At 72.0% G+C, this 55,096-nt stretch carries 52 protein-coding genes and 1 pseudogene; 23 read left to right on the forward strand and 30 right to left on the reverse strand.

The genetic code is table 11. From position 1 onward, the window contains the following. A pseudogene (locus ACWDY5_RS34705) lies at positions 1-119 on the reverse strand (superoxide dismutase); the annotation flags it as partial. Positions 120-395: 276 nt separating this feature from the next. Between ACWDY5_RS34705 and ACWDY5_RS34710 the strand changes: the two are divergent. The 3 genes from ACWDY5_RS34710 to ACWDY5_RS34720 are packed head-to-tail and all read left to right on the forward strand — an operon-like array spanning position 396 to position 3,165. Further along, positions 396-1,367, forward strand: coding sequence for an ABC transporter substrate-binding protein (locus ACWDY5_RS34710; RefSeq protein ID WP_449726366.1), 972 nt, complete (start codon positions 396-398; stop codon positions 1,365-1,367). Next, positions 1,364-2,395, forward strand: coding sequence for a FecCD family ABC transporter permease (locus ACWDY5_RS34715; RefSeq protein ID WP_449726367.1), 1,032 nt, complete (start codon positions 1,364-1,366; stop codon positions 2,393-2,395). The genes ACWDY5_RS34710 and ACWDY5_RS34715 overlap by 4 nt, the downstream gene beginning before the upstream one ends. Further along, positions 2,392-3,165, forward strand: a complete 774-nt coding sequence (locus ACWDY5_RS34720) for an ABC transporter ATP-binding protein (RefSeq protein WP_449726368.1) — start codon at positions 2,392-2,394, stop codon at positions 3,163-3,165. Before ACWDY5_RS34715 ends, ACWDY5_RS34720 begins: the two co-directional genes overlap by 4 nt. Before the next feature lie 5 nt (positions 3,166-3,170). On the opposite strand, the gene ACWDY5_RS34725 is transcribed toward ACWDY5_RS34720, so the two are convergent. After that, positions 3,171-4,031 (reverse strand): Scr1 family TA system antitoxin-like transcriptional regulator, encoded by an 861-nt coding sequence (locus ACWDY5_RS34725; protein WP_449726369.1) that lies wholly within the window; start codon positions 4,029-4,031, stop codon positions 3,171-3,173. Between the two features lie 73 nt (positions 4,032-4,104). Between ACWDY5_RS34725 and ACWDY5_RS34730 the strand changes: the two genes are divergently transcribed. After that, complete coding sequence (locus tag ACWDY5_RS34730) at positions 4,105-4,770, forward strand: hypothetical protein (protein ID WP_449726370.1); 666 nt, start codon at positions 4,105-4,107, stop codon at positions 4,768-4,770. Here ACWDY5_RS34730 and ACWDY5_RS34735 read toward each other — a convergent pair. From ACWDY5_RS34735 to ACWDY5_RS34760, 6 genes are read right to left on the reverse strand one after another with little or no spacing between them, the layout of a single operon-like run. Next, on the reverse strand, positions 4,763-5,266 hold the full coding sequence (locus ACWDY5_RS34735; protein ID WP_449726371.1) for a hypothetical protein: 504 nt from the start codon (positions 5,264-5,266) through the stop codon (positions 4,763-4,765). The genes ACWDY5_RS34730 and ACWDY5_RS34735 overlap by 8 nt on opposite strands. After that, positions 5,263-6,738: a hypothetical protein gene (locus ACWDY5_RS34740; protein WP_449726372.1), complete on the reverse strand. Its 1,476-nt coding sequence runs from the start codon at positions 6,736-6,738 to the stop codon at positions 5,263-5,265. Before ACWDY5_RS34740 ends, ACWDY5_RS34735 begins: the two co-directional genes overlap by 4 nt. 14 nt (positions 6,739-6,752) lie before the next feature. Beyond that, on the reverse strand, positions 6,753-7,535 hold the full coding sequence (locus tag ACWDY5_RS34745; protein WP_449726373.1) for a heme ABC transporter ATP-binding protein: 783 nt from the start codon (positions 7,533-7,535) through the stop codon (positions 6,753-6,755). Beyond that, entirely contained in the window at positions 7,532-8,560 is a 1,029-nt protein-coding gene (locus ACWDY5_RS34750) for a FecCD family ABC transporter permease (RefSeq protein ID WP_449726374.1), read from the reverse strand. The genes ACWDY5_RS34745 and ACWDY5_RS34750 overlap by 4 nt, the downstream gene beginning before the upstream one ends. After that, entirely contained in the window at positions 8,560-9,531 is a 972-nt protein-coding gene (locus ACWDY5_RS34755; RefSeq protein ID WP_449726375.1) for a heme/hemin ABC transporter substrate-binding protein, read from the reverse strand. Before ACWDY5_RS34755 ends, ACWDY5_RS34750 begins: the two co-directional genes overlap by 1 nt. Then, complete coding sequence (locus tag ACWDY5_RS34760; protein WP_449726376.1) at positions 9,528-10,199, reverse strand: hypothetical protein; 672 nt, start codon at positions 10,197-10,199, stop codon at positions 9,528-9,530. Before ACWDY5_RS34760 ends, ACWDY5_RS34755 begins: the two co-directional genes overlap by 4 nt. Before the next feature lie 86 nt (positions 10,200-10,285). Here ACWDY5_RS34760 and ACWDY5_RS34765 point away from each other — a divergent pair, with 86 nt between their 5' ends. Together ACWDY5_RS34765 and ACWDY5_RS34770 are read left to right on the forward strand one after the other, a co-directional pair. Beyond that, on the forward strand, positions 10,286-11,425 hold the full coding sequence (locus ACWDY5_RS34765) for a hypothetical protein (protein WP_449726377.1): 1,140 nt from the start codon (positions 10,286-10,288) through the stop codon (positions 11,423-11,425). A gap of 45 nt (positions 11,426-11,470) precedes the next feature. Further along, a complete protein-coding gene (locus tag ACWDY5_RS34770) occupies positions 11,471-13,126 on the forward strand; it encodes an ABC-F family ATP-binding cassette domain-containing protein (RefSeq protein ID WP_449726378.1) in 1,656 nt (551 codons plus the stop codon). Between the two features lie 3 nt (positions 13,127-13,129). Here the strand turns inward: ACWDY5_RS34770 and ACWDY5_RS34775 are convergent, their stop codons facing one another. Further along, the gene (locus ACWDY5_RS34775) at positions 13,130-14,629 is read right to left on the reverse strand and encodes a glutamate-cysteine ligase family protein (RefSeq protein WP_449726379.1); all 1,500 of its coding nucleotides are present in this window, start codon (positions 14,627-14,629) and stop codon (positions 13,130-13,132) included. Between the two features lie 216 nt (positions 14,630-14,845). Here ACWDY5_RS34775 and ACWDY5_RS34780 point away from each other — a divergent pair, with 216 nt between their 5' ends. Together ACWDY5_RS34780 and ACWDY5_RS34785 are read left to right on the forward strand one after the other, a co-directional pair. Beyond that, a complete protein-coding gene (locus ACWDY5_RS34780; RefSeq protein WP_449726380.1) occupies positions 14,846-15,652 on the forward strand; it encodes a TrmH family RNA methyltransferase in 807 nt (268 codons plus the stop codon). An 11-nt stretch (positions 15,653-15,663) separates the two neighbouring features. After that, positions 15,664-16,233 carry a DUF2537 domain-containing protein gene (locus tag ACWDY5_RS34785; protein WP_449726381.1) on the forward strand — a complete coding sequence of 190 codons (570 nt, stop codon included), beginning with the start codon at positions 15,664-15,666 and terminating at the stop codon, positions 16,231-16,233. 121 nt (positions 16,234-16,354) lie between these two features. Here ACWDY5_RS34785 and sepH read toward each other — a convergent pair whose 3' ends face one another. The 3 genes from sepH to ACWDY5_RS34800 form a co-directional block, all read right to left on the reverse strand. Continuing rightward, on the reverse strand, positions 16,355-17,326 hold the full coding sequence (gene sepH / locus ACWDY5_RS34790; RefSeq protein WP_449726382.1) for a septation protein SepH: 972 nt from the start codon (positions 17,324-17,326) through the stop codon (positions 16,355-16,357). Between the two features lie 170 nt (positions 17,327-17,496). Then, positions 17,497-18,633 carry a phosphoserine transaminase gene (serC, locus tag ACWDY5_RS34795; protein WP_449726383.1) on the reverse strand — a complete coding sequence of 379 codons (1,137 nt, stop codon included), beginning with the start codon at positions 18,631-18,633 and terminating at the stop codon, positions 17,497-17,499. Between the two features lie 104 nt (positions 18,634-18,737). Continuing rightward, positions 18,738-19,859, reverse strand: coding sequence for a citrate synthase 2 (locus tag ACWDY5_RS34800; RefSeq protein WP_449726384.1), 1,122 nt, complete (start codon positions 19,857-19,859; stop codon positions 18,738-18,740). A gap of 206 nt (positions 19,860-20,065) precedes the next feature. Between ACWDY5_RS34800 and pdxH the strand changes: the two genes are divergently transcribed. Both pdxH and ACWDY5_RS34810 read left to right on the forward strand, forming a co-directional pair. Further along, positions 20,066-20,689 (forward strand): pyridoxamine 5'-phosphate oxidase, encoded by a 624-nt coding sequence (pdxH, locus tag ACWDY5_RS34805; protein WP_449726385.1) that lies wholly within the window; start codon positions 20,066-20,068, stop codon positions 20,687-20,689. Positions 20,690-20,755: 66 nt separating this feature from the next. Then, positions 20,756-22,135 (forward strand): MFS transporter, encoded by a 1,380-nt coding sequence (locus ACWDY5_RS34810; protein ID WP_449726386.1) that lies wholly within the window; start codon positions 20,756-20,758, stop codon positions 22,133-22,135. Here ACWDY5_RS34810 and ACWDY5_RS34815 read toward each other — a convergent pair. Beyond that, a complete protein-coding gene (locus ACWDY5_RS34815) occupies positions 22,078-23,364 on the reverse strand; it encodes a hypothetical protein (protein WP_449726387.1) in 1,287 nt (428 codons plus the stop codon). The two genes, ACWDY5_RS34810 and ACWDY5_RS34815, sit on opposite strands and share 58 nt — an antisense overlap. 53 nt (positions 23,365-23,417) lie before the next feature. Further along, on the reverse strand, positions 23,418-24,320 hold the full coding sequence (locus tag ACWDY5_RS34820; RefSeq protein ID WP_449726388.1) for an arginase family protein: 903 nt from the start codon (positions 24,318-24,320) through the stop codon (positions 23,418-23,420). A gap of 153 nt (positions 24,321-24,473) precedes the next feature. Between ACWDY5_RS34820 and ACWDY5_RS34825 the strand changes: the two genes are divergently transcribed. Both ACWDY5_RS34825 and ACWDY5_RS34830 read left to right on the forward strand, forming a co-directional pair. Next, the gene (locus ACWDY5_RS34825) at positions 24,474-25,271 is read left to right on the forward strand and encodes an ATP-binding cassette domain-containing protein (protein WP_449726389.1); all 798 of its coding nucleotides are present in this window, start codon (positions 24,474-24,476) and stop codon (positions 25,269-25,271) included. Continuing rightward, entirely contained in the window at positions 25,268-26,236 is a 969-nt protein-coding gene (locus ACWDY5_RS34830; RefSeq protein WP_449726390.1) for a hypothetical protein, read from the forward strand. The genes ACWDY5_RS34825 and ACWDY5_RS34830 overlap by 4 nt, the downstream gene beginning before the upstream one ends. Positions 26,237-26,239: 3 nt before the next feature. Here ACWDY5_RS34830 and ACWDY5_RS34835 read toward each other — a convergent pair whose 3' ends face one another. Continuing rightward, complete coding sequence (locus ACWDY5_RS34835) at positions 26,240-26,884, reverse strand: hypothetical protein (RefSeq protein WP_449726391.1); 645 nt, start codon at positions 26,882-26,884, stop codon at positions 26,240-26,242. 111 nt (positions 26,885-26,995) lie between these two features. Here ACWDY5_RS34835 and ACWDY5_RS34840 point away from each other — a divergent pair, with 111 nt between their 5' ends. Next, positions 26,996-28,387: an APC family permease gene (locus ACWDY5_RS34840; protein ID WP_449726392.1), complete on the forward strand. Its 1,392-nt coding sequence runs from the start codon at positions 26,996-26,998 to the stop codon at positions 28,385-28,387. Between the two features lie 23 nt (positions 28,388-28,410). Then, positions 28,411-29,316: an aldose 1-epimerase family protein gene (locus ACWDY5_RS34845; RefSeq protein WP_449726393.1), complete on the forward strand. Its 906-nt coding sequence runs from the start codon at positions 28,411-28,413 to the stop codon at positions 29,314-29,316. Here ACWDY5_RS34845 and ACWDY5_RS34850 read toward each other — a convergent pair. Then, positions 29,300-30,112 (reverse strand): alpha/beta fold hydrolase, encoded by an 813-nt coding sequence (locus tag ACWDY5_RS34850; protein WP_449726394.1) that lies wholly within the window; start codon positions 30,110-30,112, stop codon positions 29,300-29,302. The genes ACWDY5_RS34845 and ACWDY5_RS34850 overlap by 17 nt on opposite strands. A gap of 95 nt (positions 30,113-30,207) precedes the next feature. Between ACWDY5_RS34850 and ACWDY5_RS34855 the strand changes: the two genes are divergently transcribed. The 5 genes from ACWDY5_RS34855 to ACWDY5_RS34875 all read left to right on the forward strand — a co-directional run bounded on the left by ACWDY5_RS34855 (position 30,208) and on the right by ACWDY5_RS34875 (position 36,475). After that, the gene (locus ACWDY5_RS34855) at positions 30,208-31,074 is read left to right on the forward strand and encodes a class I SAM-dependent methyltransferase (protein WP_449726395.1); all 867 of its coding nucleotides are present in this window, start codon (positions 30,208-30,210) and stop codon (positions 31,072-31,074) included. Between the two features lie 55 nt (positions 31,075-31,129). Further along, on the forward strand, positions 31,130-32,350 hold the full coding sequence (locus tag ACWDY5_RS34860; protein ID WP_449726396.1) for an amidohydrolase: 1,221 nt from the start codon (positions 31,130-31,132) through the stop codon (positions 32,348-32,350). Then, on the forward strand, positions 32,347-33,267 hold the full coding sequence (locus ACWDY5_RS34865; RefSeq protein WP_449726397.1) for a carbohydrate kinase family protein: 921 nt from the start codon (positions 32,347-32,349) through the stop codon (positions 33,265-33,267). Before ACWDY5_RS34860 ends, ACWDY5_RS34865 begins: the two co-directional genes overlap by 4 nt. A gap of 460 nt (positions 33,268-33,727) precedes the next feature. Then, positions 33,728-35,059: a citrate synthase gene (locus ACWDY5_RS34870; protein ID WP_449726398.1), complete on the forward strand. Its 1,332-nt coding sequence runs from the start codon at positions 33,728-33,730 to the stop codon at positions 35,057-35,059. 90 nt (positions 35,060-35,149) lie between these two features. Then, entirely contained in the window at positions 35,150-36,475 is a 1,326-nt protein-coding gene (locus tag ACWDY5_RS34875) for a cryptochrome/photolyase family protein (RefSeq protein ID WP_449726420.1), read from the forward strand. On the opposite strand, the gene ACWDY5_RS34880 is transcribed toward ACWDY5_RS34875, so the two are convergent. Genes ACWDY5_RS34880 through ACWDY5_RS34890 form a run of 3 tightly spaced genes read right to left on the reverse strand, consistent with a single transcriptional unit; the run spans position 36,472 to position 39,973 of the window. After that, on the reverse strand, positions 36,472-37,848 hold the full coding sequence (locus ACWDY5_RS34880; RefSeq protein WP_449726399.1) for an alpha/beta fold hydrolase: 1,377 nt from the start codon (positions 37,846-37,848) through the stop codon (positions 36,472-36,474). The genes ACWDY5_RS34875 and ACWDY5_RS34880 overlap by 4 nt on opposite strands. A gap of 14 nt (positions 37,849-37,862) precedes the next feature. Next, positions 37,863-39,065: an ABC transporter permease gene (locus ACWDY5_RS34885; protein ID WP_449726400.1), complete on the reverse strand. Its 1,203-nt coding sequence runs from the start codon at positions 39,063-39,065 to the stop codon at positions 37,863-37,865. Beyond that, the gene (locus ACWDY5_RS34890) at positions 39,062-39,973 is read right to left on the reverse strand and encodes an ABC transporter ATP-binding protein (protein ID WP_449726401.1); all 912 of its coding nucleotides are present in this window, start codon (positions 39,971-39,973) and stop codon (positions 39,062-39,064) included. Before ACWDY5_RS34890 ends, ACWDY5_RS34885 begins: the two co-directional genes overlap by 4 nt. A 160-nt stretch (positions 39,974-40,133) precedes the next feature. On the opposite strand from ACWDY5_RS34890, the gene ACWDY5_RS34895 reads away from it, so the two are divergent. Continuing rightward, entirely contained in the window at positions 40,134-40,367 is a 234-nt protein-coding gene (locus ACWDY5_RS34895; RefSeq protein WP_449726402.1) for a hypothetical protein, read from the forward strand. Here the strand turns inward: ACWDY5_RS34895 and ACWDY5_RS34900 are convergent. From ACWDY5_RS34900 to ACWDY5_RS34925, 6 genes are all read right to left on the reverse strand, one after another. Next, the gene (locus ACWDY5_RS34900; protein ID WP_449726403.1) at positions 40,364-42,166 is read right to left on the reverse strand and encodes a class I SAM-dependent methyltransferase; all 1,803 of its coding nucleotides are present in this window, start codon (positions 42,164-42,166) and stop codon (positions 40,364-40,366) included. The genes ACWDY5_RS34895 and ACWDY5_RS34900 overlap by 4 nt on opposite strands. Then, complete coding sequence (locus ACWDY5_RS34905; RefSeq protein ID WP_449726404.1) at positions 42,163-43,338, reverse strand: glycosyltransferase; 1,176 nt, start codon at positions 43,336-43,338, stop codon at positions 42,163-42,165. The genes ACWDY5_RS34900 and ACWDY5_RS34905 overlap by 4 nt, the downstream gene beginning before the upstream one ends. Continuing rightward, positions 43,335-44,099, reverse strand: coding sequence for an alpha/beta fold hydrolase (locus ACWDY5_RS34910; RefSeq protein WP_449726405.1), 765 nt, complete (start codon positions 44,097-44,099; stop codon positions 43,335-43,337). The genes ACWDY5_RS34905 and ACWDY5_RS34910 overlap by 4 nt, the downstream gene beginning before the upstream one ends. Next, entirely contained in the window at positions 44,096-44,416 is a 321-nt protein-coding gene (locus tag ACWDY5_RS34915) for an acyl carrier protein (protein WP_449726406.1), read from the reverse strand. Before ACWDY5_RS34915 ends, ACWDY5_RS34910 begins: the two co-directional genes overlap by 4 nt. Before the next feature lie 221 nt (positions 44,417-44,637). Then, entirely contained in the window at positions 44,638-46,227 is a 1,590-nt protein-coding gene (locus tag ACWDY5_RS34920; protein WP_449726407.1) for a glycerol-3-phosphate dehydrogenase/oxidase, read from the reverse strand. Continuing rightward, positions 46,224-46,841 carry a TetR/AcrR family transcriptional regulator gene (locus ACWDY5_RS34925; protein WP_449726408.1) on the reverse strand — a complete coding sequence of 206 codons (618 nt, stop codon included), beginning with the start codon at positions 46,839-46,841 and terminating at the stop codon, positions 46,224-46,226. The genes ACWDY5_RS34920 and ACWDY5_RS34925 overlap by 4 nt, the downstream gene beginning before the upstream one ends. 16 nt (positions 46,842-46,857) lie before the next feature. On the opposite strand from ACWDY5_RS34925, the gene ACWDY5_RS34930 reads away from it, so the two are divergent. Both ACWDY5_RS34930 and ACWDY5_RS34935 read left to right on the forward strand, forming a co-directional pair. Continuing rightward, positions 46,858-48,492, forward strand: coding sequence for an FAD-binding oxidoreductase (locus ACWDY5_RS34930; protein WP_449726409.1), 1,635 nt, complete (start codon positions 46,858-46,860; stop codon positions 48,490-48,492). A gap of 48 nt (positions 48,493-48,540) precedes the next feature. Next, positions 48,541-49,572, forward strand: coding sequence for an N-isopropylammelide isopropylaminohydrolase (locus tag ACWDY5_RS34935; protein WP_449726410.1), 1,032 nt, complete (start codon positions 48,541-48,543; stop codon positions 49,570-49,572). Here ACWDY5_RS34935 and ACWDY5_RS34940 read toward each other — a convergent pair. Beyond that, positions 49,569-50,579 carry an NADP-dependent oxidoreductase gene (locus tag ACWDY5_RS34940; protein ID WP_449726411.1) on the reverse strand — a complete coding sequence of 337 codons (1,011 nt, stop codon included), beginning with the start codon at positions 50,577-50,579 and terminating at the stop codon, positions 49,569-49,571. The genes ACWDY5_RS34935 and ACWDY5_RS34940 overlap by 4 nt on opposite strands. 97 nt (positions 50,580-50,676) lie before the next feature. Between ACWDY5_RS34940 and ACWDY5_RS34945 the strand changes: the two genes are divergently transcribed. After that, complete coding sequence (locus tag ACWDY5_RS34945; protein WP_449726421.1) at positions 50,677-51,318, forward strand: TetR family transcriptional regulator; 642 nt, start codon at positions 50,677-50,679, stop codon at positions 51,316-51,318. 12 nt (positions 51,319-51,330) lie between these two features. Here ACWDY5_RS34945 and ACWDY5_RS34950 read toward each other — a convergent pair whose 3' ends face one another. Genes ACWDY5_RS34950 through ACWDY5_RS34965 form a run of 4 tightly spaced genes read right to left on the reverse strand, consistent with a single transcriptional unit; the run spans position 51,331 to position 55,042 of the window. Further along, positions 51,331-51,702, reverse strand: a complete 372-nt coding sequence (locus ACWDY5_RS34950; RefSeq protein ID WP_449726412.1) for a hypothetical protein — start codon at positions 51,700-51,702, stop codon at positions 51,331-51,333. Beyond that, the gene (locus ACWDY5_RS34955) at positions 51,699-54,494 is read right to left on the reverse strand and encodes an FtsK/SpoIIIE domain-containing protein (protein ID WP_449726413.1); all 2,796 of its coding nucleotides are present in this window, start codon (positions 54,492-54,494) and stop codon (positions 51,699-51,701) included. The genes ACWDY5_RS34950 and ACWDY5_RS34955 overlap by 4 nt, the downstream gene beginning before the upstream one ends. A 30-nt stretch (positions 54,495-54,524) precedes the next feature. After that, positions 54,525-54,776, reverse strand: coding sequence for a hypothetical protein (locus ACWDY5_RS34960; RefSeq protein ID WP_449726414.1), 252 nt, complete (start codon positions 54,774-54,776; stop codon positions 54,525-54,527). A gap of 5 nt (positions 54,777-54,781) precedes the next feature. Further along, the gene (locus ACWDY5_RS34965; RefSeq protein WP_449726415.1) at positions 54,782-55,042 is read right to left on the reverse strand and encodes a hypothetical protein; all 261 of its coding nucleotides are present in this window, start codon (positions 55,040-55,042) and stop codon (positions 54,782-54,784) included. Positions 55,043-55,096: the final 54 nt, after the last annotated feature.

Consider the following 55,096-nt stretch of genomic DNA (forward strand, 5'->3'; position numbering starts at 1 on the left):
GTGCCCTTGACGTAGGCCGCGTGGTGCTTGGAGTGGTGCAGCTCGTTGATCTCCCCGCTGATCGCGGGCTCCAGTGCGGAGTAGTCGTAGTCCAGATCGGGCAGGACGTAGGCGCCCATCGAGAGCCTCCCCATGTGGCAGTCGTTCATGAGAGTGCTGTGCAACTACAACCTACTTGCAACAAGCCGTGGTCACGAGTTGGGGTCGGGGGTTTGACCTGGCTAGTCCTGCCGGGCGAGCATCAACACCAGTAGGAACAGCACACGCCTTGGCGCAGGGGAAGCCGGTCGAAATCCGGCGCTGACCCGCAACGGTGGGCCGCGACACGCGGCGAGCCCGAGTACCTGCCGCAAGGTGCGACCACCGATCTCCGTCGAGGCTTGCGGAAGGTGTCCATGAAGAACTCGTTGCTCGCCGCTGTGTGCGCGCTCACGCTGTTGATCCCGGCCTGTGGGAGCCCGGTCGCGGCCCCCAGCGCCCCTGCCGCGCAGGAGATCGTCAACTGCGGCCGGGCGCAGAAGTTCGACCGCCCGCCCCAGCGGATCCTCAGCCTGAACCAGCACGCCACCGAGATCCTGGTCGCGCTCGGCGTGACCGACCGGATCGTCGGCACCGCCTTCCCGGACACCCCGGACGTGCCAGCCGAGATCGCCGCGGACTACGCCAAGGTCAAGAACATCGCGGAGAAGTACCCGAGCGCCGAGCAACTGCTGGGCACCGAACCGGACCTGGTGGTCGGCGGCTACGCCAGCGCCTTCGCCGAGAAGGACGGCCGAGGCCGGGAAGCCTTGGAGGCCAAGGGGATCCGCACCTTCCTGCTGTCGGAGAACTGCCCGGACGCGACCGCGGCGATCGGCACCTACACCGAGGACCTGACCGCGCTGGGCCGGGCGCTGGGCGTGCCCGACCGGGCCGCGAAGCTGGTGGAGCAGACCACCAAGGCGGTCGAGGAGGTCACCGCCAAGGTCGCCGCGGCGAACCGGCCGGCGGTGCCGGTGTTCTTCTACGACAGCGGTGAGCAGGCCCCGTTCACCGTGGGCGGCCGCGGCCTCGGCAACGACCTGGCCAGCCGCGCGGGCGGGCGCAACATCTTCGCCGACGTGGCCAAGGTCTTCGGCGACGCCAGCTGGGAGCAGGTCGCCGAGCGCGCGCCCGAGGTGATCGTGCTGGTGGACTACCTCGGCGACAACGGCGGCGTGGCGGCCAAACGCCGCTTCCTGGAAGCACATCCGCTGGCCTCGGGCACCCCGGCGATGCGGAACAAGCGGCTGGTCACGCTGACCCTGCCGGACCTGATCGAGGGCATCCGGCTGCCCGCCGCGCTGCGCACCCTGGCCGCCGGGGTGCACCCGGACCTGTTCCGGTGACCCGGATTCCTCTCGGCCTGACCCTGCTGCTCGCGATCCTGGCGCTGCTCGGCGCCGCCAGCCTGGCCCTGTCCTTCGGGTCAGTGGCGGTGCCGGTCGGCCAGGTGTGGCGGATCCTGCTGCACTGGGTCGCGCCGGGGCTGGTGGAGGCCGACTGGTCGCCGGTGCGGGCCTCGATCATCCGCGAGTCCCGGCTGCCCAGGGTGGTGCTGGCCGTGCTGGTCGGGGCCGCGCTGGCGCTGGCCGGGGCGGTGGCGCAGATCGTCACCCGCAACCCGCTGGCCGACCCGTACCTGCTGGGCGTCAACTTCGGCGCCGGGTTCCTGGTGGCGCTGGTGCTGGTGGTCGGGATCGGCGCGGGCGCGCTCGGCGCGGCCACCGTGCCGATCGCGGCCTTCCTCGGCGCGCTGCTGGCCCTGGTGCTGGTGCTCGCGGTGGCCGGCAGGCTCGGCTCGCCGACCGCGCTGGTGCTCGGCGGCCTCAGCGTCGGCCAGGTGTTCTTCGCCGGCATCCTGATGGTGATCTTCCTGTTCGCCAAGGGGGATCAGGCCAAGCAGGTCATGTTCTGGCTCAGCGGCGGACTTGGTGATGCCCGCTGGCCCACCATGGTGGTGCCGGCCGCGGTGCTCATGCTGGCGCTGGGTGTCGGCATGGTGGCCGGGCGGTGGCTGAACCTGCTGCACGCCGGAGACGACGGCGCCGCCGCCCTGGGCGTGGACCCGAAGCGGCTCCGGCTGGTGGCGTTGATCGCGGTGGCGCTGCTGGCCGGGACCTCGGTCGCGGTGGCCGGTGGCATCGCCTTCGTCGGCCTGATCGTGCCGCAGGCGGCCGCCTTCCTGGTCGGCGCGGACGCCAGGCGGCTGCTGCCGGTCTCGGCGCTGCTGGGCGCGTTGTTCCTGGTCGGCACCGACCTGCTGGCCCGGATCGTGATCTCTCCGCTGGAGATCCCGGTCGGCGCGGTCACCTCCGCGATCGGCGGTGTGGTGTTCCTGGTGCTGCTGTACCGGCGACGGGGGAGGGTGGCATGAGCGTGCGCACCGAGGACCTGCGGGTCGCCCTCGGCGGCCGGCTCGTGGTGGACGGGGTGAGCCTGGCACTGGCGCCCGGCGAGGTGCTGGGACTGGTGGGCCCCAACGGTTCCGGCAAGACCTCGCTGCTGCGCACGCTCTACCGCGCCCTGACCCCGGCCGAGGGTGCGGTGCTGGTGGACGAGCGGCCGGTCAGCGAGCTCGGGCGGCGCGAGCTGGCCAGGACGCTGGCCGCCACCACCCAGGAGCCCGAGCACGCGGCCGCGCTGACCGTGGCCGAGGTGGTCGGCCAGGGCCGCACCTGTCACCGCGGCTGGCTGGAGTCGCTGCGCGCGCAGGATCACGCCGCGGTGGCCGAGGCGATCGCGCTGGCCGACCTGGAAGCCTTGCGGGACCGGGATGTCCGCACCCTCTCCGGCGGTGAGCGGCAGCGGGTCTCCATCGCCCGCGCGCTGGCCCAGCAGCCGCGGATCCTGGTGCTGGACGAGCCGACCAACCACCTCGACCTGCGCCACCAGCTCGCCGTGCTGGAGCTGCTGCGGGCCCGCGCGGCCGAGGGCCTGTCCGTGCTGCTCACCCTGCACGACCTGCGGCTGGCGGTGGAGCACTGCGACCGGCTGGTGGTGCTGGACCACGGCCGGGTGGTCACCGCGGGGCCGCCGGTGGAGGTGCTCACCGCCGAGCTGCTGGCCGGGGTGTTCGGCGTGCGCGGTCAGCTGCGCGAGCTCGCCGACGGACGGTCCACTGTGGACATTGAAGGAACGGTGTGAGCCGCCTAGGCCAGTTCCTTGGCGAACTGGCGGATCAGGCGCAGCGAGTCCGCGGTGCTCAGCGCGTGTTCCACGGCCTGGTTGAACGCCGAGTCGAACTCGCGCAGCCGCACCGGGTGGTCGATCAGCGAGGTCGAGGTGACCGTCTCCTGCCACAGCAGCGTGGGCAGCCGCTGGCTCGGGAAGTCGAGCAGGTGGAACGCGCCGCCGCCGAGGGCGTGGAAGGCCGCCGCGGTGAACGGCACCAGCCGGATGTCCACAGTGGACGGTCGCTGCTCGACCATGGCCGCCAGGTGCCGCAGCTGCGCGGCCAGCACCGCGCGGCCGCCGACCTGCTGGTGCAGCACGGCCTCGGTGACCACCGCGGTGAGCCGCACCGGCTCCGGCCCGTCCAGCCGGTGCTGCCGGATCAGCCGGGCCTCCAGCACCCGCTCCACGTCGGCCATCCGGATGTTCGGCCCAGCGCCTCGGATCACCGCGCGGGCGTAGTCCTCGGTCTGCAGCAGGGCTGGCACCAGGCCGCCGTCGTAGGAGCGGATCGCGGCCGCGCCGTGCTCGTAGCCGAAGAAGCGCAGGGTGTCGTCGGTGAACAGGCCGGAGTAGCCCTGCCACCAGCTGCGCTGCTCGGCCGCGGCACGCAGCTCGATCAGCCCGGCGTAGGACTCCTCGCTGAGCCGGTAGGCCTTGGCCAGCGCCTTCAGCCGCACGTCGGTGATCTTCAGCTTCCCGCCCTCGACCCCGGAGACGTAGGGCTGGGTGAGCTTGGCGGCCTTGGCCGCGGCGACCGCGGTCAGACCGGTCAGCTCCCGGTGCTCGCGCAGCCGGAGGCCGAGCTCCCAGTTGGCGACGGTGGGTGAAGTGGGCACGAACACGACTCCAGATGACGGTGCTGATATCAGTCGAGAAGTCTCGCACACACCCGCCGGCCACGAAGGAGTGATGGCCGCCGCCTGCCCGGAGATCAGGGTTCGCTGCGACCCTGCCCCGCCGGACGCGCTGTCCTGCGCCCAGGTCGCGGCCGATCCGGAGGTGGCGCTGGGGCTGGTCGAGGCCGAGATGACCGCCACCGCGCACCGGGTGCACGCGGCGGCCGCGCGCACCGCGCTGTCGGTCTACGCGATCAAGATCGGCCAGGCCACCGTGCTGCCCTGGGCGCTGGGCCTGGGCTGGTGGCACCCCGACCGGGTGCGGCTGGGCGGCGACGGCGGCCACGGCTGGCACACCCTGCACCTGCCGGGCGACCCGGCTCCCGTGGCCTTGGACGAGCTGGTGGCGGAGGTCTTCGCGGGACACCTGTTCCGGGTGGCCGGGCACCTGCGGGTGGTTCGCGGCTGCGCGGCACCGGCGATGCGCGGGCAGATCGGCTTCGGGATCGGCACCGCCCTCGCCCGCGCGGCTCGGGGCGGTGCCGACTCAGCCCGGCTTTCCCTGGCGTACCAACGGTTGTGCTCAGTCGCGCGGTGGCTGGCCCCGACCGGTCGCCTGCTCACCGGCGCGAAGGGCCTGACCTACCTGCGCAACCACTGCTGCCTGTTCTGGACCGCCCCGGCGGAGGACGCCTGCCGGAGCTGCCCCAGGCGGACCGATGCGGACCGGCTCAGCTGAACTGCACCGGGATGAACACGTCGAAGCTGCGGTCACTGGCCTGCCAGTGGTCCCGGCGGGTGATGATCGCGCAGGTCTCCACGGTGCAGTCCAGGCCACCGGCGTGCTGCTTGAGGAAGACCTTCGCGGTGAACGAGCCGTCCGCCGCGATCGGATAGGTGTTGCCGCCCATCGGGGTGTTGGTCACCCACGCGGACGGGCCGACCCCGGTGCCGCCCTGCCCGTCGCCGCCCTGGCAGGGGCCGGGCTTGACGCCGTAGCTGAGGTCCGCCGGGACCTTGCACAGCGCCACGTAATAGCCCTTGTCGGTGTGGTAGCCGGTGCCCGTCACGGTGATCTCCTGGCCGTTGACCGCGATCGCGGTGGCCTCGGAGGCGGTGATGGTGCGGCCGTTGCGGCTGGCCGAGTCCGGAGCCGCCATGGCGGTGCCGGTCATGGCCAGCACACCGGCGAGCGCGCCGAAGGAGACGAGCGCGGCCTTCACCTTGTTCTTCATGCTGATTCCCTCTTCTTGGTTCGGTGGTGGAACAGCAGCAGGGCGGCGCCGGCCGTCAGGAGGGCCAGTCCGGTCAGCAACGGGAAGATCGGTTCCGCGCCGGTCTTGGCCAGCCTGGGGGTGGGCGGCTGGACCTGGGCCGGTGGCGGGGCGACGACCGGGGTGGTGGTGGCCGTCGTTGTGCTGGGAGTCGTGGAGGTCGGTGGGGGAGCGGTGGTGGTGCTGGTCGGCGTGGTCGTGGCCGGCCCGCCGGGCACGGTGAGCACCGCGGCCGCGGTCGGTGTGCTGCCGGTGGCGTTGCTGAACACGGCCCGGTAGTGCCTGCCGGACAACCGGGTCTGCGCGAGCACGGTCAGCGTGTCGCCGGTCTCGGCCAGGTCGGCCCAGCTGCGGCCGCCGTCGATGCTCTCCTGCCAGCGCACCGCGGTCGCGCCACGGGCGCTCGCCTGGAACCGCGCGGGCCTGCCCAGCTCGGCCTCGGTGTTGACCGGCTCGCTCAGCAGCACCGGCGCGGCGAACCGGGCGAAGACCTGGAGGTTGTTGCCGTCGGCCACGTACACCGCGCCGGTGGCCGGATTCACCCCGATCGCCCCGGGCGCGGCCACCTCCAGGGTGCCGATCGCCTTGCGCGCCACCGGGTCCAGCACCGCGACCTGGCCGAGCTCGGCCTGCCCGGTGTAGAGGAACCCGGTGGCCGGGTCGACCGCGGCCCGGCCGGCGCCCGCCCCGGCGGCGAAGGGCTCGCCGAGCACCTGGTTGGTCCTGGTGTCCACGGTGGTGACCGTGCCGTTGCCCTGGTTCACCGCGTACAACCGGTGCAGGACCGGGTCAACGGCCAGCCCGCGCGGGTTCGCGCCCACCGGGATGGTGGCGATCACCTTGTGCGCCTTGGTGTCCAGCACCGAGACGGTGTTGTCGTCCAGGTTGGACACATACGCGCGTTCGCCGTGCACCACCACCTGGTCCGGTCCGGAACCCACCGGGATCGAGGCGATCACCTTGCGCTGCACCGGATCCAGCACCGACACCACGGCCGCGCCGCCCTCGGCCACGAACACCTGTCCGGAGCCCTCGTCCACACCGATGCCGTTGGGACCCGCGCCGACCGGGATGGTCGCGGTGACCTGCCGGGTGGCCGCGTCGATCACCGACACCGAGGGCTTCTTGTCGATCACGCCCCGGTTGACCGCGAACACCGTGCCGGTGCGGGTGTTCGCGGCCAGCTGCGCGGGCAGGTTGCCCAGCTTGACCGGGGTGCCGACCACCTGGTGCCTGCCGTCCAGCGTGGCGGCGGTGCCGTTGCGGGTGCTGGTGAACCAGGTCTCGCCGCCGAGTGCGACGAAGGAGTTCACGCCCGGCACGGCGACCGTGGCCGCTTTCTCGTGCCGCACGGGCTCGGCCGCCCGCGCGGACGGCGCGGCCGCCAGCAGCGCGCCCGCGGTCAGCAGCAGCACGGGAAGTCGGTGGCGCATGACGCTCTCCCAGGTCATTCGTGGTCTCGGCGGGGCAGCACCAGTGGCGCCCCGGTTCGGGGATGGGCCAGCACCTCGACCTGGTGCCGGTAGACCCGGCTGAGCAGCTCGCCGGTGAGCACCTCGGCCGGTGGCCCGGCCGCGGCCAGCTCGCCGCCGGAGAGCAGCGCGACCCGGTCCGCGTAGGCCGCGGCCAGGCCGAGGTCGTGCAGCACCACGACCACCGCGTCCCCGGCCCCGGCCCGGCGTTTCGCGATGCGCAGCACCGCTTCCTGGTGCCGCAGGTCCAGTGCGGCGGTGGGCTCGTCGAGCAGCAGCAGCCCGGCCCGCTGGGCCAGCACCCTGGCCAGCGCCACCCTGGCCCGTTCGCCACCGGAGAGCGAGGGGAACCGGCGCTGGGCGAACTCGGTCACCTCGGTCTCCCGCATGGCCTCGGCGATGATCTCCTCGTCCAGCTCGGCCGCCGGCGTGCCGGCCCAGGGCGCGCGGCCCATCTCGACCACCTCGGCCACGGTGAACGGGAAGGACAGCAGCACCTGTTGCGGCAGCACGGCCCGCAGTTTCGCCAGCTCCTTCGGCCGGTAGCCGCCAACGGGTTTCCCGTGCACCAGCACCTGCCCCGCCGAGGGCGCGAGGTCCCCGGCCAGCGCGGCCAGCAGGGTGGACTTGCCCGCGCCGTTGGGACCGAGCAGCGCCAGCACCTCGCCGGTGCGCGCGGTCAGGTTCACCCCGTGCAGCACCGGCTGCCCGCCGAGGACCACGCCGAGGCCGACCGTCTCGGCGGTCACCCGGCTCATGCCCACCCGCCCTGACGGGCCCTGGTGCGGCGCAGCAGCCAGAAGAAGAACGGCCCGCCGACCAGCGCGGTCAGCGCCCCGATCGGCAGCTCCACCGGCGCCATCGCGGTGCGCGCCACCAGGTCCCCGGCCACCACGACCACCGCCCCGCCCAGCGCGCTGACCGGGATCAGGTACCGGTGCCCAGGCCCGATGACCATGCGCACGACATGCGGCACCACCAGTCCGACGAACCCGATCATGCCGGCCACGGCCACCGCCGCCGAGGTCAGCAGGGCCACCACGAACATCAAGGTGCCGCGCAGCCGCTCGATGTGCACGCCGAGGTGTCTGGCCGGTCGCTCGCCGAGCGCGAGCAGGTCCAGCTGCCTGGCGAACAGCGGCGCGAGCAGCAGCCCGGCGATCGCGCAGGGCAGCACGGCCAGCACCTTCGGCCAGGTGGTCTGGGCCAGGCTGCCCATCATCCAGAACACCACCGAGCGCAGCTGGGCGTCGTTGGAGTAGGTGAGCAGCAGGTTGATCACCGCGCCGGTGGCCGCGTTCACCGCGATCCCGGTCAGCACCAGGGTGACCACCTCGGTCCGCCCGCCGGAGCGGGACACCAGGTACACCACCGCCACCGTGACCAGCCCGCCGACGAAGGCCGCCGCGGGCAGTGTCCAGGTGCCCAGCGTGGTCACCCCGAGCACGGTCACCGCGCTGGCCGCCACCGCCGCGCCGCCGGAGACACCGACCACCGCGGGCTCGGCCAGCGGGTTGCCGAACACGCCCTGCATCACCGCGCCCGCGCAGGCCAGCGAGGCCCCGACCAGCACCCCGAGCAGCACCCTGGGGAACCGGATCTGCCACAGCACCGCGTCCAGGTAGCCGGTCGGCGGCGCGCCGGCCAGCCCGAGCCGGTGCGCCACCGAGGCGAGCACATCGGCCACCGGGCTCGGGAAGGCCCCGATGCCCGCGCCCAGCAGGCAGAGCAGGACGAGCGCGATCCCCAGGCCCAGCACCAGGGCCAGGCGACGTGTTCGCATCAGCGCAGGCCCTCCGCGAGCGCGGTGACCACCAGCGCGGTGCGCGGCCCGAAGTTGAGCAGCACGCCGTCCTCGATCGCGACTACCCGCCGGTTCGCCGCGGCCGGGGTCTGCGCGACCCCTGGCAGCTTGAGCAGCCCGTCCACGCCCTGCACCGAGTCCAGTCCCTTGCTCATCACCAGGAACACGTCTGGTTGCGCCTTCACCAGCGACTCCGCGGTCAGCGGGGTGAACGGGCCCAGCCCGAGCTCGGCGCCCACGTCACTGGCCCCGGCCGCCTCGATGATGGAGTCCGCGCCGGATCCCTTGCCGCCCAACAGGTAGACCGAGGCCGACCCGCGCAGGTACAGGAACGCCACCCGCGGTTTCGGTTGCCCCTGCGGCACTTTCGCCCTGGCCGCCTCGATCTCGGCCCTGGTCCGCCCGGCGAGCTCCTTGCCCGCGGCGGGCACACCGAGCGCGGCGGCCACCGCCTCGATCCGGGTGAAGGTCTCCGGCAGCCGCTTGGCATCCGGCAGCACCACCACCGGCACCCCGGAGTCGCGCAGCTGGCTGATCGCCTCCGGCGGCCCGATGCCCGGCTCGGTGAGGATCACGCTGGGGCGCAAGGACAACGTGCTCTCCGCGGACACGTCATGCCCGGAGGTCACCACCGGCAGGGCGCGCGCGGGCTCGAAGGTCGCGGCCACGTCCCGGCCGACCACGTTCGCGCCCAGCCCGAGGGTGAACACCACCTCGGAGATCGCCCCGGACAGCGGGATGATCCGGGACACGTCGGTGACGGTCACCTTGCGCCCGTCCACCGAGTCCACCGTCACCGGCAGCACCGGCACGGGCGTGGCCAGCGGCTTGATCCGCTGCGCGTTCACCTCGGCCGCCACCGCGGAACTGGGTGCGTTGGCCGCCGGGGCGGGCGCGGCGCACCCGGCCAGCGTGAGCAGCAGCGCGCCCGCGAGCCACCGCCGGCTCACGAGGCGGACCGCTTGCGCCGCGCGCGGAAGACCAGCAGCGCCGCGAGCAGCGCGACCACCACACCGCCGCCGAGCGCCACCGGCAGCAGCGCCACGGTCTGCTCCGCCGCGGGCACCTCGATCGCGGGCAGCTGTTGCTGGCCGAACTTCACCGGCACCACCACGTCCTGGGTGCGGTCCGCGGTGCGGGTGTGGTCGGTGCGGGTGACCAGCGCGCACTTCACCCCGCTGTCCCGGCAGTCGATCTTCGGCTCGGCCGAGAGCACCGGGCTGATCTTCAGCTCGGCGGTGAACGTGCCGCCCTCGCCGAAGGGCTTGGCCAGGTCCTTGCCGTAGGCGGGCGGGTTGTTGGAGATCCACTTCGAGGCCCCGCCGGCCCCGCTCATGTCCGCGCCCCCGCCGCACGGACCTGGCTGCTTGCCCGGCCCGTTGTCCACGCAGAAGGCCACGTAGATGCCCTTGTCCACCCGGTAGCCCTGGCCGGTGACGGTCACCGTCGCGCCGGCTTCGTCCAGCCCGCTGGTCTTGGCGACGGTGAGCTTCTGCCCGTAGTCGCCGGTGACCGTGGTGCCCTTCTCGTCCTGGGTGACCAGCCCCGCGCCCGGCACCCGGCTCACGGTCACCGCCGCTGGCGGCACGTAGCCGCTCGGCGTGGTCTGCTGAGTCATTCCGCCCCCACTAGCCAGGTGAGTCATTACCTATCTATTGTTAGCCTAACCTAACTAAGCTGGTTTGTTGATGGGGTGAACGGATGATGCGATCGGTCCGTCTGGCCGCCGCGGTGTTGCTGGGGCTCGTCTTCGCGCTACCGGGAACCGCTGTGGCCCAACAGGTTCCGGTCCTGTCCACGGACCGGGTCAGCGGCCTGGACCCGGCGGGGGAGCGCATCGTGGTGCGCGGGACCGGGTTCGCCGCGCAGAGCACGCTGGCCCTCGGTGCCTGGTCAGGTGCCACCGCGGACCCGGCCGGACCGGCCACCATCACCACCGGCGCTGACGGCGGTTTCGCGGCCGAACTGCTGGTCACCCCGGTCTTCGTGCCCGAGGGCAGCCCGATCGAGCTGCGGGTGAGCGTGGCCGGGGTGGCCCCGCTGCCGCTGAAGTTCGCCGTGCACCCGCCAGTGACCACCTCCAGCAGCCCGCCGCCCACCGCGACCTCCAGCGCCGCGCCGACCGTTGACCTCAGCACCGCGCCCACCGTGGACCCCAACCGCCGCGAGGCCGCGCCGCAAGCCCAAACCGCCGCGAGCCCGAAGCTTTCCGCGTCCAAGACCCAGGGCCTCAAGGCCGCGGGGGAGAAGGTCACCGTCAGCGGCTCCGGGTACAACGAGGCCAAGGGCATCTACGTGGCCGTCTGCGTGGACAACGGCCCCGGCAAGCAGCCGACGCCCTGCCTCGGCGGCGTCGACATGTCCGGCAAGAACGGCAACTCCGTCTGGATCTCCAGCAACCCGCCGCCCTACGGCAAGGACCTGGCCAAGCCCTACGGCCCCGGCGGCACCTTCTCCGTCGAGCTGACCGTGACCGCCAAGGACGAGTACACCGACTGCGCGGTGCTCAAGTGCGCCATCGTCAGCCGCGCCGACCACACCCTGGGCGCGGACCGCAGCCAGGACGTCGTCCTGCCGATCACCTTCGGCGGCAACGGAAATCCCGCTCCGGCCACGACCGCCACCACGTCACCCGGCGGCGGTGGCGGTGGCGGTGGCGACCAGCCGGGCGGCGGGACCGGCGGCGGCACGGGCGGGACCGGCGGCACCGGTGGTGGGCGGCCCGGGGGGCTGGCCAACACCGGTGCCGGACCGATCCTGCCGATCGCCCTCGGCGGCCTCGCCCTGCTCGCCGGGGGCGCGTTCGCGCTCTACGCGGGCCGTCGGAGGTCCATTGTGGACTGAGTAAATCGGTTGCCGGACGGGCACACCGCTGTCATCGTCGGTGGCGTGTCCGTTCTGCTGGCGCGGAAAGTCACCCTGTCCTTCGGTCCGCGGACCGTGCTCTCGGAGGTCGACCTCGATGTCTCGCCCGGTGACCGCATCGGCCTGAGCGCGCCCAACGGGGCAGGCAAGTCCACCCTGCTCCGCGTGCTCGCCGGCGAGCTCCCGCCGGAGGAAGGCTCGGTCATGCTGCGACCGGGCGCGGTGCTCGCGTACCTGACCCAGGAGACCGACCCGAAGCCAGGAGAGTCGCTGCGGGACCACCTGGCCCGGCGCACCGGCGTCGCGCACGCGGAGGCGGAGCTGGAGCGCACCGCGGCCGCGCTGGCCACTGACCCGGCGGCTGGCGATGCCTACGCCAAGGCGCTGGAGGACTGGACCGCGGTGGGCGCGGCCGACTTCGACGAGCGCGCCGCCGCGCTGTGCCAGCGCCTCGGCCTGCCCGCCGACCTGCTCACCGGCCGCGGCCCCGGCCAGCTCTCCGGCGGCCAGGCGGCCCGGCTGCGGCTGGCCTCGGTGCTGCTGGCCCGCGCGGACGTGCTGCTGCTCGACGAGCCCACCAACGACCTGGACGCGCACGGCCTCGACCTGCTCGAACACCACGTGGCCGGGAGCAGGGCGGGCATCGTGCTGGTCAGCCACGACCGCGAGTTCCTGGCCCGCACGGTCACCTCGGTGGCCACCATCGACGAGTTCAGCCACCGGCTCACCGTCTTCCGCGGCGGCTGGCAGGCCTACCTCGACGAGCAGGAGACCCAGGCCAGGCACGCCCGCGAGGCATACGAAACCTATGCCGGGAAACGAGATGCGCTGCTCCAGCGCTCCCGCCGGATGAAGGAGTGGTCCCGCAGCGGCGTGCGCAGGGTGGCCAAGTCCGACGAGCCGGACAAGAACATCAAGGCCGCCAAGAAGCAGGGCGCGGAGAACACCGCCGCCCGAGGGTCCACTGTGGACAGAGAGCTGGCCAGGCTGACCGAGGTGGAGGAACCCCGCGAGGCCTGGGAGCTGCGGCTCACCCTGCCCTCGGCCGGTCGCGGCAGCGAGATCGCCTTCACCCTGCGCGGCGCGGTGGTCGAACGCGGGGACGTCCGGCTCGGCCCGCTCGACCTCACCATCGGCGCCGGCGAGCGCTGGCGGATCACCGGTCCCAACGGCAGCGGCAAGTCCACCCTCCTCGGCGCGCTGCTCGGCCGGATCCCGTTGCTGGCCGGGGAAAGGTCGGTCGGCGCGAGCGTCGTGGTCGGCGAGGTGGACCAGCTCCGGCACACCTTCGACACCGAGGACAGCGCGCTGGACGTGGTGATGGCCGAGACGGGCCTGCCCGCCGAACCGACGCGCACCCTGCTGGCCAAGTTCCGCCTCGGCGCGGACGCCGTGCTGCGCCCGGCGCGCGAGCTCTCACCCGGCGAGCGCACCAGGGCCGGACTCGCCGTGCTGCAAGCCAGGGGCACCACCTGCCTGGTGCTGGACGAGCCCACCAACCACCTCGACCTGCCGGCCATCGAGCAGCTCGAACAGGCCCTCGCCGACTACCCCGGCACGCTGATCCTGATCACTCACGACCGCAGGCTGGCCGAGGCGGTCCGGGTCGACCATGTGCTGGACGTGACGGCCGAGAGCGGGCGCCCCCGACTGGCACCCGCCCCCGACCTCGATAAATAGCTCTTATCCGCCGACCGACCAGGTGTGCACCGGCTCGCCGGAGTGCATCAGCTCCAGGTACCGCCGCAACATCCCGGTCAGCGCCGCCTCCCGGTCCAGCCCTCTGCTCTCCAGCCGGGCCACCGTCTCCCGCTGCCAGGTCGACCCGGTCCGCCGCGCCACGCACCGCTGCTCGATCACCCCGAGGTAGCGCTCGCGCGCGGCGTCGGAGACCCCGCACAGCCGCAGGCCCTCGTGCGCCATCGGCAGCAGCCGCCGCAGCACCAGCTCATCCGGCGGGATCCAGCCGATGCCCGGCCAGTACAGCTGCGCGTTCATCCCGTGCCGGGCGCCGCTGTAGAGGTTCTCCTCGGCCGCCTGGAAGGACATCTGGGTCCACACCGGGCGGTCCTGCGCGGTCAGCGCCCGCTGCGCGCCGTAGAAGAAGGCCGCGTTGGCCAGCACGTCCAGCACGGTCGGGCCCGCGGGCAGCACCCGGTTCTCCACCCGCAGGTGCGGCACCCCGTCCACGATGTCGTAGACCGGCCGGTTCCACCGCCAGATGGTGCCGTTGTGCAGCCGCAGCTCGGACAGCTTCGGCGCCCGCCCGGCCGCCAGCGCCTCCAGCGGGTCCTCCGGCTCGGTCTCCGGCAGCAGCGCCGGGAAGTAGCGGACGTTCTCCTCGAACAGGTCGAAGATGGAGGTGATCCACCGTTCGCCGAACCACACCCGTGGCCGGACCCCCTGGTTCTTCAGCTCCTGGGGGCGGGTGTCGGTGGCCTGCTCGAACATCGGGATCCGGGTCTCGTGCCAGAGCGCCTTGCCCAGCAGGAACGGCGAGTTCGCGGCCAGCGCGACCTGCACCCCGGCCAGGCACTGCGCGGCGTTCCAGTGCGCGGCGAAGTCGTTCGGCTCCACCTGCAGGTGCAGCTGCACCGAGGTGCAGGAGGACTCCGGCAGGATCGAGTCGGTGTAGCTGCGGAGCCGTTCGGGGCCCTTGCCCGGCATCGGCGCGCCCTCCATGTCCAGCAGCATCTCCTCGCCGCGCGCGCCGAAGATCTGCGCGTTCAGCAGGGAGTAGCGCGGACTCGTGGACAGCCACCGCGGATCGAAGTGCTCCCGTCGCAACGTCGGCAGCATGCCGATCATGGCCAGCGCGGCGCCCGCGTCGTGCGCCTTGCCGTCGGCGGCGTCCAGCTGCTGGCGCAGCTCCTCTTCCAGCTCCAGCGCCTCGTCCCCGGCCAGCGGCCGCGGCGCGACGTTGATCTCGATGTTGTACTGACCTAGCTCGGTCTGGAAAGCAGGGTCGGAGATCTTCTCCAGGACCACCGTGTTGGCCATGGCAGGACGCAGCGTCTCGTCGACGAGGTTCAACTCGATCTCCAGGCCCATCTGCTGCCGGGGGAAGGAGAAGTGGTTCTCGGCGAGCATCCGGGCGAGCGCGTCCAGGCAGCGCTGGACCTTGTCCCGATATCGCTGACGATCCTCCCTGGTGAACGTCCGGTTGGTCACGTCCCTTCCCATGCCGCCTCCCAATCGGTCGGCTGGTTTGGCCGGGCACACCAGCGGCGTCGCGAAGGCCCACCGTGACACAGCGTTTCCCGGGCTCGCCAGCCGCCAAACCGGTGCTCTCTGTTACATCGTCTTAACCAACAGCGACAAAGCGCTGGTCAGCGCTTTCTTTACGGAGCAACGTTACTGGACAGTCTCTCTCAAACCGTGGGATGGCACACTGATCGGGTGGTGCAGGTGATCCAAATCGACGACCCGGCGGACGAGCGTCTCAACGACTTCCGCGACCTGTCTACCGCCGACCGGCGGCCGGACCGGCCCGGCGGCCGCGGCCTGGTGCTGGCCGAGGGCGTCGTGGTGGTCGAGCGCCTGCTCGCCTCGCCCTACCCGGTGCGCGCCCTGCTCGGCGTCCAGCGGCGCATCGAGGCCCTTGCCGACCAGCTCGAACCCGTCGCCGCGCCGGCGTACGTGACCAGCGCGGAGATCATGGCCGAGGTGGTCGGCTTCCACCTCAACCGCGGCGTGCTGGCCAGCGCGGACCGCGCGCCCATGCCCGCGCTGCCGGAGCTGGCCGCCACCGCGCGCAGCCTGGCCGTGCTGGAGGGCGTCGGCGACCACGAGAACCTGGGCTCGATCTTCCGCAACGCGGCCGCGCTCGGCGTGGACGGCGTGCTGCTCGGCCCCGGCTGCTCGGACCCGCTGTACCGGCGCAGCGTCCGGGTCTCCATGGGCCACGTGCTGCGCGTCCCGTTCACCACCATCGAACCCTGGCCCGAGGGCCTGAAAACCCTGCGCGACAACGGCTTCCGCATCGCCGCCATGACCCCGAGGCCGGACGCGCTGCCGCTGCGGGAAGCTGTCGCCGGAGTCGAGAAGGTCGCCCTGCTGCTCGGCTCCGAAGGCCCAGGCCTCACCGAGGAGGCGATCACCGCCGCCGACCTGCCGGTCCGCATCCCCATGGCGGCGGGCGTCGATTCCCTCAACGTGGCAACAGCGGCCGCTGTGGCCTTCTACGAGATCGCCCAGGCCCGCTAGGCTCCGGCGACGTGGAACTGCACGCCCGCGAGGCCCGCGCCGTCCTCCTCCGCCCGGACCAGCCGGAGGAGGTGGACCCCGGCACGCTGCCGCTGCCCGCGGGACTGCTGGCGGCCCTGCACGAGTGGGCCGAGGTGGCCGAGGCGGTGGAGCTGTCCGAAGGGGCGGGCGAGGCCGTCTACCAGCGCGGCAGGCATCTGGCCTGGCGGCTGGCCGGTGCGCTGGACACCCCGGTGCGGTACGTGGACCCGGTCTCCGGCGAGGCCGAGGAGATCCAGCCACCGCCGCCCGCGCCTGCCCGGCCCGCGCCGCCGGCGGAGCCGACGCCGTGGGCGACCGGGCTGACCGTGAGCGTGTTCGTGGCCGCGATCGTGGTGGTCTCGATGGTGGCGCTGTCCCAGGGACTGAGCCAGGCCAGCCCGCTGCTCGCCTTCGGCGCGAACATCGTGATCGCGGGCGGCCTGGCACCCTCGGTCTGGCTGGCCCGGCGCACCCCGGTGTGGCGCTGGGTGGCCTACGGCGTGGTCACCGGGATCGGCGTGGCGTGGCTGGCCCTGCTGCTCAGCTTGCTCGGGCCATAACCGGCGCTAGACCGGCCAAAGGGAAGAGCGCTCCTGCCGCCTCGCTGTCACCGAGGCCGGTGGACCCCTGCAGGTGGTCCGCGGTAGCCGCTCTCCCCTTGTTCACGCCACGTGCGCTCCTCTAACCCCGCTGGGAACGCACGCCGAGTAAGACGTCTTCCCAGGAAGGCACGATCGGGTGGTTCTTCCGACCGCGCTTACCCGCTGGCTCTGTCCGCCGTGCGGGGGCATGCGTGCCCAGGTCGGTCTCCGCCGCCTCTGTCTTCTCGACCTCTTCCGCCTGCACCGGCTCGGTCGGTTCGATCAGGGGCGCGTCGGCCTGCTGGGCCAGCTCCTCCGGAAGCGGCTCTGGCTGGTAGCGCTGACCGTGGCTCGCCGGGGCCTGCCGGGGTTCCACCACGGGCGGTGGCGGCGGCATGGACTCGTCGATCACGGGCAGGATCTTGGTGTCGCCGTCGAGCTCCAGCGCCTGCTGCGCGAGCGGGGTGATCGCGCGCACGGTGCGGAGCGGACGGCCGGGTGTCGGGTCGATCAAGTCGGCGGCGTGCTCGTCCAGCGGCGTGATGGTGCCGCCGTGCGCGCCCGGGTGGAAGATCCAGTGCGCCCGGTTGTCCGAGCGGCCGGCCCGCCAGCGCAGCTGGATGACCCACTTGCCGTCCTCGCCGCGCCAAGAGTCCCAGTGCGCCACCGAGAAGTCCTGGCCGCGCAGGCCGAAACCGTGCGCCACGACCTCACCGAGGGTGGAGACGTCCGGGCCGTCCTCGCGCACCGGGTGCGCGCGCTGGGCGAGGTCCGCGGTGCGGGACCGCTCCAGCAACACGGGGTAGGCGTAGCGCTCGACCCGCTGCACCGGCAGCCCGGAGGCGGCGGCCACCTGCTCCACCGACTCACCGCCGCGGATGCGGGCCTGGATCTCGCGCGGGCGCATCTGGCTTTCCAGCTCGATCTGCGCCTGGCCGAGACGGGTGATGTCGCCGCGGGCGGCGGCCTTGAGCCGCTCGTCGGCCGGGAGCGTGAAGCGTTCGCCGCGCTCGTCTTCGAGGACGAGCACCTGCGCGTCCTCGTCGAGCCCGACTACTCGCAGCGCTCGCATCGCGGCCTCCCGGAAACTTTCACCTCGCTAGCGGACACGGTATGTCGGCGAGCCTGCTTGACGGGGCAGGCGCGCCGACACCACGACTATCTGCACCCGATCTTGCCTGATCGGGGCACAGGCTCGCACCCGCAAATCACAACGGTGTCACTTAGCGGGAGGTGACAGGCTCAGCCGAGCTGCCCGACCACCCAGTCCACAGACTGTGTGAGCTTCGTCACATCGTCCGGGTCGATGGCGGGGAACATGGCTACGCGGAGTTGATTACGACCGAGCTTCCGGTACGGCTCGACGTCGACCACGCCGTTGGCCCGGAGCACCTTGGCCACCACGGCCGCGTCCACGGAATCGGTGAAGTCGATGGTGCCCACCACGTGCGAGCGCTTGGCCGGATCGGTGACGAACGGGGTGGCGAACTCGCTGTTCTCGGCCCAGTCGTACAGGCGCGAGGAGGAGTCCGCGGTGCGCGTGGTGACCCAGTCCAGGCCGCCGTTGCCCAGCATCCACTCGATCTGGTCGGCCAGCAGGAACAGCGTGGCCACCGAGGGGGTGTTGTAGGTCTGGTCCTTGCGCGAGTTGTCCAGCGCGGTCGGCAGGGACAGGAACTCCGGCACCCAGCGCCCGCTCGCGCCGATCTCCTCCACCCGCGCGATCGCGGCCGGGCTCATCAGCGCCAGCCACAGGCCGCCGTCGGAGGCGAAGCTCTTCTGCGGCGCGAAGTAGTAGACGTCGAACTCCTCGGCGCGCACCGGCAGGCCGCCCGCGCCCGAGGTCGCGTCGATGGCCACCAGCGCGTCGCCGGCGTCGGCAGGCCGCTCGACCGGGACCATCACGCCGGTGGAGGTCTCGTTGTGCGCCCAGCCGATCAGGTCTGCCTCGGGGGAGCCAACGGGCTTGGGGGCGTCGCCGGGCTCGGCCTTGACCACGATCGGCTCGCCGAGGAACGGCGCGGTCTTGGCCGCCTTGGCGAACTTGGCGGAGAACTCGCCGTAGGTCAGGTGCAGCGAGCGCTCGCGGATCAGGCCGAAGGTGGCCGCGTCCCAGAACGCGGTGGTGCCGCCGTTGCCGAGCACCACCTCATAGCCCTCGGGCAGTGCGAACAGCTCGGACAGGCCCGCGCGCACCCGCCCGACCAGCTGCTTGACCGGCTTCTGGCGGTGCGAGGTGCCCAGCACCGCGCCACCCTCGGCGGCCAGCCTGGCCAGCTGCTCCGGCCGGATCTTGGACGGCCCGCAGCCGAAGCGGCCGTCACTCGGGCGCAGCTCCGCCGGGAGCCGGAGGGTGGTGGGGTCGGCCGTCTGCGTCATCACGGCGCCTTTCGCTTCGCGGTGGTCAACAGCGCCGGCGCCGTTGCCGGAGGTGCCCAGTGTTGCAGCCGGATGGCCTACCGGTTACCAGTGGGTGCCCCAGCTCACCCGTGGTTGATGGTCTCCCAGCCCTCGACCTCGTCGGGCTTGCGCGGCCCCGGCCCGAGGTACTGCGCGGAGGGCCGGACCAGCCGCCCGGTGCGCTTCTGCTCCAGGATGTGCGCGGCCCAGCCCGCGGTGCGGGCGCAGGTGAACATCGCCGGCATCATGTGCGGCGGCACCTCGGCGAAGTCCAGGATCACCGCGGCCCAGAACTCCACGTTGGTCTCGATGGCCCGGTCCGGGCGGCGCTCGCGCAGCTCGGCCAGCGCGGCCTGCTCCAGTGCCGCGGCCACCTCGTAGCGGGCCGCGCCCAGCTCCTGGCAGGTCCGGCGGAGCACCCTGGCCCGCGGGTCCTCGGCCCGGTAGACCCGGTGGCCGAAGCCCATCAGCCGTTCCTTGCGGTCCAGGATGTCGGCGACCACCTTGCGCGCGTCGCCGGAGCGCTCCACCGCCTCGATCATCGGCAGCACCCGCGCGGGCGCGCCGCCGTGCAGCGGGCCGGACATCGCGCCGATCGCGCCAGAGAGGCAGGCCGCCACGTCCGCGCCGGTGGAGGCGATCACCCTGGCGGTGAAGGTGGAGGCGTTGAGGCCGTGCTCGGCCGCGGACACCCAGTAGGCGTCCACCGCCTTGACGTGCCTGGGGTCGGGCTCGCCGCGCCAGCGGGTCATGAACCGCTCGGTGACCGAGGAGCACTCGTCGATCCGGGACTGCGGCACCGCGGCCACGCCGATGCCGCGCGCGGACTGGGCCACATAGGACAGTGCCATCACCGAGGCCCGCGCGGCGTTCTCCCGCGCCTGCTCGTCGGTGATGTCCAGCAGCGGCTGGTAGCCCCAGATCGGGGCCAGCATGGCCAGCGCGGCCTGCACGTCCACCCGCACGTCGCCGGTGTGCACCGGGATCGGGAACGGTTCAGCAGGCGGCAGCCCCGCGCCGAAGCGGCCGTCCACCAGCAGCGCCCACACGTTGCCGAAGGTGACCGTGCCGGCCAGGTCCTCGATGTCCACGCCGCGGTAGCGCAGCGCGCCGCCGTCCCGGTCTGGCTCGGCGATCTCGGTCTGGAAGGCGACCACGCCCTCCAGGCCCGGCCGGAACGTCGGGTCGGCTGCCTGCTCCTGCACCACGTTGTGCCCCTCTCCCTGAGCGTTGGCGCCACCCTTCCGCGTGCGCGCGGTGTCGGCAATCACCTCCTGTGGTGGCATCCGTCACCACTCAGGCGGTTTCGCATTCGTGGATTTCGCCGTACGGTCCGCTGTCACGGTGCTACGCGGGGTGCCCCGTCGGGGAGGAGTTCGACATGCCGGACGCCAACATCACACTCCCGGCGATGAGAGTGTCGTACGAGGCAGGAGCCTTGGACGAGACCTCGCTCGCCGGTACCTGGCACGAGCAGCTCCAGTTGTGGCTGAGCGACGCGATCGGCGCGGGGCTGCCCGAGCCGAACGCGATGATCCTGGCGACATCGGACACCGAGGGCCGACCGTCCTCACGCACCGTGTTGGCCAAGGGGCTTGATGCACGCGGACTGGTGTTCTTCACCAACTACACCTCCACCAAGAGTCACGATCTGCTGGCGACGCGGTTCGCATCCGCGACTTTTCCCTGGTTCGCCATGCAGCGGCAGGCCACCGTGCGGGGCGCGGTGGAGCGGGTCAACGCGGCGGAGACCGCGGAGTACTGGAACTCGCGGCCCAGGGGGTCGCAGCTGAGTGCGTGGGCCTCGCCGCAGTCGCGGGTGGTCAACGACCGGCACGCGCTGGAGAACGCGCTGAACATGGCCAAGCGCCGGTTCGCCGACGCCGAGCAGATCCCGGTGCCGCCGCACTGGGGCGGCTGGCGGATCCGGCCGGAGATGGTCGAGTTCTGGCAGGGCCGTAAGGACCGGATGCACGACCGGCTGCGCTTCCGGGCCAGCCGCGACGGGTGGCAGGTAGAGCGCCTGGCGCCGTGAGCGCCACCTGAGCGGTACCTGACAAACACATTCCCTTAGCCACGCTAACGGCCTAACATCCGACGGGTGACTGGGGACCCCGATGCCGTGCGCGTCGATGCCGAGAAGCCGCCCAGACCTGGCCTCCGGGCCAGGCTGGGGCGCATCCTGCTGGACACCCGCCCGTTGAAGATCCTGGCCTACCGGCGGTTGTGGCTCTCCAGCACGATCACCGTGATCGGCGCCCAGCTCAGCACGGTCGCCGTGCCCAAGCAGCTGTTCGACCTGACCGGCTCGTCCGCCTACGTCGGACTGGCCGGTCTTTTCGGTGTGGTGCCGCTGATCATCTTCGGCATCTGGGGCGGTGCGGTCGCCGACACGGTGGACCGGCGCAAGCTGTTGCTGGTCACCAACACCGGCATCGCGGTCACCGCGCTGCTGCTGTGGGCGCAGGCGGCCACCGGCATCGGCTCGGTGTGGACGGTGCTCAGCCTGTTCGCGGTGCAGCAGGCCTTCTTCGCGATGAACATGCCCGCGCGCAGTGCCGCGATCGCCCGGCTGGTGCCGCTGGACCAGCTGCCCGCCGCGCAGGCGCTGGGCTCCACCGTGTTCATGTTCGCCGCGGTGTTCGGGCCGCTGGCCGCCGGTTCGCTGATCGCGGTGCTTGGCCTGCCCACGCTGTACCTGATCGACGCGATCGCGTTGTGCGCCACGCTCTGGGCGGTGTGGAAGCTGCCCCCGCTGCCGCCGCTGAACGGACCCTCCCGCCGGGCCGGGCTGGGCGATGTGGTGGACGGCTTCCGCAACCTGGTCGGGCAGAAGGTGCTGCTGGCCTCCTTCCTGCTGGACATCATCGCGATGGTGGCCGGCATGCCGCGTGCGCTGTACCCGGAGATGGCGGTGCGCACCTTCGGCGATCCCGAGGGCGGCGGCTTCGCGCTGGGCTGGCTGTACGCGGCGATGCCGTTGGGGGCGCTCATCTTCGGCCTGTTCTCCGGCTGGAGCTCGCGGGTCTCCCGGCACGGCGTGGCGCTGACCTTCGCGATCATCGGCTGGGGCCTGAGCATCATCGGGCTGGGCCTGGCCACCGAGCTGTGGGTGGCGGTGCTGTTCCTTGCGCTGGGTGGCGCGGCCGACGTGGTGAGCATGATCTTCCGCGGCGCGATGCTCCAGCAGGCGGTCACCGACGACATGCGCGGCCGGACCCAGGGCGTGTTCACCGTGGTGGTGGCCGGCGGGCCGCGGTTCGCCGACCTGGCGCACGGCACCGCGGGCGCGGCCTTCGGCACCGCGATCGCGGTCTCCGGCGGCGGCGTGCTGGTGATCGTGCTGACCGTGCTCGCGGTGGTCTGCATCCCGGTGATCTGGCGCTACCGCGCGCCGATCAGCGGAGATCAGCCCAGTGTGGATCAGCCCAGGGTGGACAACGTGGTGGCCAAGGAGAAGCCGAGCAGCAGCGGCCAGTAGAGCAGCCGGGGCGCCAGGTTGTCCCGCCAGCGGATCAGCGCGATCGGCGTGCGCGCGGTGACCAGCAGCGCGTTGATCGCGCTGATCAGCACCACCAGGTAGAGCCCGAACGAGAAATATTCCAGGTACACGATGCCTGGTGCGGCGGTGGCCTCGCGGATCGCGTTCTGCCGCACCGCGACCACCAGCACCATGCTCACCGCGAAGCTGATCACCCCGAAGGAGGTGAACCCGACGAAGGTGCGCCGCAGCTCGTCGCCGTTGGTGGTGATGAACAGCGCGGCGAAGACCAGCACCGCGATGAACCCGATCGGCACCAGCGTCTCGAACAGCGGGCCGTGGAACTGCCTGGTCACCAGCAGGTTGAAGTACAGCTCGGGGAACGGCGGCCGGTCGGTGTAGCGGCCGAGGCCGAAGTTGGTGGTGTAGTCGTGCTTGGAGAAGCTGAACGAGGTGGCCTGCGGCTGCCAGCGCGCGGTGACGAACTGCGGGTCCAGGCCGTGCATGTGCTCCGGCTGCCACGGCCCCGGGTAGGCGCCGAAGTCCGGCACCAGCACCACACCGCGGCCGAAGTCCGGGTGCCACATCCGGATCCACACGTCCTGGCGGTCGAGTGGGTAACGGGTGTAGTCGAACTTCTGCACGAACGCGGTCTTGAAGTACCAGCCGATCACCTCGGCGTCGCCGTCCCGGTGCCGGTAGGCCTGCTTGACCGGATAGGAGTCGTCGGCCTCGGGCAGCACCACGCCCCTGGTCAGCCCGGCGGGCAGGCTGTCCGCGTAGCGCTGCCAGACGTAGCCGCTGACCTGCACCTCGTTGCTGGCGGCGAACCTGATCGACTCCAGGTAGATGCCGGTGGGGATCTGCGCGACGGTGTTGCCGGGCGGCAGCTGCGCGGCCAGGTAGGCCGAGGTCTCCTCGGTGGAGCGCACCACCTCGCCGATCACCACCCGCTGGTCCTCCTCCTGGGCGGTGTTCCACACCACGACCATGCCGAGCAGGCAGAACACGCTGAAGGACGCCGAGCACAGCCAGTACCGCCAGACCTGCCGCCCGAACGGCCGGATGAGCAGCAGCATCACACCGCTCAGGCAGACCAGCCCGCTGACCAGCAGCGGCGGCAGGTGCCTGCGCTGGTCGAACAGGCACAACAGCACGAAGGTGGTCGCGCTCAGCACGCACAGCCCGGCGATGGTCCACTCGACCCGGCGATAGCGCTCCTGCCCCATGCGGGCCACAGTGGCGGGCGGGCAGGGTCAGCGCCCGGCGTGGCGCGCCAAGTTCAGCCGGTCGGGGAATCCAGTGCCGTCACCAGGATGTCGGTGAGCAGCGCGGCGCACCGGCCGTCCGGGTCCAGGTCGGGGTCGTAGATGCCCACGTCCAGGCCGAGGCAGCCGGGGTCGCGCAGCAGCCCGGACAGCAGTTCGGTCAGCTCCGTCGCGGTCAGCCCCGCCGGGTTGGGCGAGTCGACCGCGGGCATCAAACTCGCGTCCAGGGTGTCCACGTCGAGGTGGATCCAGAACCCGGCCAGCCCGGCGAACCGGTCCCGCGCCCAGTCCGCCACCGCGGGCGCGCCGAGGCGGCGGATGTCCGCCGCGGTGCGCACGCCGATGTCCGTTGTGGACAGTTCGGTGACGTCGGACTCGTCCTCCGGCCCCATGCCCAGCAGCACCGCGTCCGCGTCGGCGACCAGTGGCCGCAGCCCGTCCAGATCAGTGAGATCCGGCTGTCCGCGACCGGTGACCAGGGCCAGCGCCTCGCCGCCTGCCGCGCCCACCCGGTCGGAGTTGCCGGGGTGCCGGAAGTCCGAGTGACCGTCCACATAGGCCAGTCCGTGCCTGCCGGATCGCCGCCGCAGCGCCAGCATCGGGCCCAGCGCGATCGAGCACTCGCCGCCGAGCACCAGTGGCAGCTCACCCCGTTCGTGGATGGCGTCGACCCGGTCGGCCAGCCGCCTGGCGTACTCGGCGATCAGCGGCGCGTGGAAGACGCCGTCGCCCTCCCGCCAGTCGCCCCGGTCGTACCTCGGCGCCACCAGGCAGCCGGCGTCCCTGGCGCCGAGCCTGGTCAGCAGTCCGGCGTCGCGCAGCGCGCCGGGCGCCTTGGCGCAGCCGGGCACGGTGCCGGGGGCGGGCGGCCGGAGCCCGAGGTTGGACGGCGCGTCCAGCACGGCGATGGTCGGCATGGCATGAGTTCATACCCGACACGGTCGAATCAGCCCACCGAGTTGTGCCGGGGCGGCTACGGTGGGCCGGTGCTCACTGCATGGGGGCTGACCAAGGCCTATGAGGGACGTACGGTCGTCGATCAGGTGAGTTTCGAACTCCAGCCTGGCACCGTGACGGCCTTCCTCGGGCCGAACGGGGCGGGCAAGTCGACGACCCTGCGCATGATCACCGGACTGACCGTGCCGAACGCGGGCCGCGCGATGGTCGCGGGCCGCCCGTTCACGGCCTGGCCCAACCCGTCGCACGTGGCCGGGGTGCTGCTGGACGCCGCCGCGGTGCACCCTGGCCGCAGCGGCCGAGGGCACCTGCGGATGGCCGCCACACTGGCCGGGGTACCGGCCCGCCGGGCGGACGAGGTGCTGGAAACGGTGGGCCTGGCCGACGCGGCCACCCGCAAGATCGGCAAGTACAGCCTCGGCATGCGCCAGCGCCTGGGCATCGCGCACGCGCTGCTCACCAACCCGCCGCTGCTGGTGCTGGACGAGCCGATCAACGGCCTGGACCCGGAGGGCATCCGCGCGGTCCGCAACCTGCTCCGCGGCCACGCCGCCAGGGGCGGCACGGTGCTGCTGTCCAGCCACGTGCTCTCCGAGGTGGACCAGACCGCGGACCGGGTGCTGGTGATCGGCAACGGCCGCATCGTCGCCGACGGCCCACTGTCCACATTGACCACTTCCTCGCGTTCCCTGGTCCGCGCCAAGGACATGAACAAGCTCGCCGAGACCCTGCAGCGCGCCGGGGTCGCCATCCAGCCCGCGCCGGACGGCTTCATGGCCGCGCACGCCTCGGTCGAACAGGTCTCCGACCTCACCTTCGCCGCGGGCATCCCGCTGCTGGGCCTGCGCGAGGAACAGATGAACCTGGAGGACCTGTTCTTCCGGCTCACCGGGGGAGGACGACCGGCATGACCCACGGCTACCCAGGACAGCAGGCCCCCGGCTACCCGCAGACCGGCCCACAGCCGATGCCGGGCGGCCACCCCGGCCAGCCCTACCCGCCGCAGCAGCCCAGCTTCCCGCCCGGCCCCGGCGGCCACCCCGGCCCGCACACGGGTCAGCAGCCGGCCGTGCCCGGCCCGCCGCCCGGCATGCCCGCGCCCGGCCAGTCCGGCCCGGTCGCCACCGGCCCGTGGGCCGAGCGCGCGGCCAAGCCGGCCGGCTTCCTCCGCCTGGTCGCGGTGGAGTTCCGCAAGCTGGTCGGCACCCGCTCGGACAAGATCGTGCTGGCCTTCTCGCCGGTGTTCCTGGTCGGCGTGCTCTGCCTGATCATCCTGCCGCAGTACTACCTGCGCTCGGCCTCCGACCAGATCCAGCCCAACCTGCTCGGCGTGCAGCTCGGCCAGCTGCTGCTGTTCGTCGCGGTGATCAAGCTGATCGCCGGGGAGTGGCAGTACAAGAGCGTGCAGCCGACCCTGCTGGTGCAGCCCTCCCGGCTGCGCTACCTGCTCGCCCAGGCCTCGGTGCTGGTCGGGGTGTGGCTGCTGGCCACGCTGGTCACCTTCATCGCCGGGCCGCTGCTGGTGAAGACCCGCACCGCGATGAACCTGCAGTCCAACTGGCTGGGCATGCGGCCGGGCTGGACGCTCGGGGTGATCGCGCTGGCCACCGCACTGGTGCTGCTGTCCGCGATGGTGATCGGCACGCTGATCCCGAACACCGCGGCCGCGATCACCGTGTTCTTCGTGGCGGTGCCGCTGCTGACCTTCGCCAGGGCCGGACTGCCCGAGGTGATCGGCATGATCTACCCGCTGGAGGCCGCCTACGCGATGGCCGGGCTCGGTGTCGGCGCGGTGCAGACCATCGTCTCGGTGCTGGTCTGGGTCGGCCTGCTGGTCTTCGGCGCGCTGGTGGTCAGCAGGCGGGACGCGGGCTGAGCCTCAGCTCTTGCGGCTGCCGCCGTCGGGGTCGATGGCGGGCAGCAGCTTGCCGGCGAAGTCCCGCGCCCTCGGGCAGAGCTGGTCCCGGCTGGCCGCCGGGTCGAACTTCTCGTCCAGCTTGCGCTTGGCCTCGGTCTCGGCGTCGGTGTAGTAGATCGAGACCTTGAACGGCGTCGAGGAGCCGGTGTCCACCACCAGCTCGCAGCTGGCGTTGTCGTAGCCGAGGCTCTGCACCGCGTAGTAACGCTCGGCAACGATCAGCCGCTCGAAGTACCGCCCGGCTACCTCGTCGCCCTTCCACACGTCGGAGAAGAACTTCTGCTCCGACTTGCGGTCCCGCTGCGCGAACTGGGCGATCATGAACTCGCCCCACTCCTCCGCGCCGATGCAGGCCTGGTTGTTGAACCCGGTCCTGGGCGGCTTGGTCAGCCCGAGCAGGGTGGTGATGTTCGGCGGCAGCGTCTTGCAGGTGTTGTCGAAGACCGGCTTGCGGCCCTTCTGGAAGTCCAGGTTGTCGTAGGCCACCGCCTCCGGGTCCAGCTTCGGCGCCGGTGCGCCGACCGGGGGCTCCGGCGGCGAGGTGCAGGCCGAGGCCACGGCAAGGGTGGCCAGCAGGGAGGAGACCAGGACTGCGCGCTTGCCCATGGCAGGTAGTTCAGCACATTCGGCCGATCAGGGTGACGATTTGGTGTACCTAGTTCGAAACACGGTCGGGTGGCTCCCAGCACGCGCTGTGACCAGGCACACTTTTCGCTTATGGCGAGCGAAGCGAAAGCCCAGGGGGCTCCCGAGACGAACGCCGGCCAGCCTGAGCTGAAGCGGGCGATCGGGCCGAAGCTGCTGCTGTTCTTCGTGATCGGCGACATCCTCGGCACCGGTGTGTACGCGCTGACCGGGACCGTGGCCGGGAAGGTCGGCGGCGCGTTGTGGCTGCCGTTCCTGCTGGCCTTCGTGGTCGCGTTCCTGACCGCGTTCAGCTACCTCGAACTGGTCGGCAAGTACCCGAGGGCAGCCGGTGCCGCGCTGTACACCAACCGCGCGTTCAAGAAGCCCTTCCTGACCTTCATGGTGGCCTTCGCGGTGATGTGCTCCGGCATCACCTCGGCCTCCTCGGCCGCGGTGGCCTTCGGCGGCACCTACCTCAAGGAGTTCGTCACCGCCCCCGCCCCGTGGGTGGCCATCGGGTTCCTCGCGCTGCTCGCCTTCATCAACTTCCGCGGGGTCGGCGAGTCGGTGAAGGCCAACGTGGTGCTCACCATCATCGAGCTGCTCGGCCTGGCCATCGTGGTCGGCGTCGGCCTGTACGCGCTGACCCAGGGGGCGGGCGACTGGTCCCGGCTGGTGGAGTTCAACACCGAGAACCAGACCACCCTGATCGCGATCACCTCGGCCACCTCGCTGGCCTTCTTCGCCATGGTCGGCTTCGAGGACTCGGTGAACATGGCCGAGGAGTGCAAGGACCCGGTGCGGATCTTCCCGAAGGCGATGCTCAAGGGCATGGCCATCGCGGGCATGATCTACGTGCTGGTCGCCATCGCCTCCTCGCTGCTGCTGTCGGCGAGTGAGCTCAAGAACGCGGGCTCCTCCGCGCTGCTGCGGGTGATCCAGGTCGGCGCGCCCGACTTCGACCACCGGTGGCTGGCCTTCATCGGCCTGTTCGCGGTGGCCAACTCGGCGCTGATCAACATGCTGATGGCCAGCCGCCTGCTCTACGGCATGGCCAAGGAGCGGATCATCCCGATGCCCTTCGCCAAGGTGCACCAGAGCCGGCGCACCCCGTGGATCGCGATCATCTTCACCAGCCTGATCGCCGTGGTGCTGGTCTCCTCGATGAACATCAGCGTGCTGGGTGGCACCACCGCGCTGCTGCTGCTGGTGGTGTTCACCATCGTCAACATCGCCTGCCTGGTGCTGCGCAAGGAACCGGTCGAGCACAAGCACTTCCGGGCGCCCACCGTGGTGCCCGTCCTGGGCGCGATCACCTGCGCCTACCTGGCGCTGCCGCTGTCCGGCAGGCCGTGGGAGGACTACCGGCTGGCCGGGATCCTGCTGCTGGTCGGCCTGGCGCTGTGGGTGGTCAACTGGCTGATCGTGCGCAAGGAGCACGGCAAGATCGAGTTCGACGCCGCCAACCTCGGTAAGAACTGAAGGCGCGTGTTTGACTGCGTGCCGTGACAGTGAACGGTGCGCAGTTCGAGATCACCGACGGCCCGGTCCGGGCGGTGGTCAACGAGGTGGGGGCGGCGCCGCGGATCCTGGAGATCGGCGGCCTGCCCTACCTGGAAACCTATCCGGAGGACCACACCCCGCCGATGGGTTGCGGCGCGGTGCTGGTGCCCTGGCCCAACCGGGTGCTGGACGGGCGCTGGACCTATGACGGCGGCGTCCAGCAGCTCGCGCTGACCGAACCGGCCAGGGGCAACGCCAGCCACGGCCTGCTGCGCCACACCACCTGGCAGCCGGAGATCCACTACCTGGACCGGATCACCCTGGGCGCGGACGTCAACGTGCAGCCCGGCTGGCCGGTGCGGCTGCGGGCCACGGTCGCCTACCGGGTCCAGGACGGCGGCCTGACCGTCACGCACACCGTGGCCAACCGCGGCCAGCAGCCGGTGCCCTTCGGCGTCGGCGCGCACCCCTACCCGCGGGCGGGCGAGGCGGAGACCGACGAGTGCACCCTGGAACTGGCCGCGACCACCGCGGTGGAGCTGGACCCCGAGCGCAAGGTGCCGGTCGGCGACCCGGTCCCGGTCGCGGGCACCGACCTGGACTTCAGCGTCGCCCGGCTGCTCAAGGGCGTGCAGCTGGACACCGCGTTCGGCGGCTGCCTGCCCGCGCAGGACGGGCTGGTGCACCACGTGCTGCGCGGGCCGGACGGCGGCGTGGAGCTGTGGGCCGACCCGGTGTTCTCCTGGGTGCAGGTCTACACCCCGGACGGCTTCCCAGGGCGCGGGCGGGCGGTGGCCATCGAGCCGATGACCTGCCCGCCGAACGCGCTGAACAGCGGCATCGACCTGATCACCCTGGCGCCGGGCGAGACCTGGTCGGCGAGCTGGGGGATCAGAGCAGCCGGTTGATCTCGGCGGCCACCAGGTCCGGTTGCTGCAACGGGACCAGGTGGTCGGCCCGCTCGGCCAGCACGTGCCTGCCGTGGGGGAGGGCGGCGGCGAAGGCCCGGTGCGTCTCGATCAGCACCGGGCGGAACTTCTTCTCCGCCGGTCCGGTGCGGCCTGCCGAGATGACCGTGGTCGGCACCTGCGGCAGCCGCAGCGGCGGCAGCTCGGCCAGGCCGCCGGGCAGCGCGCGCACCTCGGCGGCGGCGGCCGTGAGGAAGCCGGGGCTCAGCTCCTCCTCGGTGATCTCCCTGGCCAGCTCCGGCGGGAAGTCGCGGTGCAACCGCCCGCGCAGCAACAGTTTCAGCAGCCCGGTGCGGGCGATCAGCGCGCCGGTCCGGTAGGCCAGGCTGACCAGCCGGAACTGCTTGCCTTCGTGGTAGTGCGGCAGTTCCTCCTGCACCTGGTCCACCAGCACCAGCCCGGCCACCAGCTCCGGCCGCAGGTGCGCCACGTGCCGGACCACCACCCCGCCCAGGCTGTGCCCGACCAGCACCGCGCGCCGGATCCCTGCCGCGGCAAGCAGGTCGAGCAGGTCCTCGGTCATCCTGGACACCGTGCGCGGGCCGGGATCGGGGGTGCTGCGGCCCAGTCCGGCCCGGTCGTAGACCAGGGTGGCGGCCCGCACCTGCGGCTCCACCAGGGTCCAGCTGCCCCGGTTGGCGCCGATGCCGGACTCGAAGACCACCACGGGTTCGCCCGTGCCACGGCGGATCAGGTGCAGGGAACGGCCGTCGCGGGTGCGGATGTGTTGGGACATCAGGGTCGAGGTTTCCACGTCCCGAGTGGATGAACCCGGCCAACACGCCGCCCGCGCCGCTTCCCGTGGCCGGGAGCCGGTGCTTCACTGCCCCGATGGCCGACATCTCGGTGCAGCTGGGCGATGTCCAGGAAACCCTGCTCGCCACCCTGTACGCCCGCGCGGTGGAAACCGGCAAGAAGCGCGGCCTGCTGCGCGATGAGACCGCCGCCCGGATGGTGGCCAGGATCGACTACGACTTCACCCGGTTCGGCCGCTCGCCGATGCTGCTCGGCTCGGTGCTGCGCACGCTGATCCTGGACGAGTGGGTGCGCGAGTTCCTCGACGCCAACCCCGGCGGCACCGTGGTGGAGATCGGCGCCGGCCTGAACACCCGGTTCGAGCGGCTGGACAACGGGCGGGTGCACTGGGTGGACCTGGACCTGCCGGACGCGATGGCGCTGCGCCGCCGGTTCTTCACCGAATGCGACCGGCGCAGGCTGGTCGGCGCTTCGGTGCTGGAGGAGGACTGGCCGGATGCGGTCCGCGCGCTGCCCGGCCCGTACTTCTTCGTCGCCGAGGGCGTGCTGCTGTACTTCCCGCCCGCCCAGGTCCGGCTGGCCCTGGCCGGGCTGGCCAGGCACTTCCCCGGCGCGGGGCTGGCCTTCGACACCGCGGGCCGCTGGCTGGTGGACAACCAGGACGCGCCGGTGTTCGAGAAGAACGTGACCGCGAGCTTCCGCTGGTCCTGCGACGATCCCACGGTGATCGGCGAGTGGGGGCTGGGCCTGCGGCACCGCGAGTCCCGCACCCTGCTCCAGCTGCCCAAACGGCTGGCCCGCTCGCTGCCGCCGCAGACCCGCGCCACCCTCGGCGTGGTGCGCGCCGCACTGCGCAGCCGGGCCCGCGGCTACCAGGTCAGCCGGTTCGACCTGGAGCCGTACGTGCCCGAACCGGCCGCACCCGCTGACCGGATCGGCTGACCGAACCGGACAAGACCCTTCGGGTCGGCGGCATACTCGGTTAGCGTGTCCCGCCGTGGACATCGCGATCACCGGTGGATATGTGGTGCCCGTCGAGGGCGAGCCGATCGACGGCGGCACGGTGCTGATCTCCGACGGCAAGATCGTCGCGGTCGGCACTGAGGAGGCCGTGGACGTGCCAGAGGACGCGCAGGTGGTGGACGCCGCGGGCACCTGGGTGCTGCCGGGGTTCGTGGAGGGCCACGCGCACGTCGGCATCCACGAGGAGGCCGAGGGCTGGGCAGGCCAGGACACCAACGAGATGACCGACCCGAACGGGGCCAGGCTGCGCGCCATCGACGCGATCAACCCGGCCGACACCGGGTTCGCCGACGCGCTCTCCGGCGGGGTCACCACCGCGGTGGTCAAGCCGGGCTCGGGCAACCCGATCGGCGGCCAGACCGTGGCGCTGAAGTGCTGGGGCCGGACCGTGGACGAGATGGTCGTGGTCAACCCGGCCAGCGTGAAGAGCGCGCTGGGCGAGAACCCGAAGCGGGTCTACGGCGACCAGAAGAAGCTGCCCTCCACCAGGATGGGCGTGGCCGCGGTCATCAGGGACGCGTTCACCAAGGCCCAGGACTATCAGAAGAGGCGGGAGCACGCGGCGGCGGAGAACAAGCCGTTCGACCGCGATCCCACGCTGGAGGTGCTGGTGCGGGTGCTCGACGGCGAGCTGCCCTGGGCCCAGCACAGCCACCGCGCCGACGACATCGCCACCGCGCTGCGGCTGGCCGAGGAGTTCGGCTACCGGCTGATCGTCAACCACGGCACCGAGGCGCACCTGATCGCCGACCTGCTCGCCGAGCGGGACATCCCGGTGATCATCGGCCCGCTGTTCACCGCCAGGTCCAAAGTGGAGCTGCGCCAGCGCTCGCTGCGCAACCCGGGGCTGCTGGCCAAGGCAGGCGTGCGGATCGCGCTGACCACCGACCACCCGGTGGTGCCCATCCACTTCCTGGTGCACCAGGCCACCCTCGCGGTCAAGGAGGGCCTGGACGAGCGCACCGCGCTGCGCTCGATCACGGTCAACCCGGCCAAGATGCTCGGCCTGGAAGACCGGATCGGCTCGCTCAAGCCCGGCGCGGACGCCGACGTGGTGCTCTGGTCCGGCGACCCGCTGGACGTGATGAGCCGCGCGCTGCGGGTCTTCGTGGACGGCCGCGAGGTCTACACCTTCGACGAGCACCGCGGCGAGGGCGTCGTGGCCAGCCCCTACCGGCGAGGAGCCCGTTCATGATCATCGTTGGTGGCGAGGCCCTGGTCGACCTGGTCCCCGATCCGTCCACAATGGACGGTGAGCTGGGTCCGCTGCTGCCGCGCCTGGGCGGTGGCCCGTACAACGTGGCGGTCGCGCTGGGCAGGCTGGGCGTGGCCGCCGGGTTCGTCTCCCGGCTCTCCACCGACCAGTTCGGCGACGCGCTGCTGGACCGGCTGGTCGCCTCGGGCGTGGACGTCGCCGGCGTGCAGCGCGGCGCGGAACCCACCACGCTGGCCGTGGTCGGCCTGGCCGCGGACGGCTCGGCCCGCTACTCCTTCCACGTGGAGGGCACCGCGGACCGCCTGGTCGCCGACCCCGGCCCGCTGGCGGCGGGGGCCACCGCGCTCGCCCTCGGCACGCTGTCGCTGGTGCTGGAGCCGGGCGCGAGCGCGTACGAGGCGATGATGCGCCGGGAGGCCGGGCGCGGGCTGTTCGTCTCGCTGGACCCCAACATCCGCGCCGGGCTGATCCCGGACCCGGACGCCTACCGCGCCAGGTTCCGGAGCTGGCTGCCGCACGTGACCCTGCTCAAGCTGTCCGTGGAGGACGCGGACTGGCTCGGCGCGGACGTGCCCGGCTGGCTCGGCCAGGGACCGGCCGCGGTCCTGCTCACCCACGGCGGCGAGGGCCTGGAGGTGCGCACCGTGGACGGGCTGTCCGTGCGGGTCCCGGCGACCGAGGTGGACGTGGTGGACACCATCGGCGCCGGCGACACCGTGCACGCCGCCCTGCTCGGCTGGCTCGCCCAGCAGGACGCGCTGTCCAGGGACGCCCTGCGCGCCCTGACCGAGCGGCAGTGGACGGCCGCGCTGGAATTCGCCGGGCGGGCCGCCGCGCTCACCTGTTCCAGGGCGGGGGCCGAACCGCCGTATGCGGCCGAACTCCAGAGTCCTTAATTACCGGCGTTTTCCACCCGGCAAATAAATCGATATTTCCGGGTGCTGGATCGACCCCGATCAAGAATCACGGTGGGTAGCCGGGCGGCACGCTGCGCCCAAGTGGTCCAGTCCACTAGGTGACCCTGGTTACCCACCGGTACCGCGCTACCCCGATGACGATCTTGATCGATGCATCTGGCACTGTAGTAGACGTCACGTACCCCGCTGGCCTGCATGGATCTGGTCTTGATCGATCGGATTCCCTAGGTTGGACCCCATCGGTGCCAACGAGGTAACCGGACGGGCGTTATGTGATACCTGTCCCAGATGAGCCGCTGGGCCACTCACGCGGCTGCGCTGGGATGTAACGCCCACTAGCGTGACAACCGACAGGACCCCAACGAGGCGGTTGCTGCGGGTGGTGGCAAACCCACCCCGCGCGCGTGAAGCGCCTCGCCTTAGCGTGAGAGGGACTCGCATGCCCGACGCGACGACCGCGCCAGATTCGACGGTGAAACCAGCCAAACACCGTAACGTCGCGCTACGTTATGACGGCGGGGAGCATGAGATGCCGGTGGTCGCGGCCACCGACGGCGAGCCAGGCTTTGAGCTCGGCAAACTGCTCTCCACGACCAAGATGGTCACTCTCGACCCCGGTTTCGTGAACACCGCCTCCTGCGCCTCGGAGATCACCTACATCGACGGTGACGCCGGCATCCTGCGCTACCGCGGCTACCCGATCGAGCAGCTGGCCGCGAAGTCCAGCTTCGTCGAGGTCAGCTACCTGCTGATCTACGGCGAGCTGCCCACCCAGGCGCAGCTGGACGACTTCACCAGCAAGATCAGCAGGCACACCCTGCTGCACGAGGACCTGAAGCGCTTCTTCGACGGCTTCCCGCGCGACGCGCACCCGATGCCGGTGCTGTCCTCCGCGGTGTCCGCGCTGTCCACCTTCTACCAGGACAGCCTGAACCCCTTCGACGACAACCAGGTGGAGATCTCCACCATCCGGCTGCTGGCCAAGCTGCCGACCATCGCGGCCTACGCGTACAAGAAGTCGGTCGGCCAGCCCTTCCTCTACCCGGACAACTCGCTCGGCCTGGTGGAGAACTTCCTGCGGATGACCTTCGGGCTGCCCGCGGAGCCCTACGAGGTCGACCCGGCCCTGGCCCGTGCGCTCGACCTGCTGCTGATCCTGCACGCCGACCACGAGCAGAACTGCTCCACCGCGACCGTGCGGCTGGTGGGCTCCTCCGAGGCCAACCTGTTCGCCAGCGTCTCGGCCGGCATCAACGCGCTGTTCGGCCCGCTGCACGGCGGCGCCAACCAGGCCGTGCTGGAGATGCTGAACAAGATCCACGAGGACGGCGGCGACGTCGACTCCTTCGTGAAGAAGGTCAAGAACAAGGAAGACGGCGTCCGGCTGATGGGCTTCGGGCACCGGGTCTACAAGAACTACGACCCGCGCGCCGCGATCATCAAGAAGACCGCGGACGACGTGCTGAGCAAGCTCGGTGTGCAGGACCCGCTGCTGGACATCGCGCTCAAGCTGGAGGAGTACGCGCTCAGCGACGACTACTTCATCCAGCGCAAGCTGTACCCGAACGTGGACTTCTACACCGGCCTGATCTACAAGGCCATGGGCTTCCCCACCAGGATGTTCACCGTGCTGTTCGCGCTCGGCCGCCTGCCCGGCTGGATCGCGCAGTGGCAGGAAATGATCAAGGACCCGGCGCGCAAGATCGGCCGCCCGCGCCAGGTCTACATCGGCTCGGCTGAGCGCGACTACCAGTCGATCACCGAACGCTGACCGCCTGACCCCACAGAAGCGGCCCCGGTTCGCATCCCCCGTGGATGTGCCGGGGCTGTTTGCTGTGGGTACCTTCCGGGTGTGACGGCTGTGCTGTGGTTCCGGCGGGACCTGAGACTGGGCGACCACGCGGCCCTGCTGGCCGCCGCCGAGCGGAGCCGGGACGTGCTCGCGGTGTTCGTGCTGGACGAGGCCCTGCTCAAGCCCTCCGGCCCGGTCCGCCGGACCTTCCTCTACCGCAGCCTGCGCGCGCTGGACGAGCAGCTGGACGGCCGCCTGCTGGTGCTGCGCGGCGACCCGGCGGCCGAGCTGCCGAAGGCCGCCGCGCAGGTCGGCGCGGACAGCGTGCACGTCTCCGCGGACACCGGCCCGTACGGCCGGCAGCGGGACGAGCGGGTGGCAAGCACGTTGGCGGACAACGGGATCGAGCTGGTCCGGACCGGCTCGCCGTACGCGGTCACGCCCGGCCGGGTGCGCAAGGGCGACGGCACCCCGTTCAAGGTGTTCACCCCGTTCCGCCGGGCCTGGGCCGAACACGGCTGGCGGCCGCCCGCGGACACGGCTGCCTCCACAGTGGACTGGATCACCGCGAAGGGCGGCGTGCGCGTCCCGGCGGATGAGGACCTGGGCGAGATCTCCCTGCCCGCGGCGGGGGAGCGGGCCGCGGTCGAAGCCTGGGAGTCCTTTGTGGACGAGCGGGTGGTCGACTACGCGGACCGGCGGGACCGGCCGGCCGTGCACGGCACCAGCCGGATGTCGGCCTACCTGCGCTGGGGCCAGCTGCACCCGCGCACCCTGCTCGCCGACCTGGCCCGGCACAGCGGCCAGGGCGCGGAGACCTACCGCAGCGAGCTGGCCTGGCGGGAGTTCTACGCCGACGTGCTGTGGCACCGCCCGGAGACCGCGCGGCAGAACTACGACCGCCGCTTCGACGCCATCGACCACAACACCGACGACGAGCTGTTCGCGGCCTGGTGCGCGGGCCGGACCGGGTTCCCGATCGTGGACGCCGGCATGCGGCAGCTGCTGGCCGAGGGCTGGATGCACAACCGGGTCCGCATGATCACCGCCAGCTTCCTGGTCAAGGACCTGCACCAGCCGTGGTGGCGCGGGGCGCGGCACTTCATGCGCCACCTGGTGGACGGCGACCTGGCCTCCAACCAGCACGGCTGGCAGTGGACCGCGGGCTGCGGCACGGACGCGGCGCCGTACTTCCGGGTGTTCAACCCGACCACCCAGGGCGAGAAGTTCGACCCCGACGGCGACTACGTGCGCCGGTACGTGCCGGAACTCCGTGGCGTGCCAGGAAAACGCGTGCACAAGCCGGTCGGCGTGCCCGGCTACCCGGAGCCGATCGTGGACCACAAGCACGAACGCGAGGTCGCGCTGGCCCGCTACGGGGCCACCAGGAGCTAGGCCCCTGGGCAGGACCCCGAGCTGGGCTTCCCGGTGCGGAAGAAGGCCACCGCCTTGGCCGCGCAGGGGATCGAGGACAGCGAGCCGTGGTGGTCGTCTTCCACGGTCAGCAGCCTGCCGCCGATCCGCTCCCGCATCTGCTCGGCCCAGCCGTGTGGGGTGACCGGCTCGTGTCGGTGTCCGACCAGCTGCAGCGGGCTCTCACCCGACCGGAAGTCCCACGGCCGCACCGGTTGCGTCCAGCCCGCGCAGGTGCCGTCCCAGGTGCCGGGGAAGGCCATCAGCGGGTACTTCCGGATGCGTTCCTGGCGCAGGCGGTAGAGGGTCTCGAAGTCGCGGGCGCTGGTGGATCCGTTGCACAGCACCGCGGTCTGCTGGAAGGTGTTGCCGCCGGTGGGCGTGGTCTGCCAGCCCATTGTGCCGGCCCGCTCCGCGCCGCCGCCCTGCCGCAGCGCGACCAGCGCCTTGGCCGCCCGCGACCAGTCCCGGCGCGGCCCGGCGATGTGGTGCAGCGCGTCCTCGCCGTGCTTGTCGCGCAGCTCCTGGAACACGGTCAGCACCGCGGCCTGGGTGCGCCCGAAGTGGTACTCCGCGTCCCGCTCGGCCACCCAGCTCGCGAAGTCCTTCGCGCTCTGCTCGCCCGCCGCCACCTGGCTATCGTCCATTGTGGACAGACTCAGGGTGGGTGTCATGACCGAGTCCAGCAGCATCCGGTCCACGTGCCGGTCGAACTGGTCACGGTAGCTCGCGCCCAGCGCGGTGCCCCAGGACACCCCGTAGAAACCGATCTTCCGCTCGCCCAGCGCGATCCGGATCCGGTCCACGTCCCTGGCGATGTTCTGGGTGGTCAGCTGGGAGACGAACTCCGGGTCCAGCGCCGTGCAGCGCTGGTTGACCTTGGCGGTGCGCTCGAAGACGAACCTGGCCTTGTCCTCCTCGGACCGGCCGGGCGGCGGTTCCCCGGTGTCGCCGGGCTCGCGCGGGCAGGTCACGTCCGCGCTGTACTGCACCCCGCGCGGGTCGAAGCCGATCAGGTCGTGCTCCCGGCCGAGCTCAGCCGCCTTGCTCTCGCTGATCCGGCCCGGCATCTCGATCCCGGCCTGACCAGGACCGCCCGGGTTGAACACCACCACACCGCGGCGGCGGCCCGGATCGGTGGCCTTGATCCGGGACACCGCGATGCCGATGGTCCGCCCGTCCGGTTCCGCGTAGTCCACCGGCACGGTGACCATCGCGCACTCGGTCCGGTCGTCCTCCGGCGACCAGTCCTTGGCGAGGTCCCTGCACAGCTTCCAGTCCACAGTGGAATCCGCGAGCGCGACCGGCGTGGCGCCGAGCATGGCCGCGGTCAACGCCAAGATCAGGAAACGCACCTGGCCATTGTGGCCTACTTGGCGCCGAGCGCGTCCCGCAGCTTGACCCGGCCACCCGTGCGCAGCACCGCGTTGGAGTAGATCCGCCCGGCCAGCCGGATGAAGGCGAACATCCCGGCCACGGTGAGCACCACCGACACCGCGATCTCCCAGGCGGGCGCCACTCCCATCGCGATCCGCGCGGGCATGATGATCGGCGTGAACGGCGGGATCATGGACAGCACCTCCAGGATCCGGTTGCCCGGATCGCGGGGCAGCATCAGGAAGGTCAGCACCGCGGGCAGGATCGCGGCGAACAGCACCGGCTGCACCACCGAGCTGACCTCCTCCTGCCGGGCGACCAGCGCGGCGGAGGCGGCGAACAGGGTGCCGAAGGTGAAGAACCCGGCCAGGTACCACAGCACCCCGGTGACCAGGGTGCCGGTGATCTGCCCGCCGGGCAGGGTGAGCTGGTCGGTGGCGGTGGCCGCGGTGAGCGCCACCGCGGTGATCACGCTGACCTGCAACAGGCCCGCGATGCCGATCCCGGCGACCTTGCCGGCCAGCAGCTGCCACGGCCGCACCGAGGACAGCAGCAGCTCGACCACCCGGCTGGACTTCTCCTCCACCACACCCTGCGCCACCGCCATCCCGAAGATCATCAGTGACATGTAGAGCAGCGCGGTGATGCCGAGCGCGATGCCCAGGCGCTGCCCACGCTCGGGGTCCTTCGGCTCCAGCTGGCTCACCTGCACCTTGGCCTCGGCCACGGTGCGGCCCACCTGCGCGGGGTCCAGGCCGCCCTGGGCCAGCTGGGCGTCCAGCGCCTGCTGGCGGACCACCGCGTCCAGGCTGCCGCGCACCGCGTCGTTGAGGTCCCTCTTCACCAGCACCCGCAACGAGCCCGGCGCGCCGCTGACCAGCACGTCGATCTTGTCATCCTTGAGCTGCGCCTCGCCGTCGGCGGCGTCGGGCACCTCGGTGGTCTCCACCTGCTCGCCGAAGCCCTTGGCGGTGGCCTTGAGCTGTTCGGCCACCGCGCTGGCCTGGCCGGTCAGCCCGACCGTGGTCTTGGCGCTGCTCTGGCTGATGAAGTAGATCAACCCGACGTAGGCGGCGATGATCGCGATGATCACCGCGGTGCTGACCACGAAGGACTTGGAGCGCACCCGGGTGTTCAGCTCGCGGCGGGCCACCAGCCACACCGCGCGGGCCGGGGTCAAGGGGCTGCTGCTCATGCCGGGGATCCCTCGGTGACGACGTTGCGGAACAGTTCGGTCAGCGTCGGGCGGTGCGGCGCGAACTCGCGCACCTCGCCGGTGCGCATAGCCGCGGCCAGCACGCTCTGGCTGTCCGTGCCGGGCGCCAGTTCGACCAGGAACCGGGACCCGTGCACGCTCAGCTCGGTGACCCCGGTCTGGTTCCTGGCCCAGTCCGAGGGCGCGTAGGGCAGGTCGAGCAGGTAGCGGTCGCTGCCGCCGGAGCGCAGCTCGGAGACCTTGCCGCTGACCACCATCTGTCCACTTCGGATGATCCCGACCCGGTCGCACAGCCGCTCCACCAGGTCGAGCTGGTGACTGGAGAACATCACCGGCACCCCGGCGTCGGCCTGCTCCCGCAGCACCTCGCTCATCACGTCCACCGCCACCGGGTCCAGCCCGGAGAACGGCTCGTCCAGCACCAGCACCTCGGGCTCGTGCACCAGCGCCGCGGCCAGCTGCACCCGCTGCTGGTTGCCCAGGCTGAGCTTCTGGACCTCCTCGTCCCGCCGCTGCCCCAGTCCTAACCGCTCGGTCCAGGTGCCGGCCGCCCTGCGCGCGGCCTTGGCGGACATCCCGTGCAGCTCGGCCAGGTAGACCAGCTGCTCGGTCACCTTCATCTTCGGGTACAGGCCGCGTTCCTCCGGCATGTACCCGATGTGCCTGCGGGTCTCGAAGTCCACCGCGCGGCCGTTCCAGCGCACCTCGCCGGAGTCGGCGGCCAGCACGCCCAGCGCGATCCGCATGGTGGTGGTCTTGCCGGCGCCGTTGCTGCCGACGAAGCCGAACAGCTCACCGGCTCGGATCGAGAAGGTCATCTCCCGCAGGGCGACGACCTCGCCATAGCGCTTGGAGATCCGATCGATCTCCAGCACTGCCTCAGCCACGGCGTTTTCCTCTCGGTTGTCCAGTTCGCGTCCCCCGGCGCGGTGCCCGTGTCCACTATCTCCCAGCCCGGCGATTATCGAGCCCATTCCCGCCGGTCGTGAGCAGCCTGACACTCCCGGCCGCCCGGCGCCGCCTGACCGGCCGGGCTACCGTCGGGGGATGCCGACCATTCTGGGCGCGACCGCGCGCAGGGCCGGGTACACCGCGGCGCTGGCCGCCGGGCTCTGGGTCGTGTGGATCCTGTTCGGTCCGTGGCCCGGCCTCGAGGGCTCCGGCCTGGTGTGGGGCCTTGGCCTGGTGCTGCGCGGTGCGGCCGCCGGGTTTACCGGACTGGCCCTGCTGTGGCTCGCGTTGCTGGTCTGGGGCGCGGCGATCCGGGCAAAGGGCCGCTAGGCGCGCTGGGCCAGCAGCCGGTAGGCGTTGCCGCCGTTGCCGCGCTTGACCACCTGGTGCGCCAGCTTGTCGGCCACCCAGGCCAGCACCAGCAGCGGCACCCCCGCGGTGAGCACCGCTCGGTAGGCGACCCGCCGCCACCAGGTGGCCGGCCGGGGCCGCCAGGGCTGGTCCGGGTTGCGCGCCAGCCGGTTCAGGCCGAGGCCGACGGCCATGGTGAGGTCCATGGACTGGTCGGCGCGGCCGCGGTCCTGGGCCACCACGGTGAAGCCGCGCTCGGTCAGCGCCCTGACCAGGTTCTCCCTGGGCATCATGTGCTGGTGCTGCGGCGGGAACCACGGCATCCAGTAGGTGCGCAGCAGCCGCCCGTACCTGGAGCCGGGGTTGGGCACCTCGATGAGCAGGAAACCGCCTGCGGACAACACCTTCGCCGCCGCGTCCAGCTCCTCGAACGGCTCCCTGGTGTGCTCCAGGTAGTGGAACATGCTGATCACGTCGTAGCGCCCGGCCAGCTCGGCCACCAGCTCGGGGAACTGGCCGCGGTAGCCCCGGTCCACCCAGCCGCGCCTGGCCGCCTCCTCGATGCCGGCGCCCAGGTCCAGGCCGTCGAAGGCGGTGTCCGGCCAGACCTCGCGGGCCAGGTTGGCGAAGTGGCCGTGGCCACCGCCGACGTCCAGCCAGGTGCGCGGGGTGGTGAACGGGGCGAGCATCTCGGCCCGCCGCCGGTACACCGCGGGGCCGGCGGAGAACGCGGTCTCCGCGGTGCGCGCGCCCTCGCCGTCGTAGCAGTCGCGGTAGTAGAAGTCGAGACCGGCCAGGTTGAGCCGGGGGTTCTGGAACACGTGGCCGCAGTCCGCGCAGCGTTCCAGGGTGAACCGGCCCGGCTTGTTCAGCACCAGGTCCGCGCAGCGCACGTGCGGCTTGAGCGCGGTGCCGCCGCACCACGGGCAGTCCGCGCGGCGCGGCTCGAAGAAGCGCTCGGTGCCCTGGGCCAGCTCGGCGGCGTAGGCGGCACGCAGCTCGGCCACCCGGTCGCCCCTGACCCTGGTGCGCCACAGCGCGGCCAGCGTGCGGGCCCAGTTCGCCGGATCGCGCAGCAGCCGCAGCGCGGCGTGCCGGTGCAGGTCAGCCGGCCGGACCGGGCTGCCGGCGAAGACCAGGTAGGGCTGGAGGCTGAACAGTGCCAGCGCGCCGAGGCCGAGGATCGGCTGGGCCACCACGCAGGTGATGAGCGCGGCGTAGCAGACCAGCGGCGGCACCACGGCGCGGAACAGGCCGCGTTCGGCGCGCAGCCGCTCGGCCCGCTGCGCCGGCGTCTCCTGGATCACGCCGAGACCGGGCGCGACGGCGAAATCCGTTGCGGTGCAAGCCAACCGCTTCAACCGGGTGGTGAGACCGGCGGTGGTCACGGTGTCCGGCGCGGCCTCGCCGAGTTGTTCGCGCTCGGCCACGTCGGCGTCCACCAGCAGTGCGTGCCCCGCGCCGCCCGCACTGGCCAGCCGGGTGGCCAGGAAGTCCTTGCCCAGTCCCGCGCGGGCCAGGTCCAGCGCCCTGGCCACCCCGAGGCGGCGCGGGACGAGGTCCAGCACGGACAGGCCCTGCCGCTGCGCCCAGTCCTCGGCGGCGGCCCTGGTCCGTTCCGGCAGCTCCACGCCCTGGGCCGGCACGAACCGGAACCGGCCGTGCGGACCGTCCTGCTCGTCGTCGAGCACCGGCAGCCAGGCCAGCTGGCCGCGCAGCCGGAAACCGTTGAGCACCAAGGCGATCATCGTGACCACCGGTAGCCAGCCCCACATCATGTCAGCATCTCCACCCGGTCGGCCGCCGCCGCGGTACCACCGGCGTCGGCGAAGGACGCCCGGATACGCTCTGCCGCCGCTCGGTATCCAGGGAAGGTCAGCACATCGAGAATCGAGTCCCGCAGCTCGGCCGGTCCGACCCGGCCGAACCGGACACGTCGGCCCGCGCCCGCCTCGACCACCTGGTTGGCGATGATCGGCTGGTCGTCCCTGATCGGGGCGACCACCAGCGGCAGGCCGTGCGCGAGGGTCTCGCACACCGTGTTGTGCCCGCCATGGCATACCACCGCGTCCGTGCGCGCCAACACCTCCAGTTGGGGCACGAACTCCCGCACCAGCACATGGGCCGGAAGTTCTCCAAACAACTTGGGTGGCGCGGCGATGGTGACCTGGAGCCGGGAGCCGAGTGGCTCGACCGCGGCCAGCACCGCGTTGAGGAAGCGGGCGCCGTTCTCCCGGTCCACCGTGCCCAGGGTGACCAGCAGGTGCTGCCGCCGTCCGTCCAGCCATTCCCATGGATAGTCCACAATGGATGCCCGAACGCCCAGCGAGGGCCCGACGAAGGCGTAGTGGCCGGGGTAGTCGATCTTGGAGCCGACCAGGCAGCGGGTGGTGTAGGCGAGCACCAGGTGCTCGGAGAACCGCAGGTCGCCGCGCTCGGCCAGGGCCACCGGAACCTGCTGCGCGTGTTGCAGCGCGGTCAGCTGCTCGCGCACCCAGGCGCCGAACTTGGGCACGGCGGCGAACTGGTCGGTCAGCTCGGCCGAGGTGGTCGCCGAGGTGGCCCAGGGCAGCCCGTGCCGCCGCGCCACCACGCCACCGGCCAGCGCCTGCTGGTCCACCACCAGCACATCCGGCCGGAACCGCTCGACCGCCTCCTCCACCCCGGGCACGCTGGACTCCGCCAGTGGGATCAGGAAGTCCCGCCAGAGGAACTGGAAGGCCGCGGGACCGCGTAAGCCGCGCGAGCGGGTCACCACCTCGGCCAGCCAGTCGTCCGGGCCGCGCTGCACCGGCATGAGCAGCTCCGGCTCCGGCAGCAGCGGGGCCACCACCTCGCGGTGGCCGACCCAGGCGACCTCGTGCCCGCGCCCGGTCAGTTCGTGGCCCAGCGCCACCGTGGGCAGCGTGTGCCCGGCCAGTGGCGGCACCACGAACAGGACCCGGCTCACCGCAACCACCTTGCCAGCACTTCGCGGACCTGGCCGGCCGCCTCGGTCAGCAGCATGTGCGACTGCTCCGGCAGGATCTCCAGCTCCAGCTGCGGCAGGTACTTCTGCAACACGCTGACCTCGGGCAACAGCTCGGACTCCGAGCCGTAGACGGCCAGCACCGGTGCGGTCACCGCGGCGTAGCGGTCCGGGCTGAACGGCTCCTGCCTGCCGATCTCGGCCACCATGCTGGTCCTGAGCAGCAGTTCCTCCACCTGGTGCACCCGCCGGTCCCACTTGCGGCCGCTCATGTGCGTGAAGTGGTGGTCGTACCGGCCCGCGATCGCCTCGTTGAGGGTGGCCGCCATCCGCTCGCCCCAGCCGGGGGTGGGCACCAGCGACTCGATCAGCATGATCTTGTCCACCCGCTGGGGGCGGTGCGCGGCGAAGGCCAGCGCGAGCAGGCCGCCGTAGCTGTTGCCGACCAGCCGGACCGGGCGGTGCTCGCCCAGGACGTCCAGCAGCGCGTGCAGGTCGGCCACCGAGTCGTCCAGGGTGTAGCCGGTGGGCGGCCGGTCGGTGCGGCCGTGTCCGCGCTGGTCGTAGCAGAGGGTGCGGGCCCCGGCGGTGGCCGCCGGGGTGGCCAGGGTGAGGTAGAGGCCGGAGAGGTTGTCCACCACCAGGCCGTGCAGGAAGACCACCAGTGGCGCGTCCGGTGGGGAGTCGGCGGTGGCCAGCGGCTGGACGTGGAAGGTGAGGTTGTTCGCCCGGACCTCGGTCATGGGGCGGCCCCGCGGTCGCCGGCCAGGCAACCGGCGATGTAGCGGACCAGGTGGCCGACGGTCAGGCCGACGGCCTCCTCCACTTCCTTGTCGGCCAGGAAGGCGGCGAAGTTGACCGAGCCGCCGTAGTGCTCGCGCAGCTTGGCCGAGAGCGCGACGAACTCGATGCTCTCCAGCTCCAGGTCCTCGTTGAACGAGGTGTCCATGTCGATCTCGACGGTCTGCGCGTACTCGGGCCCGATCACGGCCTCGAGCAGTTCGGTCACCGTGGCGAGCACCTGCTGCTCCACCTCGGAAGCCAGGTCTGCGTAACTCATTGCGTTCACTCCCTGTCACGGCGCTGCGAACACCGGTGATGACGTGACACCGCGGACACGGGGCCGCAGGGGGCCGTCCTCTGTGGAGGGTCCGAGGCGGTGTTTCCCTAAGGTGACAGGTTCCAAGCCGGGATTGCTTGCGGTTGCGGCAAAAACGCCGCCAAGACAACCCGTTTGAATGACGCTGCAAGCGATCCGGCGACATTGGCTACGCTGTGTCGTCAGAGCCCTTCGGTGGCCTTGCGCACCAGCGCGGTGACGGAGTCCAAGGCCCGCAACCGATCCGAGGGCACCAGGCCGATCCGGCTGCGCCGGTCCAGCACGTCGTCGGCGTCCAGCGCGCCCTCGTGCCGCACCGCCCACACCACCTCGGCCGCGGTGACGCCGAGCCCGTCGGCGACCTCGGCGCCCAGCCTGGGGTCCAGCTGGGCCAGCGCGGCCAGCCGCACGGCTTCCGCGCCGTAGCGGGCAACCAGCCGCGGCGCTACCTCCATTGTGGACAGATACTCGGCAGGCGCGGCGCCGACCAGCGGCACCTGTGCGCTGCGCGAGGGCCCGGCGGTCAGGCCGCGGCGGGCGATCGCGGCGTCCACGGCGTCGGCGGCCATCCGCCGGTAGGTGGTGAGCTTGCCGCCCACCACCGTGGTAACTCCGTCCGGGGAGGTGAGCACGGCGTGTTTGCGGGAGAGGTCCGCGGTGCGGCCACTCGTACCCGGAAGGTCGATCAAGGGGCGCAGACCGGCGAACGCGCCGAGCACGTCGGCCGGGCCGAGCCGCCTGCCCAGCACGGTGCCGGCCACGTCCAGCAAGAAGTCCACATCGGCCTGCGGGACCTCGGGCACCTCCGGCACCGGCCCGTCCATCGGCTCGTCGGTCAGGCCCAGGTAGACCCGGCCGTCCAGCTGCGGCAGCAGCAGCGCGAACCGGTTGCGCTCGCCGGGCACCGGCACGGTCAGCGCGGTGCCGCCCAGGCCGAGCGCGGCGCCGTCGAGCACCAGGTGCGAGCCGCGGGAGGGCCGCAGCCGCACGCCGGGCACCAGCCGGTCCGCCCACACCCCGGTGGCGTTGATCACCGCCTTGGCCCTGATCCGGACGGTCTCGCCGGTCAGCCCGTCCACCACCTCGCCGCCGGAGCCGTCCAGGTGCACCGCCCTGGCCCTGGTGATGATCCGGGCGCCGAACCCGGCCGCGGTGCGGGCCAGCGCGACCACCAGGCGGGCGTCGTCGACCAGTTGGCCGTCATAGGAGAGCAGCCCACCGCGCAGCCCGCTCACCCGCAGGCCACTGGCCAGCGCCAGCGCCTCGGCGGCCGGCACCCGGCGGGGCGCGGGCAGCACCGCGCCCGGCGTGCCCGCCGTGCGGCGCAGCAGGTCACCGGCGCGCAGCCCGGCCATGAAGACCGCCTCCTGGCTCCGGCTCACCCCGGCGCCGCGGGCCGGCCGGTGCAGCGGGATGAGCTGGGGCAGGGTGCGCACCAGGTGCGGGGCGGTCCGGGTCATCAGCAGGCCGCGCTCCACCGCGCTCTCCCTGGCCAGCGCGAACTCACCGTGCGCCAGGTAGCGCAGGCCGCCGTGCACCAGCTTGCTGGAGAACCGGGAGGTGCCGAAGGCCAGGTCCTGCGCCTCGACCAGGGCCACCGACAGGCCGCGGGCGGCCGCGTCCAGCGCGACCCCGGCCCCGGTCACCCCGCCGCCGACCACCAGCAGGTCGAGCTGGTGGCCACCGGCGAGGTAGGCCAGGTCATTGGCCCTGCGGGTGGCGTTGAGCGAGGTCGCGCGCAGCGAGCCGGCCGGCAGCATCGGAACGGTCATGGCCGCAGCACCGCGTCCAGGCCGTGCCGCAGCTCGGCCAGCAGCGCGGCCTCGTCCGGCTCGGCCACCGCCAGCCGCAGCGCGAAGACCACCGACTGGACCATCAGGAACAGCAGCCTGCACTGCGCGGCCACGTCCCCGGCGCGCACCGAGCCGTCGGCCTGCCCGGCCAGCACCTGTTCGCGCAGGAACTGCTCGGCCAGCCGCTGGGTGCTGCCCATCCGCTGCACCAGGTAGGGCAGCAGCAGTTCGGGGTCGACCTCCAGGATGGTGCGCATCAGCGGGTTGTGCGCGACCTCCCGCCCGGCCGCCACCGCACCGGCGACCAGCCGCTCCCGCGCGCTGGGCAGGTTCGCCGAGGCCGAGGCCACCGCGCTGAGCAGGCCGCGGAACTCGCGGGTGAGCAGCGCGGCGACCAGGCTGGTCACGTCCGGGAAGCGGCGGTACAGGGTCATCCGGCTCACCCTGGCCCTGCGCGCCACCTCGGCCAGCGTGGTGCGCCGCACGCCCACGTCGAGCACGCAGTCCTTGGCCGCGGCGAGCAGGACCTCGTCGTCCACCCGCTGGCCGCGGATCACCGGCGGGGCTTCGGAGGTGTGACACTCGGACGCCATGTGTCACACTGTAGCGGTGACCGAGCGCATCGACCACACCCTCCGCACCAGCTGGACGCCCGAGGGCGCGAAGGCGGCGCACCTGCCGTCACACGCGCTGCGCTGGCTCCGCTCCCGCATCGGCCTGGCCGAGGTGACCACGCCGGTCGGGCCGGGCTCGCTGCACCCGGTCGCCGACTCGGCGCTGCCACCGGCCGCGCTGGCGGCCCTGGTCGAGGCGGTCGGCCCGGCGGCGGTGCTGACCGACCGGGAGGCCCGGCTCGGCCGCGCCGGCGGACTGTCCTATGTGGACTTGATGCGGCACAGGGGCTGCGGTGAGCTGGCCATCCCGGACGCGGTGGTGCTGCCCGCCGATCCCGGGCAGGTGCAGCGGGTGCTGGAGGTCTGCGCCGCGCAGGACCTCGCGGTGGTGCCCTTCGGCGGCGGCACCTCGGTGGTCGGCGGGGTGAACGCGCTGCGCGGGGCCAAGGCCTCGGTGGTCACCCTGGACCTGGCCCGGCTGGACAAGCTGGTCTCGGTGGACCCGATCTCGCACACCGCGGTCTTCCAGGCTGGGGTGCGCGCGCCGGAGGCGGAACGGCTGCTGGCCGCGCACGGCTTCACCCTCGGCCACTTCCCGCAGTCCTTCGAGCGGGCCACCCTCGGCGGGTTCGCCGCCACCCGCTCGGCCGGTCAGGCCTCCGCGGGCTACGGCCGGTTCGAGGACATGGTGCACGCGCTGCGGCTGGCCACCCCCGCCGGTGAGCTCACCCTCGGCGGCGTCCCGGCCTCGGCGGCTGGCCCTGACCTGAAGCGGCTGGTCATCGGCAGTGAGGGGGTGTTCGGCGTGATCACCGAGCTGACCCTGCGGGTGCGCCCGGCGGCCACCTTCCACCACTACGAGGGCGTGGTGGTGGACGGCTGGGAACGCGGCGCGGCGGCGGTCCGCGCGCTGGCCCAGCAGCGGGTGCTGGCCGATGTCACCCGCCTGTCCGACATGGACGAGACCGAGGTGTCCCTTGAGCTGGCAGGCGGCTGGAAGGGCCGGGCGTTGCGCGCCTACCTGCGCACCAGGGGCGTGGTCGCGCCCTGTCTGCTGATCCTGGGCTGGGAGACCGGGTCCCCGCGCGAGCTGGCCACCCGGCGGCGGGCCGCGCTGAACGCGCTGCGGGAGTTCAACCCGGTGCGGCTGGGCCGCCCGCTCGGCGAGGCCTGGCGCAAGGGCCGCTACGGCGGGCCGAGGCAGCGGGACGCGCTGCTGGAGGCCGGGGTGTGCGTGGAGACCCTGGAGACCGCGGGCGACTGGGCCGGGCTGGCCGCGCTGCGCACCGCGGTCCGCGGCGCGCTCACCGACTCGCTGAGCACCGCGGGCGCCCGCCCGGTGGTGATGTGCCACGTCTCGCACGCCTACGAGACCGGCGCCTCGCTGTACTTCACCGTGCTCACCCCGCGCGCCGGCACCGCACCGGTCGAGCAGTGGCAGCGGGCCAAGGCCGCGGCCTGCGACGCCATCGTCAACCACGCCGGCACCATCACCCACCACCACGCGGTCGGCGTGGACCACGCGCCCTGGCTGGCCGCCGAGGTCGGCGACCTGGGCGTCGAGGTGCTGCGCGCGGTCAAGGCCCGGCTGGACCCGACCGGCGTGCTCAACCCGGGAAAGCTCGTGTGACACGCCGCGGGGCTGGTGCGCTCGCGGCCGGGGGCCTAGGGTCCGGCAATGGGTGATGTGCTGATCCGTTCCGTCCGCCCGTGGTCCTCCGCGCCCGACACCCCCGCGATCGACGTGCTCTGCCGAGCCGGTGCGATCGCCGAGCTTGGGCCGGAACTCACCGCCCCACCAGGGATTGCGGAGGTCGACGGCGCCGGTGGCGTGCTGCTGCCCGCGCTGGTCGCCGCGCACGTCCGGCCGCGCGCCGGAGCGGCCGAGGCCACCCTGGCCCGGCTGGTCGCCGCGGGAGCCACCCTGCTCCGCGTGCACGGCCCGGCCGAGGACCTGGACGAGCTGCTGGCCGCCCGGCAGGTCTTCGCCGACCGCGCCACCATCCAGCTGGTCGCCTTCGTGGCCGGCGGGCTCATCCGCGAGGAACGCGGCGAGAAGCTGCTGGACGCCGCGGTGGCCGCGGGCGCGAACCTGCTCGGCGGCCTGGACCCGGCAGGCCACGACCGCGACCCGGTGCGCCACCTGGACCTGCTCTTCGAGCTGGCCGAGCGGCACTCCGTCGGCATCGACCTCCAGCTGCGCGACCCCGGCGAGCTGGGCGCCTTCGTGATCGAGCTGATCTGCGAGCGGGTGGCCGCGCTGGACATGCGCGGCCGGGTCACCCTCTCGCACTGCCTCGCACTGTCCACTGTGGAGGATCACCGGCGCGAGCTGCTGGCCGAGCTGCTGGCCGAGCACGGCGTCTCGGTGACCACCCTGGCCACCGCCTGGGGAAGCCCGCTGCCCCTGCGCCGGTTGCGCTGGGCAGGCGTGCCGGTCGGCCTCGGCGACGACGGCGGCGACCTGCTCGACCAGGCCCGCCTGCTGGCCGAGGCCAACGGTTTCGAGCGGGACGACGAGGTCGAGCTGTGCGCCGACGTGGCCACCCGCGACGGCGCGCGGGCGCTGCGCGTCGGCGGCTACGGCGTGATCGAGGGCGACCGGGCCGAGCTGATGGTGCTGCCCGCCGACTCGGTGGCGGAGGCGGTACGGCAACGGCCGCCGCGCACCCTGGTGGTGCACGACGGCCGGGTGGTCAGTGGCGGTTAGACCGTGACGAGCATCTTGCCGGTGTTCGCGCCCTTGAGCAGGTCAAGGAAAGCCTGCGGGGCGTTGGCCAGGCCCTCGACCGTGGTCTCCCGGTAGCTGATCTTGCCCTCGGCCAGCCAGCCGCCGACCTCGGCGAAGAACTGCTCCTGCATGGACCCGTACTCGTTCACGATGAACCCGCGCAGGTTCAGGCCCTTGCCGACGATCTGGATCATGTTGCGCGGGCCGGTGGGCTCGCCCTTCTCGTTGTACTGCGAGATGGCGCCGCACAGCGCGAACCGGCCGCCCGGCTTGGCCGCGCTGATCGCCGCCTCCAGGTGCTCGCCGCCCACGTTGTCGAAGTACACGTCGATGCCCTCGGGCGCGGCCTCGGCCAGCAGCTCGGCCACCGGGCCGTCCTTGTAGTTGAACGCGGCGTCGAAGCCCAGCTCCTTGACCAGGTACTCGACCTTCTCGGCGCTACCGGCTGAGCCGATCACCCTGGAGGCGCCCTTGAGCTTGGCGATCTGGCCCACCAGCGAGCCGACCGCGCCGGCCGCGCCGGAGACGAACACGACATCGCCCTCGCGGAACTGGCCCGCGGCCAGCAGGCCCGCGTAGGCGGTCAGGCCCGGCATGCCCAGCACGCCGAGGAAAGCGCCGGCCGGGGCCAGGTTCGCGTCCACCTTGACCGCGTGCTTGACGTCCACCTTGGCGTACTCGCGCCAGCCGCCCATGTGCAGCACCAGGTCGCCGACGGCGAAGCCGGGGTCGTTGGAGGTGACGACCTCGCCGACCGCGCCACCCTGCAGCGCCTTGCCCAGCTCGAACGGCGGCACGTAGGACTTCACGTCGTTCATCCGGCCGCGCATGTACGGGTCGACGCTCATGACCTTGTTGCGCACCAGCAGCTCGCCCTCGCCTGGGGTGGGCACCTCGGCCTGGACCAGGTCGAAGTTGTCCAGGGTGGGCCAGCCCTCGGGGCGGGAGGCGAGACGGATTTCCAGGCCGGTGGACGGGGTGGTCATGCGGAGCTCCTCAGCAGAGAACGTGTCACTCACTGACAAAAAACATACCATGACAATAGGCGGAGCGCGACATCTGACGTAGACTGACGATGTGAGCATGGTCAAGGACGAGCTGGGTCTGCGCGAGCGCAAGAAGCTGCGCACCAAGAACGCGCTGGTCGACGCCGCCCTGAAGTTGTTCTTCGGCAAGGGTTTCGAGGCCACCACCGTGGAGGAGATCGCCGCCGCGGTGGAGATCTCGCCGCGCACCTTCTTCCGGTACTTCGCCGGCAAGGAGGACGTGGCGCTGGCCCAGTTCGCCGAGATCGACGAGTTCTGCATCACCGCGCTGGCCGCCCGCCCGGACACCGAACCGCCGGTGACCGCCACCCGCGCCACCTACCTGGCCATGTTCGACCACATCGCCGCACTGGACGGCGGCCCGGCCCGCTACTGCGCCACCCACCGCCTGATCGGCCAGACCCCGACCCTGTTCGCCCGCTGGCTACAGACCTCCGCCCAGGTCGAGCACCGGCTGGCCGAGGTGATCGCGGCCCGCCAGGGCGTCTCCGCCGAGACCGACCTGCGCTGCCGGCTGCTGATCCGGGTGGTCTGCGCCAGCGCCCGGCTGGGCATGGAGACCGCCTGCCTGCGCGGCTACGACACCATCGACGAACTCCGCGCCCTGGTCATCGAGGCCCTGGACCTGGGCATCGCGGGCCTGCCGGCCGCCTGGTCCAGCGCTACCGAGCGCTGGTGACGCGCACGCCGGTCAGTCCCGGCGGCGGATCAGCCCGCCGCGCTTGCGCAGCAGCTCCTCCAGCCCGTGCTGCGCGGCCTCGATCTGCTCCGTGCGCTGCTCGATGGTCAGGCCGTCGGCCGGCAGGACCGGCTTGGGCAGCGGCTTCATCTGGAACCAGCGCTCGTCGTAGAACAGGTCGCCGACCTTGCGCCAGCGTTCCTTCAGCTCCTTCTCGATCGCGCTGAGCTGCTGTTCGGCCTGCACGTGCCGGTCCTTGGCCTGGCGGACCACGTCGGTCAGCTCCTTGGCGCGTTCGGCGTCCACCTTCTGCATCCGGCGCACCGCCTCGTCCACCTGGCCGGTGATCGCCCGGTAGCGCTCGCTCGCGGACGGCTCGTTCACGGTTGGCCCTCCCCGCTGGCCTCTGCGGTGTCGAACGGGATGACGACCTCGGGTCGCGCGTGCTCGGACTTGTCGAAGAACAGGCCGCGGCGGGGCCGGGGCGACCAGCTGATCAGCTGGCCGGCGGCCAGGCTGGACAGGTCGGGACCGTGCACGTCCAGGGCCACCCAGGCGCCCAGGTCCTCGATGCCGCCGCCGAGGAAGCCGCTCTTGAGCCGCTGCACGCTGCGCCACCAGCCGATGGTGTGGGTGGCCAGTTCGGGGCCGTGCTTGAGGATCTGCTTGAGACTGTCCACTCCGGACTGCCGGGTGGTCGGGTCCTTCTGCTCCAGCAACGGGTAGGCCGCGTCGATGGCGTAGAGCACCAGGTAGTGCGGCCGGGCCGGTTCGTTGTTGCCCGCGCCGCGGGCCGCGCGGGCGCCCAGGTCGGCGGCCAGCGCGTCTAGCGCGGCGCGCACGCCGTCGCTGTCGAGCAGTTCGACCTCGTTGCCGGTGTCCTTGAGCGCGCAGGTCAGCGTCTCCGCGGCCGGGCGGGCGTCCTCGGTCAGGCAGATCAGGGTGAACCTGGCCTCGCCGGGAAGGTGTTGCCGGGCAAGGGAAAGCGTGGCCGCGGCGAGCACGCTGGCGGCATCGCGCAGCACCGAGCCGAGGGTGGCGATGTTGCGGCCGGGCGTGCGCGCCAGGGTCACCCCGGCCGCGCTGCCCGCCACGTCGATCACCTGGCCGAGCAGCGCCACCGGCGGGCGGCCCCGGCGCGGCTCCAGCAGCCGGAAGTCCTCCACTGTGGACAGTGGTGGCACGTGGTCACCGTCGAACAGCCTCGGCTCGCCCAGGTGCGCGGGCCTGCGCTGCCACAGCTCCACCTGCAACGCGTCGAAGGTGCCGCGGCTGGTGGCGTCCGGGATGCGGGCCACCTCGTTGCCGTGCCGGACCCCGGAGTCGTGGTTGATCACCGCGTGCCGCCGCGGGATCTCGATCGCGGCCTGGTTGGTCTCCACCAGCACCCGGCGCGCCTTGGGCAGCGCGATCCGCACGATGAACTGCTCGAAGATGGCCGGCTTGCCCCAGAACGCCTCGATGCCGGAGACGTCCTGGCTGGAGAGCACCAGGTGGATGCCCTGCGAGCGCCCGCGCCGCGCCACGTCCTCCAGCAGCCCGGCCGCCTGGCTGGTCACCGCGTCCCGCTCGGCGAAGAGGAACTGGAACTCGTCGATCACCGCCACGATCCGCGGCCACCGCCCGTCCGCGTCCTCCGCGCGCAGCTCCTCCAGCTTGGTCACCTCGTGCCGCTTGGCCGCCTCCGCCCTGCGCCGCATCTCATCGGCCAGGTACTTCAGCAGCGCCAGCCCGAACTCCCGGTCGGCGTTGACGTTCACCCCGACCAGCCGCGCGTGCGGCAGCCAGCTCGGGTCCTTGCGACCGGGGGTGAACTGGGCGAAGGACACGCCCTCCTTGAAGTCCAGCACGTAGAGCTCGAGCTCGTCGGGGGAGTAGCGCGCGGTGAGGCTGCCCAGCATCGCGTACAGGAAGTTGGTCTTGCCGGAGCCGCTCGGCCCGCCGATCAGCGCGTGCGGCGAGGAGTCGCCGAGGTGCAGCAGCACGTCCTGGCCGTCGCTGCGGCCGATCGGCGCGCTCAGCCCGGTGGCCGAGTGCTCCGCCCAGCGGGTCTCCGGCAGCAGGTCGGCGAAGGTGCACACCCGGCTGCGCCGCTCCAGCAGCGCGTCCGCGATCGCTCCGCAGGCCATCGGCACCCGGTCCCTTGGCAGCGGCTCGTCCAGGGTGATCACCGCGTGCTCGCCGGTCATGGTGGAGGTGACCCGGCCGTCCTCGTGCAGCTCCACGGTCTCCAGCGGGCTGTTCACCGACAGCCGCATGTCCACCATGACCAGCTGGATGCCGCAGGCCAAACCATTGCGCGCGACCCGTTGCAGCTGCTGGCGGAGCTGGTCGTCCAGGTTCTCGTGGTTGCCGAACAGGATCGCGATCCGCCACGGTTCCGAACGTTTGCCGGTGGCCGCGGTCAGCGCGCGCAGCGAGTGGTGGCCGTCCACCAGGATCCGGGTGTGCACCCGGCGGATGTGCTCGGAGAACTCGCTGAGCAGGTCCTGCAACCGGCTCGGGTCGTGCACGGTGAGCAGCCCGGCGCGGGCCAGCGGGTACAGGCCGGGCAGCGAACCGGTGAACTGGCCGGTGTCCCACACGTGCACCTGCACCAGCCCCGGCTGGAAGTAGGACAGCGTGCGCAGCACCAGCGTCTCCACCAGCGCCTCGGCCAGCATCCTGGTGTTGTGCGCGGAGACCACGTGCAGGTGGCCGTGGTCCAGCAGGGGCACCGCGGCCGGGAACTCCTCGGCCAGCGAGGCGTCCTCCAGCCGGGCCGAGCCGATCCGCCACAGCCCCGGCGCGGGCGTGCTGCCGTCCCGCTCGCCCGGCCTGCCCAGCCAGTGCTCCCAGTGCTCGCCAGCGGAACCGGGCGCGTGCTCTTCGACCAGCGCGGTCAGCGTGGCCGGGCCGTCGCCGGTCCACTGCGCGAAGACCTGCTCGTGCTCGGCCAGCGCGCGTTCGGCCAGCGGCCGCAGCGCCGGGTCGGCCCACTGCGCGGCGAAGGCCGGATCCGCTTGCACGGCACGGATTCCGCGTTTGCGCAGGGTCAGCTCGAACTCGGCCCTGCGGTGCTGGGCCTCGGCCACGATGTGCTCCTGCCGCGCCGCGCCCAGAGCCATCGCGACGGCGTCGTGGAACTCGCCGAAGACCTCGCCGATCCGTGCCCGTCGCTCGAGCTTCTTGCTCACGCTGCACCGCCCAAGATCACGTCGTCAGTGTCACAGGGAGGTCATCAGGCCTTCTACCCGGTCCAGCGCGGCGGTGACCAGCTCCACGGTGCGGCCGTGCCCCTGGCCCGCGCCCAGTAGCTCGGGCGGGACCAGCGAGGACGAGTGGTGCTTGCCCGCTTTCGCCAGGGCGGCCAGGGATTCCCCGATCAGTTCGTCGGCCTCGATCAGCACCTGATGTGCCTGGAGAAGCTGCTCGCGCACCGACGCCAGTGCGGCCGCGACCTCCGCGATGGACGACACCGGGCCTACAGCCTGTTCGCGTAGCCCTCGGCGGTGTTGATCGCCTGGGTCACCTGCTGGTGCGTCTCGGTCAGGTTCGCCATCGCCTGGTCCAGCATGTTCGCGGCCTGCTCGGCCTCGGGCTGGCTGCTGCCCTGCACGACCTGGAGCAGCGCGCCCTTGGCCTGCTCGATGGCGCTGGAGGCCGCCTGCAGGGCGCCGAGGCTCTCGTTCGCCTTCTCGTTGGCCTGGAGGATTCCGTTGCGAACCTGCTCCACACTTGCCATCTTGCGCCCTACTCCTCCACGCGGCTCCAGCCGTGCCACGGACATGGCACGGCT

The sequence above is a fragment of the Crossiella sp. NPDC003009 genome (assembly GCF_053591555.1).

Bases quoted from the DNA above. Each gene is read 5' to 3' on its own strand.
- ACWDY5_RS34710 (WP_449726366.1), top strand. From the start codon at position 396: ATGAAGAACTCGTTGCTCGCCGCTGTGTGCGCGCTCACGCTGTTGATC.
- ACWDY5_RS34720 (WP_449726368.1), top strand. From the start codon at position 2,392: ATGAGCGTGCGCACCGAGGACCTGCGGGTCGCCCTCGGCGGCCGGCTC.
- ACWDY5_RS34730 (WP_449726370.1), top strand. From the start codon at position 4,105: ATGGCCGCCGCCTGCCCGGAGATCAGGGTTCGCTGCGACCCTGCCCCG.
- ACWDY5_RS34735 (WP_449726371.1), bottom strand. From the start codon at position 5,266: ATGAAGAACAAGGTGAAGGCCGCGCTCGTCTCCTTCGGCGCGCTCGCC.
- ACWDY5_RS34740 (WP_449726372.1), bottom strand. From the start codon at position 6,738: ATGCGCCACCGACTTCCCGTGCTGCTGCTGACCGCGGGCGCGCTGCTG.
- ACWDY5_RS34745 (WP_449726373.1), bottom strand. From the start codon at position 7,535: ATGAGCCGGGTGACCGCCGAGACGGTCGGCCTCGGCGTGGTCCTCGGC.
- ACWDY5_RS34750 (WP_449726374.1), bottom strand. From the start codon at position 8,560: ATGCGAACACGTCGCCTGGCCCTGGTGCTGGGCCTGGGGATCGCGCTC.
- ACWDY5_RS34760 (WP_449726376.1), bottom strand. From the start codon at position 10,199: ATGACTCAGCAGACCACGCCGAGCGGCTACGTGCCGCCAGCGGCGGTG.
- ACWDY5_RS34765 (WP_449726377.1), top strand. From the start codon at position 10,286: ATGCGATCGGTCCGTCTGGCCGCCGCGGTGTTGCTGGGGCTCGTCTTC.
- ACWDY5_RS34775 (WP_449726379.1), bottom strand. From the start codon at position 14,629: ATGGGAAGGGACGTGACCAACCGGACGTTCACCAGGGAGGATCGTCAG.
- sepH (WP_449726382.1), bottom strand. From the start codon at position 17,326: ATGCGAGCGCTGCGAGTAGTCGGGCTCGACGAGGACGCGCAGGTGCTC.
- serC (WP_449726383.1), bottom strand. From the start codon at position 18,633: ATGACGCAGACGGCCGACCCCACCACCCTCCGGCTCCCGGCGGAGCTG.
- pdxH (WP_449726385.1), top strand. From the start codon at position 20,066: ATGAGAGTGTCGTACGAGGCAGGAGCCTTGGACGAGACCTCGCTCGCC.
- ACWDY5_RS34815 (WP_449726387.1), bottom strand. From the start codon at position 23,364: ATGGGGCAGGAGCGCTATCGCCGGGTCGAGTGGACCATCGCCGGGCTG.
- ACWDY5_RS34820 (WP_449726388.1), bottom strand. From the start codon at position 24,320: ATGCCGACCATCGCCGTGCTGGACGCGCCGTCCAACCTCGGGCTCCGG.
- ACWDY5_RS34830 (WP_449726390.1), top strand. From the start codon at position 25,268: ATGACCCACGGCTACCCAGGACAGCAGGCCCCCGGCTACCCGCAGACC.
- ACWDY5_RS34835 (WP_449726391.1), bottom strand. From the start codon at position 26,884: ATGGGCAAGCGCGCAGTCCTGGTCTCCTCCCTGCTGGCCACCCTTGCC.
- ACWDY5_RS34840 (WP_449726392.1), top strand. From the start codon at position 26,996: ATGGCGAGCGAAGCGAAAGCCCAGGGGGCTCCCGAGACGAACGCCGGC.
- ACWDY5_RS34850 (WP_449726394.1), bottom strand. From the start codon at position 30,112: ATGTCCCAACACATCCGCACCCGCGACGGCCGTTCCCTGCACCTGATC.
- ACWDY5_RS34855 (WP_449726395.1), top strand. From the start codon at position 30,208: ATGGCCGACATCTCGGTGCAGCTGGGCGATGTCCAGGAAACCCTGCTC.
- ACWDY5_RS34865 (WP_449726397.1), top strand. From the start codon at position 32,347: ATGATCATCGTTGGTGGCGAGGCCCTGGTCGACCTGGTCCCCGATCCG.
- ACWDY5_RS34870 (WP_449726398.1), top strand. From the start codon at position 33,728: ATGCCCGACGCGACGACCGCGCCAGATTCGACGGTGAAACCAGCCAAA.
- ACWDY5_RS34885 (WP_449726400.1), bottom strand. From the start codon at position 39,065: ATGAGCAGCAGCCCCTTGACCCCGGCCCGCGCGGTGTGGCTGGTGGCC.
- ACWDY5_RS34895 (WP_449726402.1), top strand. From the start codon at position 40,134: ATGCCGACCATTCTGGGCGCGACCGCGCGCAGGGCCGGGTACACCGCG.
- ACWDY5_RS34900 (WP_449726403.1), bottom strand. From the start codon at position 42,166: ATGATGTGGGGCTGGCTACCGGTGGTCACGATGATCGCCTTGGTGCTC.
- ACWDY5_RS34910 (WP_449726405.1), bottom strand. From the start codon at position 44,099: ATGACCGAGGTCCGGGCGAACAACCTCACCTTCCACGTCCAGCCGCTG.
- ACWDY5_RS34915 (WP_449726406.1), bottom strand. From the start codon at position 44,416: ATGAGTTACGCAGACCTGGCTTCCGAGGTGGAGCAGCAGGTGCTCGCC.
- ACWDY5_RS34920 (WP_449726407.1), bottom strand. From the start codon at position 46,227: ATGACCGTTCCGATGCTGCCGGCCGGCTCGCTGCGCGCGACCTCGCTC.
- ACWDY5_RS34925 (WP_449726408.1), bottom strand. From the start codon at position 46,841: ATGGCGTCCGAGTGTCACACCTCCGAAGCCCCGCCGGTGATCCGCGGC.
- ACWDY5_RS34935 (WP_449726410.1), top strand. From the start codon at position 48,541: ATGGGTGATGTGCTGATCCGTTCCGTCCGCCCGTGGTCCTCCGCGCCC.
- ACWDY5_RS34940 (WP_449726411.1), bottom strand. From the start codon at position 50,579: ATGACCACCCCGTCCACCGGCCTGGAAATCCGTCTCGCCTCCCGCCCC.
- ACWDY5_RS34945 (WP_449726421.1), top strand. From the start codon at position 50,677: ATGGTCAAGGACGAGCTGGGTCTGCGCGAGCGCAAGAAGCTGCGCACC.
- ACWDY5_RS34965 (WP_449726415.1), bottom strand. From the start codon at position 55,042: ATGGCAAGTGTGGAGCAGGTTCGCAACGGAATCCTCCAGGCCAACGAG.